At 62.0% G+C, this 54,197-nt stretch carries 48 protein-coding genes, 1 tRNA gene, 2 rRNA genes and 1 pseudogene (2 of these 52 running past the window's edge); 24 read left to right on the top strand and 28 right to left on the bottom strand.

Features of this window, described 5'->3' with window-relative positions:
* Both G5S42_RS24290 and rrf read left to right on the top strand, forming a co-directional pair.
* Positions 1-1,634 (top strand): 23S ribosomal RNA (locus G5S42_RS24290); it begins 1,247 nt to the left of the window's first position.
* A gap of 202 nt (positions 1,635-1,836) precedes the next feature.
* Positions 1,837-1,950: ribosomal RNA gene (rrf, locus tag G5S42_RS24285) — 5S ribosomal RNA — on the top strand.
* A 143-nt stretch (positions 1,951-2,093) separates the two neighbouring features.
* On the opposite strand, the gene G5S42_RS24280 is transcribed toward rrf, so the two are convergent.
* Positions 2,094-3,017, bottom strand: coding sequence for a dTDP-4-dehydrorhamnose reductase family protein (locus tag G5S42_RS24280; protein ID WP_176109095.1), 924 nt, complete (start codon positions 3,015-3,017; stop codon positions 2,094-2,096).
* 11 nt (positions 3,018-3,028) lie between these two features.
* A complete protein-coding gene (locus G5S42_RS24275; protein WP_176109094.1) occupies positions 3,029-3,232 on the bottom strand; it encodes a heavy-metal-associated domain-containing protein in 204 nt (67 codons plus the stop codon).
* Positions 3,233-3,365: 133 nt separating this feature from the next.
* On the opposite strand from G5S42_RS24275, the gene cueR reads away from it, so the two are divergent.
* The 4 genes from cueR (at position 3,366) to G5S42_RS24255 (ending at position 6,097) form a co-directional block, all read left to right on the top strand.
* On the top strand, positions 3,366-3,788 hold the full coding sequence (cueR, locus tag G5S42_RS24270) for a Cu(I)-responsive transcriptional regulator (RefSeq protein WP_176109093.1): 423 nt from the start codon (positions 3,366-3,368) through the stop codon (positions 3,786-3,788).
* Positions 3,789-4,091: 303 nt separating this feature from the next.
* Positions 4,092-4,238, top strand: a complete 147-nt coding sequence (locus tag G5S42_RS24265; protein ID WP_013088978.1) for a DUF3563 family protein — start codon at positions 4,092-4,094, stop codon at positions 4,236-4,238.
* 246 nt (positions 4,239-4,484) lie between these two features.
* Entirely contained in the window at positions 4,485-4,835 is a 351-nt protein-coding gene (locus G5S42_RS24260) for a hypothetical protein (protein ID WP_246392067.1), read from the top strand.
* 221 nt (positions 4,836-5,056) lie between these two features.
* Positions 5,057-6,097 (top strand): ABC transporter substrate-binding protein, encoded by a 1,041-nt coding sequence (locus G5S42_RS24255; RefSeq protein ID WP_176109092.1) that lies wholly within the window; start codon positions 5,057-5,059, stop codon positions 6,095-6,097.
* 78 nt (positions 6,098-6,175) lie between these two features.
* Here the strand turns inward: G5S42_RS24255 and G5S42_RS24250 are convergent, their stop codons facing one another.
* Together G5S42_RS24250 and G5S42_RS24245 are read right to left on the bottom strand one after the other, a co-directional pair.
* Positions 6,176-7,021, bottom strand: a complete 846-nt coding sequence (locus G5S42_RS24250; protein WP_176109091.1) for a 23S rRNA (adenine(2030)-N(6))-methyltransferase RlmJ — start codon at positions 7,019-7,021, stop codon at positions 6,176-6,178.
* Positions 7,022-7,140: 119 nt separating this feature from the next.
* Positions 7,141-8,112 (bottom strand): potassium channel beta subunit family protein, encoded by a 972-nt coding sequence (locus tag G5S42_RS24245; protein ID WP_176109090.1) that lies wholly within the window; start codon positions 8,110-8,112, stop codon positions 7,141-7,143.
* A 234-nt stretch (positions 8,113-8,346) separates the two neighbouring features.
* On the opposite strand from G5S42_RS24245, the gene G5S42_RS24240 reads away from it, so the two are divergent.
* Both G5S42_RS24240 and G5S42_RS24235 read left to right on the top strand, forming a co-directional pair.
* Entirely contained in the window at positions 8,347-9,144 is a 798-nt protein-coding gene (locus tag G5S42_RS24240; protein WP_176109089.1) for a 3-hydroxybutyrate dehydrogenase, read from the top strand.
* A gap of 10 nt (positions 9,145-9,154) precedes the next feature.
* The gene (locus G5S42_RS24235; protein ID WP_176109088.1) at positions 9,155-10,387 is read left to right on the top strand and encodes a DUF3734 domain-containing protein; all 1,233 of its coding nucleotides are present in this window, start codon (positions 9,155-9,157) and stop codon (positions 10,385-10,387) included.
* Between the two features lie 162 nt (positions 10,388-10,549).
* Here the strand turns inward: G5S42_RS24235 and G5S42_RS24230 are convergent, their stop codons facing one another.
* Positions 10,550-11,749, bottom strand: coding sequence for an amino acid aminotransferase (locus tag G5S42_RS24230; RefSeq protein WP_176109087.1), 1,200 nt, complete (start codon positions 11,747-11,749; stop codon positions 10,550-10,552).
* Positions 11,750-12,194: 445 nt separating this feature from the next.
* On the opposite strand from G5S42_RS24230, the gene uvrB reads away from it, so the two are divergent.
* From uvrB to G5S42_RS24205, 5 genes are all read left to right on the top strand, one after another.
* Positions 12,195-14,288, top strand: coding sequence for an excinuclease ABC subunit UvrB (gene uvrB / locus G5S42_RS24225; protein WP_176109086.1), 2,094 nt, complete (start codon positions 12,195-12,197; stop codon positions 14,286-14,288).
* A 342-nt stretch (positions 14,289-14,630) separates the two neighbouring features.
* The gene (locus G5S42_RS24220) at positions 14,631-15,179 is read left to right on the top strand and encodes an iron transporter (RefSeq protein WP_176109085.1); all 549 of its coding nucleotides are present in this window, start codon (positions 14,631-14,633) and stop codon (positions 15,177-15,179) included.
* A gap of 112 nt (positions 15,180-15,291) precedes the next feature.
* On the top strand, positions 15,292-15,624 hold the full coding sequence (locus tag G5S42_RS24215; RefSeq protein WP_013088988.1) for a cupredoxin domain-containing protein: 333 nt from the start codon (positions 15,292-15,294) through the stop codon (positions 15,622-15,624).
* A gap of 100 nt (positions 15,625-15,724) precedes the next feature.
* Complete coding sequence (locus tag G5S42_RS24210) at positions 15,725-16,570, top strand: FTR1 family iron permease (protein ID WP_176109084.1); 846 nt, start codon at positions 15,725-15,727, stop codon at positions 16,568-16,570.
* Positions 16,567-17,976, top strand: a complete 1,410-nt coding sequence (locus tag G5S42_RS24205) for a 4Fe-4S binding protein (protein ID WP_176109083.1) — start codon at positions 16,567-16,569, stop codon at positions 17,974-17,976. Before G5S42_RS24210 ends, G5S42_RS24205 begins: the two co-directional genes overlap by 4 nt.
* Positions 17,977-18,272: 296 nt before the next feature.
* Here the strand turns inward: G5S42_RS24205 and hemP are convergent, their stop codons facing one another.
* From hemP to G5S42_RS24185, 4 genes are all read right to left on the bottom strand, one after another.
* Positions 18,273-18,533, bottom strand: a complete 261-nt coding sequence (gene hemP, locus G5S42_RS24200) for a hemin uptake protein HemP (protein ID WP_176109082.1) — start codon at positions 18,531-18,533, stop codon at positions 18,273-18,275.
* 185 nt (positions 18,534-18,718) lie between these two features.
* Positions 18,719-19,204, bottom strand: coding sequence for an SRPBCC family protein (locus G5S42_RS24195; protein ID WP_176109081.1), 486 nt, complete (start codon positions 19,202-19,204; stop codon positions 18,719-18,721).
* 86 nt (positions 19,205-19,290) lie between these two features.
* On the bottom strand, positions 19,291-19,689 hold the full coding sequence (locus G5S42_RS24190; RefSeq protein ID WP_176109080.1) for an OsmC family protein: 399 nt from the start codon (positions 19,687-19,689) through the stop codon (positions 19,291-19,293).
* Positions 19,690-19,836: 147 nt separating this feature from the next.
* Positions 19,837-20,715: a pirin family protein gene (locus tag G5S42_RS24185; protein ID WP_176109079.1), complete on the bottom strand. Its 879-nt coding sequence runs from the start codon at positions 20,713-20,715 to the stop codon at positions 19,837-19,839.
* A 122-nt stretch (positions 20,716-20,837) separates the two neighbouring features.
* Between G5S42_RS24185 and G5S42_RS24180 the strand changes: the two genes are divergently transcribed.
* Complete coding sequence (locus G5S42_RS24180) at positions 20,838-21,845, top strand: LysR family transcriptional regulator (RefSeq protein ID WP_176109078.1); 1,008 nt, start codon at positions 20,838-20,840, stop codon at positions 21,843-21,845.
* A gap of 426 nt (positions 21,846-22,271) precedes the next feature.
* Here G5S42_RS24180 and G5S42_RS24175 read toward each other — a convergent pair whose 3' ends face one another.
* From G5S42_RS24175 to G5S42_RS24135, 9 genes are all read right to left on the bottom strand, one after another.
* Positions 22,272-22,691 (bottom strand): ExbD/TolR family protein, encoded by a 420-nt coding sequence (locus tag G5S42_RS24175; RefSeq protein WP_176109077.1) that lies wholly within the window; start codon positions 22,689-22,691, stop codon positions 22,272-22,274.
* Positions 22,692-22,707: 16 nt separating this feature from the next.
* Positions 22,708-23,439 carry a MotA/TolQ/ExbB proton channel family protein gene (locus tag G5S42_RS24170; protein ID WP_176109076.1) on the bottom strand — a complete coding sequence of 244 codons (732 nt, stop codon included), beginning with the start codon at positions 23,437-23,439 and terminating at the stop codon, positions 22,708-22,710.
* Positions 23,440-23,467: 28 nt separating this feature from the next.
* Positions 23,468-24,208 (bottom strand): energy transducer TonB, encoded by a 741-nt coding sequence (locus G5S42_RS24165; RefSeq protein ID WP_176109075.1) that lies wholly within the window; start codon positions 24,206-24,208, stop codon positions 23,468-23,470.
* 330 nt (positions 24,209-24,538) lie between these two features.
* A complete protein-coding gene (locus G5S42_RS24160) occupies positions 24,539-24,796 on the bottom strand; it encodes a (2Fe-2S)-binding protein (RefSeq protein WP_176109074.1) in 258 nt (85 codons plus the stop codon).
* A 145-nt stretch (positions 24,797-24,941) separates the two neighbouring features.
* Entirely contained in the window at positions 24,942-25,829 is an 888-nt protein-coding gene (murI, locus tag G5S42_RS24155) for a glutamate racemase (protein ID WP_176109073.1), read from the bottom strand.
* 166 nt (positions 25,830-25,995) lie between these two features.
* Positions 25,996-26,475 (bottom strand): bacterioferritin, encoded by a 480-nt coding sequence (gene bfr / locus G5S42_RS24150; RefSeq protein WP_176109072.1) that lies wholly within the window; start codon positions 26,473-26,475, stop codon positions 25,996-25,998.
* Between the two features lie 201 nt (positions 26,476-26,676).
* Positions 26,677-28,200 (bottom strand): fumarate hydratase, encoded by a 1,524-nt coding sequence (locus G5S42_RS24145; protein WP_176109071.1) that lies wholly within the window; start codon positions 28,198-28,200, stop codon positions 26,677-26,679.
* Between the two features lie 48 nt (positions 28,201-28,248).
* Positions 28,249-28,818: a TIGR00645 family protein gene (locus G5S42_RS24140; RefSeq protein ID WP_217709947.1), complete on the bottom strand. Its 570-nt coding sequence runs from the start codon at positions 28,816-28,818 to the stop codon at positions 28,249-28,251.
* 207 nt (positions 28,819-29,025) lie between these two features.
* Entirely contained in the window at positions 29,026-29,928 is a 903-nt protein-coding gene (locus G5S42_RS24135) for a DMT family transporter (RefSeq protein WP_176109069.1), read from the bottom strand.
* 471 nt (positions 29,929-30,399) lie between these two features.
* Here G5S42_RS24135 and acs point away from each other — a divergent pair, with 471 nt between their 5' ends.
* The 7 genes and pseudogenes from acs to G5S42_RS44440 form a co-directional block, all read left to right on the top strand.
* Positions 30,400-32,382 (top strand): acetate--CoA ligase, encoded by a 1,983-nt coding sequence (gene acs, locus G5S42_RS24130; RefSeq protein ID WP_176109068.1) that lies wholly within the window; start codon positions 30,400-30,402, stop codon positions 32,380-32,382.
* Positions 32,383-32,539: 157 nt separating this feature from the next.
* Positions 32,540-32,968, top strand: a complete 429-nt coding sequence (locus G5S42_RS24125) for a DUF4212 domain-containing protein (RefSeq protein WP_176109067.1) — start codon at positions 32,540-32,542, stop codon at positions 32,966-32,968.
* Between the two features lie 4 nt (positions 32,969-32,972).
* On the top strand, positions 32,973-34,991 hold the full coding sequence (locus G5S42_RS24120) for a sodium:solute symporter family protein (protein ID WP_176110619.1): 2,019 nt from the start codon (positions 32,973-32,975) through the stop codon (positions 34,989-34,991).
* A 70-nt stretch (positions 34,992-35,061) separates the two neighbouring features.
* Positions 35,062-35,152: transfer RNA gene (locus G5S42_RS24115), tRNA-Ser, on the top strand.
* A gap of 149 nt (positions 35,153-35,301) precedes the next feature.
* The gene (locus G5S42_RS44450; RefSeq protein WP_246392066.1) at positions 35,302-36,048 is read left to right on the top strand and encodes a tyrosine-type recombinase/integrase; all 747 of its coding nucleotides are present in this window, start codon (positions 35,302-35,304) and stop codon (positions 36,046-36,048) included.
* A complete protein-coding gene (locus tag G5S42_RS44445) occupies positions 36,033-36,554 on the top strand; it encodes a tyrosine-type recombinase/integrase (protein ID WP_246392065.1) in 522 nt (173 codons plus the stop codon). The genes G5S42_RS44450 and G5S42_RS44445 overlap by 16 nt, the downstream gene beginning before the upstream one ends.
* Positions 36,555-37,534: 980 nt before the next feature.
* A pseudogene (locus G5S42_RS44440) lies at positions 37,535-37,685 on the top strand (protein mobD); the annotation flags it as partial.
* Between the two features lie 154 nt (positions 37,686-37,839).
* Here G5S42_RS44440 and G5S42_RS24105 read toward each other — a convergent pair.
* The 10 genes from G5S42_RS24105 to G5S42_RS24060 form a co-directional block, all read right to left on the bottom strand.
* Positions 37,840-38,256, bottom strand: coding sequence for a universal stress protein (locus tag G5S42_RS24105; protein ID WP_176109066.1), 417 nt, complete (start codon positions 38,254-38,256; stop codon positions 37,840-37,842).
* Between the two features lie 170 nt (positions 38,257-38,426).
* Positions 38,427-39,125 carry a response regulator gene (locus G5S42_RS24100; RefSeq protein ID WP_176109065.1) on the bottom strand — a complete coding sequence of 233 codons (699 nt, stop codon included), beginning with the start codon at positions 39,123-39,125 and terminating at the stop codon, positions 38,427-38,429.
* Entirely contained in the window at positions 39,122-41,950 is a 2,829-nt protein-coding gene (locus tag G5S42_RS24095) for a DUF4118 domain-containing protein (RefSeq protein ID WP_176109064.1), read from the bottom strand. Before G5S42_RS24095 ends, G5S42_RS24100 begins: the two co-directional genes overlap by 4 nt.
* Positions 41,951-42,034: 84 nt before the next feature.
* The gene (kdpC, locus tag G5S42_RS24090) at positions 42,035-42,616 is read right to left on the bottom strand and encodes a potassium-transporting ATPase subunit KdpC (protein WP_176109063.1); all 582 of its coding nucleotides are present in this window, start codon (positions 42,614-42,616) and stop codon (positions 42,035-42,037) included.
* Positions 42,617-42,694: 78 nt separating this feature from the next.
* Entirely contained in the window at positions 42,695-44,845 is a 2,151-nt protein-coding gene (gene kdpB / locus G5S42_RS24085) for a potassium-transporting ATPase subunit KdpB (RefSeq protein WP_176109062.1), read from the bottom strand.
* A gap of 13 nt (positions 44,846-44,858) precedes the next feature.
* Positions 44,859-46,667: a potassium-transporting ATPase subunit KdpA gene (gene kdpA / locus G5S42_RS24080; protein ID WP_176109061.1), complete on the bottom strand. Its 1,809-nt coding sequence runs from the start codon at positions 46,665-46,667 to the stop codon at positions 44,859-44,861.
* Entirely contained in the window at positions 46,664-46,759 is a 96-nt protein-coding gene (locus tag G5S42_RS24075) for a potassium-transporting ATPase subunit F (RefSeq protein WP_008918365.1), read from the bottom strand. Before G5S42_RS24075 ends, kdpA (G5S42_RS24080) begins: the two co-directional genes overlap by 4 nt.
* A 336-nt stretch (positions 46,760-47,095) precedes the next feature.
* A complete protein-coding gene (gene kdpA, locus G5S42_RS24070; protein WP_176109060.1) occupies positions 47,096-48,904 on the bottom strand; it encodes a potassium-transporting ATPase subunit KdpA in 1,809 nt (602 codons plus the stop codon).
* Between the two features lie 142 nt (positions 48,905-49,046).
* Positions 49,047-49,454, bottom strand: a complete 408-nt coding sequence (locus G5S42_RS24065; RefSeq protein WP_176109059.1) for a hypothetical protein — start codon at positions 49,452-49,454, stop codon at positions 49,047-49,049.
* Between the two features lie 11 nt (positions 49,455-49,465).
* Positions 49,466-50,104 carry a GNAT family N-acetyltransferase gene (locus G5S42_RS24060; RefSeq protein ID WP_176109058.1) on the bottom strand — a complete coding sequence of 213 codons (639 nt, stop codon included), beginning with the start codon at positions 50,102-50,104 and terminating at the stop codon, positions 49,466-49,468.
* A 358-nt stretch (positions 50,105-50,462) separates the two neighbouring features.
* Here G5S42_RS24060 and kdpF point away from each other — a divergent pair, with 358 nt between their 5' ends.
* The 3 genes in view from kdpF to kdpB (G5S42_RS24045) are tightly spaced (at most 51 nt apart) and all read left to right on the top strand, a layout consistent with a single transcriptional unit that may run on beyond the window.
* Complete coding sequence (kdpF, locus tag G5S42_RS45805) at positions 50,463-50,543, top strand: K(+)-transporting ATPase subunit F (RefSeq protein WP_063744721.1); 81 nt, start codon at positions 50,463-50,465, stop codon at positions 50,541-50,543.
* Positions 50,544-50,594: 51 nt separating this feature from the next.
* Positions 50,595-52,397 carry a potassium-transporting ATPase subunit KdpA gene (gene kdpA / locus G5S42_RS24050; protein WP_176109057.1) on the top strand — a complete coding sequence of 601 codons (1,803 nt, stop codon included), beginning with the start codon at positions 50,595-50,597 and terminating at the stop codon, positions 52,395-52,397.
* A gap of 41 nt (positions 52,398-52,438) precedes the next feature.
* Positions 52,439-54,197, top strand: partial view of a potassium-transporting ATPase subunit KdpB gene (gene kdpB, locus G5S42_RS24045; RefSeq protein ID WP_176109056.1) — the 5' portion only. The gene runs 407 nt beyond the window's last position; only the first 1,759 of its 2,166 coding nucleotides appear in the window; its start codon is at positions 52,439-52,441; the stop codon falls past the right edge of the window.

The following is a 54,197-nucleotide window of genomic DNA, read 5'->3' as shown; positions in this document are numbered from 1 at the left end:
ATGCTGACATGAGTAGCGATAAAGGGGGTGAAAGGCCCCCTCGCCGTAAGCCCAAGGTTTCCTACGCAACGTTCATCGGCGTAGGGTGAGTCGGCCCCTAAGGCGAGGCAGAAATGCGTAGCTGATGGGAAGCAGATTAATATTTCTGCACCATTGTGAAATGCGATGGGGGGACGGATCGCGGAAGGTTGTCCGGGTGTTGGAAGTCCCGGTCGCTGCATTGGAGAGGGTGCCTTGGCAAATCCGGGCACAGGACTCAAGGGTGTGGCGCGAGCTTCTTCGGAAGCGAAGCAACTGGAAGGGGTTCCAGGAAAAGCCTCTAAGCTTCAGTTTCACAGTGACCGTACCGCAAACCGACACAGGTGGGCGAGATGAGTATTCTAAGGCGCTTGAGAGAACTCGGGAGAAGGAACTCGGCAAATTGGTACCGTAACTTCGGGATAAGGTACGCCCTGGTAGCTTGACTGGCCTGCGCCAGGAGGGTGAAGGGGTTGCAATAAACTGGTGGCTGCGACTGTTTAATAAACACAGCACTCTGCAAACACGAAAGTGGACGTATAGGGTGTGACGCCTGCCCGGTGCCGGAAGATTAAATGATGGGGTGCAAGCTCCTGATTGAAGTCCCGGTAAACGGCGGCCGTAACTATAACGGTCCTAAGGTAGCGAAATTCCTTGTCGGGTAAGTTCCGACCTGCACGAATGGCGTAACGATGGCCACACTGTCTCCTCCCGAGACTCAGCGAAGTTGAAGTGTTTGTGATGATGCAATCTCCCCGCGGCTAGACGGAAAGACCCCATGAACCTTTACTGTAGCTTTGCATTGGACTTTGAACCGGTCTGTGTAGGATAGGTGGGAGGCTGTGAAGCGTGAACGCCAGTTTGCGTGGAGCCGTCCTTGAAATACCACCCTGATCTGTTTGAGGTTCTAACCTTGGTCCGTGATCCGGATCGGGGACAGTGCATGGTAGGCAGTTTGACTGGGGCGGTCTCCTCCCAAAGTGTAACGGAGGAGTACGAAGGTACGCTAGGTACGGTCGGAAATCGTGCTGATAGTGCAATGGCATAAGCGTGCTTGACTGTGAGACTGACAAGTCGAACAGGTGCGAAAGCAGGTCATAGTGATCCGGTGGTTCTGTATGGAAGGGCCATCGCTCAACGGATAAAAGGTACTCTGGGGATAACAGGCTGATACCGCCCAAGAGTTCATATCGACGGCGGTGTTTGGCACCTCGATGTCGGCTCATCTCATCCTGGGGCTGTAGCCGGTCCCAAGGGTATGGCTGTTCGCCATTTAAAGAGGTACGTGAGCTGGGTTTAAAACGTCGTGAGACAGTTTGGTCCCTATCTGCCGTGGGCGCTGGATATTTGAAGGGGGCTGCTCCTAGTACGAGAGGACCGGAGTGGACGAACCTCTGGTGTACCGGTTGTCACGCCAGTGGCATCGCCGGGTAGCTATGTTCGGAAGAGATAACCGCTGAAAGCATCTAAGCGGGAAACTCGCCTTAAGATGAGATATCCCCGGGGCTTCGAGCCCCTTGAAGGGTCGTTCAAGACCAGGACGTTGATAGGTCAGGTGTGCACGTACAGTAATGTACTGAGCTAACTGATACTAATTGCCCGTAAGGCTTGATCCTATAACAGGTGTGTCTCGACACCCGTTAGCGCTTTAGCGCTTACGGGTGTCCGATCCCCGAAGGGGATGAAGACATGCAGTTTGAGATCAGTGTTGTGCCAGCAACAACACAACCCCAAACACACGAATCCTTTACGCTTCTTCCCGATTGGCTGTGGCGCCGGGTTGAGCCCAACCCGACAGCGACGCAGCAACCCGTCATGCCTGATGACCATAGCGAGTCGGTCCCACCCCTTCCCATCCCGAACAGGACCGTGAAACGACTCCACGCCGATGATAGTGCGGATTGCCCGTGTGAAAGTAGGTAATCGTCAGGCTCCCCCAAAGCCAGAAACCCCACCCGCAGCGGTGGGGTTTTTGCGTTTACGCGGCCAATTCCGCGCGCTTCACTACTTTCCGATCCGCAACACATCCCTCAAGCTCCTGCGTTGCTATTAGCGTCCGCACGCAAGCCGCAGGATCAAGCGGGAGTCGCCGTTCCCCGCCATGCAAACGCGGCTAGCACCTGCCGGATCGCCGTATCGAACGGTGTGCGTTGGCCGACTCCAAGTGCCTCCAGACGGCTCGATGCCAAATGGCAGTTGTGAGGGCGCGGCGTCGCATCGGTGGGCGTGTGCTGCGCCGTCAAATGCGTGCGGAGTTGCAATGCTTCTGCCAGGCGCACGGCGATTTCGTACTTGTTCATCGGTTCGTCGCCGGACCATTGCACGATGCCGGAGATCGTTTCGCCGCGCGCGTGTCGCTCGAGCATCTGTCGGATCACGACCGCGACATCGGGCGTGAACGTAGGATAGCGGATCGCCCAAGCGTCCATCTTGGCAGCCTGGCTGCCCGGCGCTGCTGACGCCGCGATCGCCGGCACAAGGCTAGTCACGGCTGACTCCGACCAACTCACAATCGGCCCATACAGCAGCGGCAGGCGCAGCACGCATCCGAGCTCGGCCGTTTCGATTAGCGCTCGCTCTCCCTCGAGCTTGCTCTGTCCATACGCGTTCAGTGGCGCGGGTGTGCTGTCGTGACGATAGGGCGGGTGCTTGCCGTCGAACACGTAGTCGGTCGAGATCGACAGCGTCCACGCGCCGCGTCGATTCGCCGCCCCGGCGATCATTCGCACGGCATCAACATTCAACGCACGAGCATGTGCCGGATCGCGCTCGCATACATCGGGTCGGCGCTCCGCCGCGGCAATCACGACGGCATCCGGTGCCACGTGGTCGATGAAACGCTCGACCGCAAGGCTATCGCGAATATCCAACGCGACCATCTGTGGAGACGGTCGGCTAAATGCTGTGGAGACGATGTGCCAATCGACCTGGCGCGCGAGTTCGTCGTTGAGCGCGCGCCCGAGCAGCCCGGAACCACCGATTACTGCAACCTTGAACATGCCCCGCACCCTTAGCGCAGAGACGTGGCCGTATATCCGGCTCGGTCAATCGCGGCCTTCAGCGCCTCGATCGCTTGTGTCGACTCCACGAGCACACGGCCGCTCGTGAGATCTACCTGAACCTGCGCGGCGGCGTCGTGCTCGCGAATCGCGTTCGTGACGGCAGCAACACAGTGCTGGCAGCTCATGCCTTCTACATGGAGTTCGATTGTCATTGCAAAGACCTCAGCGGAATCAGATCGCGGATAGCCGAATTATGCCTGCCGTTTCGTGTTTGGGTAGCTGACCTTCCCACGATGGGAAGGTGTAGGATCGCTTAGAGTTCATCCGCAACCTTGGGAAACAGTCATGAACATCGGCGAAGCGGCCCGCGCGTCGGGCGTTACAGCAAAAATGATCCGCTACTACGAAAGCGTCGGCCTTTTGTCCGCGAAGGCGCGCACGAGCGCTGGTTATCGCGTGTATGGCCCGCAGGAAGTGCACTCTCTTCGCTTCATCCGGCAGGCGCGCCGGCTCGGATTTCTGGTCGAGGATATCCGGCGACTCCTTGCTCTCTGGCACGACCGCTCGCGTGCAAGCGCCGAAGTAAAGCGGATCGCGCTCGAGCATGTCGCCGAACTCGATCGCCGCATCGCCGAGTTGACGGACATGCGCGACACCCTCGCGCATCTGGCCGATCATTGCAACGGCGATGACCGGCCAGATTGTCCGATTATTGAGCGACTAGCGGATACAGACCTTGTTTCGGGACAGGGTTGCCATCCGCTGTAGCCGGTGGGTCGAGGAGAGTCGCAACCTGGTCTGCCGATTCGCTTTGGGTCAAACAGATTGGCGCACCGGAAGTGTGCGTTGAAACTCAGAGCAAGGACGTCCGCGCCGAGCGGGCGGGTGAATCTCAATAAAATCAGCACCGACAATGCACCAATTAAGTGCATCATTCCAAATTGGAATGCACATCATGCGGGCATTTCACTGGTCAGGTTGCGCCTGAGGGCTATAATGCGGGTTAACCCTTTTACGGGAAATCCCTGATGTCAAATCACCGGGGATTCGATCTGATCCTTGGAGAACGTCATGTTTGCATTCATTCTTGAGAAGCTGAGCACCTGGTTCGAAACCGCGGAACGTAGCCGTCGTGAGGCATACCTCGCATCGTCGTCGGATATCGTCCAGCTCGAACAGCGCATCCGTTCGCTCGAAACCAATGGCTATTCGCGCTAAGTTTCCGCTTTGAGTTTGACCTGGCGGCGCCTGCTTTTGCGCGGCCATTGCAGTACCAATGTCGAGCCCCGTCAAAGCGGGGCTTTGTCGTATCTGCATATCGAAAACCGCGTGCCTTCGGCGTTTTTCGAGTGATCGCCGCAAGAAGGCTGCTCATGGCGAATATCGACTAGCTTCGTAACGCGGGCCGCGGTAATGTAGGACGTTTTTCGCGCAAGACGGCATTCATAACCAATCGGGCTGCCTATGTCCTCCGTCCGTTCGCTGCAAACATTCCGATCCATGATGGCCGCGGCCGCCACGGCAACCTTCGCCACCCTTTGTGCCGCGTCGGACGCGTATGCGGTGTCCGATTACGAGCGTCCTGCCGTGGTTCTCGATACGCTTGGCGGCATCAATGATGGCCAGAGCGGTACCGTACTGCTAAGCGCGCCGCCTGCGCCGGAGCCGATCGTCGCCGCGCCGCCGATCGCGGCACCGGTCGAGCTGCCTGCAGAATCGCCGCCGCCGTTCGTGGTCGCGCCTTATATCCAGTTGCCGGCGGGTGGTGGCGTGCCGCCGCGGCCGATGCCCCGACCAGTGCCGTTTCCGCAATAGGCAGCGACGGCGCGAAAGATAGTCGGCGACGCTTCTAACCCGTCTCGCTTCTCCCCAATACGCCGGCTTCGCTCGCCCCCGACAATCCCATTCGGGTTTGGGCGCATGGCGTCCGTGAAACCGTCCGAGGACAATCGTTGCGCGCCTCGTCGCCGTGAGCTTCGATCCCGGCTGCGCGCCTGCGTCACCGCTTCGAACGGAAAACACAAGGAGACGTCATCATGCCCAATCACTGGATGCAGCGTGCGACGCGCGCCTGCCTGATCCTGCTCGCACTGGCTACGCTGCCCGGCGCCGGGTTCGCGAAGGACGCGCCGGAAATGCCGACACTGACGATGGCCGTCGGCGGCTTACCCGGCCTCTACTATTTGCCAGTCCTCGCCGCACAGCAGCTCGGCTACTTCAAGGACGAAGGCCTGAACGTCACGCTCGAAGATTTCGCGGGCGGCTCGAAGGCGCTCGAAGCGGTGGTGGGCGGCAGCGCCGAAGTCGGCGCGGGCGCGTTCGAGCACACGCTGTTCATGCAGGCGAAGGGGCAACACTATCGCGCGTTCGTGTTGATGGGCCGCGCACCGCAGATCGTGATCGGCGTGGTGAAGTCGAAGGCCGATCAGATCAAGTCGCTCGCGGACTTCAAAGGCGCGAAGGTCGGCGTGAGCGCGCCGGGTTCGTCGACGGATCTCGTGCTCACCGTCGCGTTGCGCAAGGCCGGCGTGCAGCGCAGCGACATTTCGGCGATCGGCGTCGGAAGCGGCGCCACAGTGCTGGCCGCGGTGGGCAGTGGGCAGATCGACGCGCTATCCAATGTCGATCCAATGATGACCAAGCTCACGCGTAGCGGCGCGATCAAGGTGCTGGTGGATACGCGCACGGTCAAAGGCACGCAGGAGGTGTTCGGCGGTACGATGCCCGCCGCAACGCTTTATGCGCCCGAAAGCTTCATCCAGAAAAATCCGAAGACGACGCAGGCGCTGACCAACGCGATCGTGCACGCGAATCATTGGCTGCAGACCGCGAGCGATGCGGATCTGCTGAAGATGGTGCCGCAAGCCTATCTGCTGGGCGACCCGACGCTTTATCTCGATGCCTTTCACAACGTGCGCGACGCGTACTCTCCGGACGGACTGATGCCCGCAGATGGGCCGGCGACGGCGCTGCGCGCGTTGTCGTCGTTCGACAGCCGGCTCGATCCGAAGAAGATCGATTTGAGTGCGACCTATACGAACCAGTTCGCGAGCAAGGCGGCCGCGCAGTTGAAGTGAGCCCGAGCGCAGATCGGCTTGCGCGGGCAGGCAACTGCAGACCGCACGCGCAATGCGCTCACGTGCCGCATATCGCGTTCAATTGCCGCGATATTCGACCTTGAACGTCGCAGCCTTGTCCTCGCCGAGCATCTTGACGAGCCATGGCATCTGGTCCTTCAGCATCTTGGCGAGCGTATAGGGCGGGTTCAGGATGAACATGCCGCTACCGAACAGCCCATAGCCGTCTTCAGGCGGATTGCTGACGGTCAGGCTGACGTGCAGCCAGTTGTCGTTCTGCAATTGTTTCAGCTGATCGGGAAAACGCTGCGACTCGGGGCGCTTGACCTGTGGATACCAGACCGCATACGTGCCGGTCGGAAACCGCTTCAGACTTTCCTCGACGCAGCGCAGCGTGCGCCCGTAGTCGCGCTTGTCTTCATACGACGGGTCGAGCAGGATCAGCGCGCGGCGCGGCGCCGGCGGCAACAGCGCGAGAATGCCGTCGAAGCCGTCGCCCGCGTACAGCATCGCGCGGCGACCCGCGTCGCGAAAATTGTGGCGTAGCACATCGATTTCGGTGCTGTGCAATTCGAATAGCCGCATACGATCCTGCGCGCGCAACTGTCGCCACGCGAGATATGGCGAGCCCGGATAGAAATGCAGCTGGCCATCGGCATTGAGCGCGCTGACTTCGTCGACGTAGTCGGCGAACAGCGGCGGCAGATCGTTGCGGCCCCACAGTTTTGCGATACCCGTCTCGAACTCGCCGGTTTTCGTCGCGTAGCCTTCCTTCAGCGAGTAGACGCCGGCGCCCGCGTGCGTGTCGATATACCAGTAGGCCTTGTCCTTCTGGCCAAGGTAGAGCAGGAGCTGCAACACGACGGCGTGTTTCAGAACGTCGGCGTGATTGCCGGCATGAAAGGCGTGGCGGTAGCTGAGCATGATGAGAGGACGCTGAGAGAGCGCAGGCCGGCCCGACGGAGCCGGCGACGCGCGGTCGCGTATTGTACGCGACCGCGCGTGCCCGGTTACCCACTCAGTGCGTGGCGCTGCGCGCGCGATTACTCGTGCGCGTCGCCGATGATCTCCTCGATCCGCTGCTTGATCTCCGGCGTGATGCGCGTCGCCACCTCGGCGGACCGCATGTTTTCGCCGATCTGTTCGACGCGCGAGGCGCCCGTGATCACCGTGCTGACATTCGGATTCTTCAGAATCCACGCGATCGCGAGCTGACCGACCGTGCAGTCGAGTTCGTCGGCGACCGCGCCGAGCTGGCCGACCACGTTGTTCCGCGTCGGGTCGGTGAGCTGCTGACGCAGCCAGTCATAGCCCTGCAACTGCGCGCGACTGTCGGCGGGCACGCCGTCACGGTATTTGCCGGTGAGCAGGCCCGATGCCAGCGGACTCCACGTGGTCAGTCCGAGGCCGATGTCCTCGTAAAGCCGCTTGTATTCCCGCTCGACGCGTTTGCGGTGAAACAGGTTGTATTGCGGCTGCTCCATGACCGGCTTGTGCAGATGATGCCGCTCGGCGATTTCATATGCGGCGCGAATCTCGTCGGCGTTCCATTCCGAGGTGCCCCAGTACAGCGCCTTGCCGCGCGCGATCATGTCGCTCATTGCCCAGACCGTTTCCTCGACTGGCGTGTTCGGGTCGGGACGATGACAGAACACGAGATCGACGTAATCGAGTTGTAGGCGCTTCAACGACCCGTCGATCGCGTTCATCAGATACTTGCGGTTCAGCGTGTGGTACTGATTCGGCGCTTCGTTGAGTCCCCAGAAAAATTTCGTCGACACCACGTAACTGACGCGCGGCCACGCGAGTTCCTTCAACGCATGGCCCATGATTTCCTCGGATTTGCCGCCCGCATAAACTTCGGCGTTGTCGAAGAAATTGACGCCCGCGTCGCGCGCCGCGGCAAGCGATTCGCGCGCGGCGCGGTGATCCACCTGGTTGCCGTACGTGACCCATGAGCCGATCGACAACTCGCTCACTTGCAGGCCAGAGCGGCCCAGACGTCGATAATTCATGCATGTCTCCTGGTTGGTGATGCCACGGGAATGGAGCCGGATTCAGTCCGGAAGCGTTCAGTTTAAATAGATCCGGTTCGGCGTGCGTTTTACCTATGTCGTTCACAGGGTTCATGCACAATAGCAAAGTCAGCCGCCGCGCTGCATCCGCCGAACGGTCTATACCGTTTGGCCGACTTCTCCCGGCGCGCGGCTTCGTGGTCTCATTGCTCATCAACTGCATGGAGGTTCTGGATGTCGTCTCTGAACTCGAATCTGAACGGCAAGGTCGCCGTCGTCACTGGCGCCGCGAGTGGCATCGGCAAACAGATCGCGTTGACTCTGTCGGCCGCAGGTGCGGCGGTCGCGATCGCCGACCTGAACCAGGAGGGCGCGAACGCCGTTGCTGAAGAAATCAGAAAGGGCGGCGGTAAGGCAATCGGCGTGGCAATGGACGTGACGAGCGAAGACGCCGTCAACCAGGGTATCGACAAGGTCGCCGAGGAATTCGGCTCGATCGACATTCTCGTTTCCAACGCCGGCATCCAGATCGTCAATCCGATCGAAAACTATTCGTTCTCGGACTGGAAAAAGATGCAGGCCATTCACGTGGACGGCGCGTTCCTGACCACCAAGGCCGCGCTCAAGCACATGTACAAGGACAATCGCGGCGGTGTCGTGATCTACATGGGCTCGGTCCACTCGCATCTCGCCTCGCCGCTGAAGTCGGCGTACGTGACCGCGAAGCACGCTCTGCTGGGTCTGTCGCGCGTGCTCGCCAAGGAGGGCGCTGCGCATAACGTGCGTTCGCACGTCGTGTGTCCGGGCTTCGTGCGCACGCCGCTCGTCGACAAGCAGATTCCCGAGCAGGCGAAGGAATTCGGTATCAGCGAAGAGGAAGTGATCAAGCGCGTGATGCTGGGCGGTACCGTCGACGGTATCTTCACGACGGTCGAAGACGTCGCGCAGACCGTGCTGTTCCTGTCGACCTTCCCGAGCGCGGCGCTGACCGGCCAGTCGTTCGTCGTGAGCCACGGCTGGTATATGCACTAAGGGGCGGCCCATGGCGCAACGCAATCTGAAGCGGGCGCGCGTGGGCGTGTCCGGCGACGGGGAGGGTGCGGGTCCGGCGATTGCCGCCCGCTCGCGCCGGCACCTCCGGTTGCCCAGCTACGAAACCGTCGCGCTGATGCTGCAAGGCGGCGGCGCGCTCGGCGCCTATCAGGCCGGCGTCTTTCAGGGGCTTTACGAAGCCGGCATCGAACCGAACTGGATCGCGGGAATTTCGATCGGCGCGCTGAATACGGCGATCATTGCGGGCAATGCGCCGGAACGACGCGTCGAGCGTCTGCTGCAATTCTGGGAGACGATCTGCCAGCCGGCGTTCGGACCGCCGTTGCCGGCTCCGGTCGAACACGTGCTGTTCAATTCGAGCGAAGCGGTGCGCAAGGCATTTACGGCAGCGCAGGCGATGAGCGCGATCGTCGAAGGGCAAAAGGGCTTTTTCGTGCCGCGTTTTCCGCCGCCGTTGCCGACAGTGTCCGGCTCGCCGCAATTGGCGAGCTACTACGACACCACGCCGCTGAAGGCCACGCTCGAGTCGCTGTGCGATTTCGATCGGATCAATTCCGGGGAAATACGCGTGTCGGTGGGCGCGGTGAATTGCGGCACGGGCAACTTCGCGTACTTCGACAATACGCGCACCACGCTCAGGCCCGAGCATTTCATAGCGTCGGGCGCGTTGCCGCCGGGGTTCGCGGCCGTCGAGATAGACGGTCAGTTCTACTGGGACGGCGGCCTGATGTCGAATACGCCGCTCTACGAGGTGCTCCAGACCACACCGCGTCGCGATACGCTCGCGTTTCAGGTCGATTTATGGAGCGCGATCGGGCCGGTGCCGGACAACATCACCGACGTGCAGGGGCGCATGAAAGACATCCAGTATTCGAGCCGTACGCGTCTCGTGACCGACATGCTGCAGCGTTCGCAGCGTTTCCGTCACGTACTGCGCGAGGTGCTGGACCGTGTGCCCGAAGAGCAACGCGACGATCCGTGGTGCAAGCTGGCCGAAGATCTGTCGTGCTCGAAGCGCTACAACGTGATTCACCTGATCTACCGGCACAAGGAATACGAAGGACACTACAAGGACTTTCAATTCGGTCTGTCGACGATGCGCGAGCATTGGCGAAGCGGTCTCGAAGATATTGTCCGTTCGCTCGAACAGCCCGACTGGCTCGATATGCCGCAGAACGATGCCGGGTTCGTCACGCACGATATTCATCGGGACTCGCGCTGATTCTTCGCGGAGAAACCCGACGCCGCGCCGGCAAGGCCGAACGAACAGTCCGGCAGGCATAAAAAAACGGCGCCCTTTTCTGAAAAGGGCGCCGTTTCTACAGGCAGTTGCAGCGGCGAAGCTGCTGCACTGGCGCGGCAAACCTCCGCGCCGTGAATTGCCTTACTTGAGCACGTGAGCAATCGCGTTGGCGACGACGTCGAGGTTGCGCGTATTGAGCGCAGCCACGCAGATACGGCCGGTGCTGACCGCATAGATGCCGAACTCTTCGCGCAGACGATCCACTTGCGCAGCCGTCAGACCCGAGTACGAAAACATGCCGCGCTGTGCGTTCACGAAGCTGAAGTCACGATCGACGCCGCTTGCCTTCAGGCGCTCGACGAGACCATTGCGCATTGCGCGGATACGGTCGCGCATTTCGCCCAGTTCGCTTTCCCACGTCGCGCGCAGTTCCGGCGACGCGAGCACGGCCGCGACCACCGAGCCGCCGTGCGTCGGCGGGTTCGAGTAGTTGGTGCGGATCACGCGCTTCAGTTGCGACAGCACGCGCGCCGCTTCTTCCTTGCTCGAGGTGATGATCGACAGTGCGCCGACACGCTCGCCGTACAGCGAGAACGACTTCGAGAACGACGACGACACGAACACGTTCAGTTCCTGCGCCGCGAACAGACGCACGGCTGCCGCGTCCGCTTCGATGTTGTCGCCGAAACCCTGGTAGGCGATATCGAGGAACGGCACGAGATTGCGCGCCTTGACGACCTCGACGACCTGCTTCCACTGTTCGACGCTCAGGTCGACGCCGGTCGGGTTGTGGCAGCACGCGTGCAGCACGACGATCGTGCCCGCCGCATAGCTGTTCAGCGCACTCAGCATGCCGTCGAAGTTCACGCCGTGCGTCTGCGCGTCATAGTACGGATACGATTCGACGACGAAGCCCGCGCCTTCGAACAGCGCGCGATGGTTTTCCCAGCTCGGGTCGCTGATCGCGACCTTGCTGTTCGGATTCACGCGCTTCAGGAAGTCCGCGCCGATCTTCAGCGCCCCCGTGCCGCCCAGCGCCTGCGCCGTGACGACGCGGCCGGCCGCGATCAGCGGCGAGTCGTTGCCGAGCAGCAGCTTTTGCACGGCGGCATCGTAAGCGGCGATACCTTCGATCGGCAGATAGCCACGCGGCAGTGCGGCATCGACGCGGGCCTTTTCCGCCTCGCGCACGGCGCGCAGCAGCGGAATCTTGCCTTCTTCATTGAAGTAGACACCAACGCCGAGGTTGACCTTGGTGGCGCGCGTATCGGCGTTGAAAGCTTCGTTCAGGCCCAGAATCGGGTCGCGGGGAGCTAGTTCGACGGCGGAGAACAGAGACATGATGGGTGGGCAGCAGTAGTGAAAAGAGGGCGGCTTCGCGCGCGGGCGGCCTCATCTGGAGCGTCGGCGGCGTTTCGCGTGTGCGGCGTGAGTTCGACGAAACGCGAAAATCGGGGACGGCCTATGGACAGCGGCGAGCGAGCGCAACTTCGCATTGTAACGAATCCGGGCGCTTTTTTCGGACGACCGGTTGGCCCAAGGGCAATTATTTGCTTGAAAAACAGGCACTGGGAGCCATGTGGCAGAAAGGAATTCGAGCGGACGGGGCGATTTCGATCGCGCGACCCGGCCAAGGTGCGCTGTCCTTCGCCTCGCGCACAAGTCCGCAAAGGGCCATGACACGCCGCCGCCCGCACGGCCCGCGCCTCCCTACGTAACCCCGCTCGATCTTCGCTTTCCGCAACCCGTTAGAATGATTCTTTGCCCAAGGCCGGTGCCGCCCCTCATGTCCGAACACCATCTGACTGAAGCCGACGATACGCTCGACGAATCCAAATTCATCACGTTCGACGGTTCGCCGTTCAAGCTCTACCAGCCGTATCCGCCCGCCGGCGACCAGCCCACGGCCATCGAGACGCTCGTCGAAGGCGTCGGCGATGGTCTCGCGTTCCAGACGCTGCTCGGCGTGACCGGCTCCGGCAAGACCTTCACGATGGCCAACACGATCGCGCGCCTCGGCCGCCCGGCGATCGTGTTCGCGCCGAACAAGACGCTCGCCGCGCAGCTGTACTCGGAGTTCCGCGAGTTCTTTCCGCGCAACGCGGTCGAATACTTCGTCTCGTACTACGACTACTACCAGCCGGAAGCGTACGTGCCGCAGCGCGATCTGTTCATCGAGAAAGACTCGTCGATCAACGAGCATATCGAGCAGATGCGGCTTTCGGCGACCAAGAGCCTGATGGAGCGGCGCGACGTGGTGATCGTCGCGACGGTGTCGGCGATTTACGGTATCGGCAATCCGTCCGAATACCACCAGATGATCCTCACGCTGCGCACCGGCGACCGGCTCGGCCAGCGCGATGTCATCGCGCGGCTGATCGCGATGCAGTACAGCCGCAACGAAGCCGACTTCCAGCGCGGCTCGTTCCGCGTGCGCGGCGATACGATCGATATCTTCCCGGCCGAGCACGCCGAGATGGCGGTGCGCGTCGAGCTGTTCGACGACGAAGTCGAAACGCTGCAGCTGTTCGATCCGCTCACCGGTCGGGTGCGGCAGAAGATTCCGCGCTTTACCGTGTATCCGTCGTCGCACTACGTGACGCCGCGCGACACCGTGCTGCGCGCGGTCGAAACGATCAAGGCCGAACTGCGCGAGCGGCTCGAGTTCTTCTATAGCGAAGGCAAGCTCGTCGAGGCGCAGCGGCTCGAGCAGCGCACCCGCTTCGACCTTGAAATGCTGCAGGAGCTCGGATTCTGCAAGGGCATCGAGAACTATTCGCGGCATTTCTCGGGCGCGGCGCCGGGCGAGCCGCCGCCGACGCTCGTCGACTACCTGCCACCCGACGCGATCATGATGCTCGACGAATCGCACGTGCTGATCGGCCAGCTGAACGGCATGTACAACGGCGACCGCGCGCGCAAGGAAAACCTCGTCGACTACGGTTTCCGGCTACCGTCGGCGCTCGACAACCGGCCGCTCAAGTTCAACGAGTTCGAGCGCAAGATGCGCCAGGTCGTGTTCGTGTCGGCGACGCCGGCCGACTACGAAAAGAAGACCTCAGGGCAGGTCGCCGAACAGCTGGTGCGCCCGACCGGCCTCGTCGATCCCGAAATCGAGGTGCGGCCGGCGCGCAGCCAGGTCGACGACGTGCTCAGCGAAATCAACGAGCGCATCAAGGCCGGCGATCGGGTGCTCGTCACGACACTGACCAAGCGGATGGCCGAGCAGCTCACCGAGTTTCTGGCCGACCACGGCATCAAGGTGCGCTATCTGCACAGCGACATCGACACGGTCGAGCGCGTCGAAATCATCCGCGATCTGCGTCTCGGCGCGTTCGACGTGCTGGTCGGCATCAACCTGCTGCGCGAGGGGCTCGATATTCCCGAGGTGTCGCTGGTCGCGATTCTGGACGCGGACAAGGAAGGCTTCCTGCGCGCGGAGCGTTCGCTGATCCAGACCATCGGCCGGGCGGCGCGTAACGTGAACGGCAAGGCGATCCTCTACGCGGACAACATCACCGACTCGATGCGTCGCGCGATCGACGAAACCGAGCGGCGCCGGGCCAAGCAGATCGCGTTCAACGCCGCGCACGGCATTACGCCGCGTGGGGTCGTGAAACGGATTCGCGACATCATCGACGGCGTGTACAACGTCGACGAAGCGCGCGCCGAGTTGAAGGAGCAGCAGACCCGCGCGAAGTTCGAGGACATGTCCGAGAAGCAACTCGCCAAGGAAATCAAGCGCCTCGAAAAGCAGATGATGGAGCACGCGAAGAATCTCGAATTCGAGAAAGCCGCGCAGACCCGCGACCAGCTGGCGCTGCTGCGTCAGCGCGTGTTCGGCGCGAATGTCGGCGATCACGTGTCGGGCGTCGACTAATTGACATTTCCCTCCACCGCTTTTGTCCACCATGAAAGGGCGCGGCCGCTCGCCACGCCCTTTCTCATTGGCCGGTACTCGAGCTCCCGCGGGAGCCGTCCGGAGCGGTCACTTTGGCCGTGACGAATTCCGTCCCACCTTCCTCGATACACAAAGATTTTCTTAAGCCAACCTTAAAACCATGCTGGCATGAGGCCGAGCGCACTAACAGGTTTGTTCTCATCAGCGATCGATGATAAACTCAACCAATATTGAGAATGGTTCGCATTTAAATTCACATCTGACTTGCGGCCCCGTGTTTCAATGAAATCGATTCCAGTCTGATAAAAACAAGGAGCATCAATGCGGATTTCTTCCTTTGTGCAGGGTGGCGCGGCAACGGTAGCCGCAGTCGCGGCGCTGTCGGCCTCGGCCGCCGAATATCCGATCGGCAAGCAGCAGATCCAGGGTGGCATGGAAATCGGCGTGGTCTACCTGCAGCCGATCACGATGGAGCCCGAAGGCATGATGCGCAAGGCGTCGGATTCGGACATCCATCTCGAGTCCGACATTCACGCGGTCAAGAACAATCCGACCGGTTTCGCCGAAGGCGACTGGATGCCTTATCTGCAGGTGCGCTACGAACTGACGAAGGCCGGCTCGAACCAGCCGTTGAAGGGCGACCTGATGGCGATGGTCGCGAACGACGGTCCGCACTACGGCGACAACGTCAAGCTGCAAGGCCCGGGCAAGTATCACCTGAAGCTGATCGTGGAACCGCCGATGCAGATGGGCCACATGGCGTTCGGCCGCCACGTCGACAAGGAAACCGGCGTGGGTCCGTGGTTCAAGCCCATCACGCTCGAATATGACTTCACCTTCGCTGGCATCGGCAAGAAGGGCGGTTACTGATCGGCGCGCGATGCAAACGCGGTCGCTCGACGTATCAGTGAATGCAGCAGACGGCGCGCGGACAGTCGGTGTGATACCCGGCGTCGGCGCGTCGCGTTTTCCGGAAAGGGCAATGGGAATCAACCGAAAGATCACGATGCTTGCCGCCACGTTTTGCCTGGCGGCCACGGCTCACGCAGCCGACCTGCCGACCTTCAAGCTCGAAATGAACGACGGCAAGCTGAACCCTGCCCGCATCGAAGTGCCGGCGGGGCAGCGTATCAAAATCGAAGTGCGTAACACCGGCAAGGGCGCGGCGGAATTCGAAAGCGTGCAATTGCGTAAAGAGAAGGTGCTGGCGCCGGGCGCCGATTCGTTCGTCGTGATCGCCCCGCTGGAGCCGGGCGAATACAAGTTTTTCGACGACTTTCATCAGCAGGCGCAGGGCGTGATCGTCGCGAAGTAAGCAGTGGTCTCGATCGGCGGCGAGCGCCGCGGGAAGCGGGTGCTGTCGTTCGAGCGAGACAACGGAAGCGGGCAGTAGAAGGATCGAAGGGAGAGCTTGAATGGGTCAGATTCTGTTCATCGTGTGGCGGGAAAGTGTCGAGGCGCTGCTGGTCGTCGGCATCCTGTACGCGTGGTTGAAAAATGGCGACGACGACGCGCGCCGCGGCCTGCCGTACCTGTGGGGCGGCCTGGCGGCCGGCGTGATCGCGGCGGTAGCGCTCGGCGCGGCGCTGGTCGGCTTCACCGAGGTGCTCTCCGGTGACGCGCAGGATTACTTCCAGACCGCGATGGTGCTCATCGCCTGCGTGCTGATCGTGCAGATGGTGCTGTGGATGAAGCAGCACGGCCGCACGCTGAAGCGCGACATGGAACAGTCGCTGCAAAAGAGCAAGCGCGATTCGAACTGGTGGGGTGTCGCGCTGCTGGTCGCGCTGGCGATCGCGCGCGAAGGCAGCGAAACGGTCATCTTCCTGTACGGCCTCGGCTTCGGCCAGTCGGGTCATGTCGACGGCAGCCAGATGCTCGCTGTCGCGATCGGTCTCGCGCTCGCATTCCTGACCTTCTACGTGTTGCAGCTCGGCGGCAAGATCATCTCGTGGCGGGTCTTTTTCCGCGTCACCGAAATCATGCTGCTGTTCCTCGGCGCGGGGCTGTTCCAGACCGGCATCGACAAGCTGATCGACAAGGAAATCCTGCCGACGCTCGTCGACCAGCTGTGGAATTCGTCGGCGATCCTCGATGATTCGAGCACCTTCGGTTCGCTCGTCGCGACGCTGACCGGCTACCGTGCGCATCCGGCACTGATGAATCTGCTTGCCTATGCCGTCTACTGGGCGGTCGTTTATCTGCTGGTGCGCCGCGCCACTCGCAAGCCCGCGCAGCAAACAGCAGGGCGCGCGGCATGAGCGCCGTGATGGCTTCGCGGCCGGGCCGCCTCGCGGCGGTCGGCCAGTGGATGCAGCGCCATGGCGCGGTGATTCGTGGCATCCAATGGGTCGTGGTCGCGGTGTACGCGTTCCTGATCATCGCGCCCGCGCTGATGCCGCTGCCGGACGATACCGCGCATCTGTGGAGCAACCTGACGCTCGCCGCGCAGTTCGTGTTCTGGGGCATCTGGTGGCCGTTCGTGCTGCTGTCGATGGTGATGCTCGGCCGCGTCTGGTGCGGCGTGCTGTGCCCGGAGGGCGCGCTCGCCGAGTTCGCGAGCAAGTACGGCCGCGGCCGCGCGATTCCGCACTGGATGCGCTGGGGCGGCTGGCCCTTCGTTGCGTTCGGCATCACGACGATCTACGGCCAGATGGTGAGCGTCTACCAGTATCCGAAAGCGGTGCTGCTGGTGCTCGGCGGCTCGACTTTCGCGGCCATCGTGATCGGTCTGCTGTACGGACGCGAGAAGCGCGTCTGGTGCAAATACCTGTGCCCCGTCAACGGGGTTTTTTCGCTTCTGGCGCGCCTCGCGCCGTTTCACTACAAGGTCGACGAAGACGCGTGGCGCCGTTCGTACACCAACGGCGAGCATGGGCACCGGGTGATTCCGATCAACTGCGCGCCGCTCGTGCCATTGCGCAACATGAAGGGCGCGGCCGACTGCCATATGTGCGGCCGCTGCAGCGGACACCGTGATGCGATCGAGCTGACGTGGCGCAAGCCGTCGACGGAAGTCGTGCAGTTGGGCGACAAAAAGGCGAATCCGTGGGACACCGCGCTGATCCTGTACGGCCTGCTCGGCATCGCGATCGGTGCGTTCCACTGGACCGCGTCGCGCTGGTTCATCGACCTGAAGATGTTCGCGGCGAGCTGGCTCGTCGATCACGACATCACGTGGCCGCTCGAGACCAATGCCCCGTGGTTCCTGTTCACGCATTACCCCGACCAGAACGACGTGTTCTCGTGGCTCGACGGCTCGCTGCTGATCGGCTACATCCTCGCGACGGCGCTCGTCTATGGCACCGCGCTGCTGCTGTTGCTGACGGGCGCCACGCGCATGCTCGGGCGCTTCAACGCAACGCGGTTGCATCACTTGACGCAGGGGCTGATTCCGATTGCGGGCGCGGGTGTGTTCCTCGGTTTGTCGGCGACGACGCTGTCGCTGCTGCGCGCCGAGCACGTGTCACTGTGGTGGGCGTCGGATCTGCGCATCGCGATCCTCGTGATTGCCAGCGCGTGGAGCGCATGGCTCGCGTGGCTCGTCACGCGTCGCTATAGCGAGCGCTTCGTGCAGCGCGCGCTGGCGATGCTGTGGTTCGTCGCGGCGCTGGCGGTCGTCAATAGCGCGTGGTGGCTGATGTTCTGGGGCTGGGCGTCGAAGTAAGTGTTGGCCTGGGTTCGGTGCGAACGCAGGCGCAAGCGCAAAGAAAGCAAGCGCAAAAGCCGTGGAATGGCAACATCCCACGGCTTTTTCATTTTGAACTTCAGCGATGTGCGCCGTTGCGCGCTTCTGCTTTCGAATGAGAACCAAAAAAACGGCCTGGCTTGCTGCGACGGCTGGCTTGGTGTCTGCACGAAGGGGTCTAGTTCTCGCGTGCAAGCCGTCGTGGCTGGCTAATGCCTAACACCTCTCGGGGAGGTGGTCCCCACAATACCCGGTACTTACTTCGTGTTGCGTTGCTACTTCGTCAGGATCAGCTTGCCGAGGCGCGTCGCACGTAACTGGTACGTCTCGCCGTTGTGCACGATGCTGATGTGACTATGGCCTTGCAGCAGCGCGTCGCTGCGCACGACCCGTTCCGCCGTCTCGCCTTGGCCGGCGGTGCGTTCCGCGGTGGGCTTCGCCGCTTGCGCGGTCGTCGTCGACGGCTTCGTGCGGCTGGTTAGCGCGGCCGCCGAGCGGCGCAGGCTGAGCGTGGTGGAGCGAGTCATATCGGTCATTCGTTCTAGCTTGTTCGTCGATTCGATGGGATGATTCTAAATGATAACTATTCCTATTTACAAGGGCGAGAAATTCATCGGATTCGACTTCTGATAGCTGAATGAAATGTGCGGCTAGACGACGGCCTTGGGGCCATCCTGGACATGGCCCCGCAGCGGCGCGGGCGAGACGCCCGCGCAGTTTCTCAGTGCAACGGTCCCGGTTCCTGTTTGGTCGCGACGTACTGGCGGATCAGTCTCACCGTGTCGATATCGTTCTCGCGATACGCGGACTTGACGATCTCCTGCGTCCGCACGGCGTCCTGATCGGTCGTCGAGACAGGCAGCGTGGTCGCGTACTCGAAGCGCAGGAACAACTGCAGTTCGTCGGGTTGCTCGATCGTCATCGTCAGTGAGCCGCCAACGTGTTCGGCGGTCGGCAGGATGTCGTAGCGCACGCTGTCGCTTTCCTGCAGCGTGACGCGATCCCGCACGGTGGCCTGGCCGTAGTGCAACTCACGCTCGAGCACATTGCCGTCGCGCGACAGGATCGTGCAGCTGTCGAGACCCATCACGAACAGTTGCGGCTGCTCGGCGCGCAACACGAGACCTTCCCACAGCTGCTCGCGGGTCATCGATTCGACGAGGGGATTCAACGGATCGTTGATCTGAATGAGGTGTTCGAAATTCAAGTCGACTGCGTCCTATGAAAATATTGCAATGCCCGTGGCCCGAACGGGCGACGTCCGACCGTCCTATGCATCGTCTGGTGCGCCTGTTAAGCGACGGCGAGCGCGGAGCGGATCGAGATCGTGTGCGTGAGGATCTTGTGCACCGGGCATGCATTGGCAATTTGCAAAAGCCGTTCCCGCTGCTCGTCGGACAGTTCGCCATCGAGCATGATCTGACGGTCGATCGTCGAGCCCGCGTCGCCGGTTTCCATCGACAGTTTGACCCGTACGCTCGCGAGCGGCCAGCCTTTGCGCTGCGCGTACATCTTCAGCGTGATCGACGTGCACGCGCCGAGGCTCGACAGCAGCAGCGAGACCGGTGTCGGGCCGCGGTCGCCGCCGCCTAGCGATTCGGGTTCGTCGGCAATCCATGTGTGCTTGCCGTCGTCGAACACGACCTGGAAATTCGTCGAACCGATGTGGGCGGTGACGGTGGGCTCTGCCATGCGCGCTCCTATGATAGCGATCATATTGGGTCGCGCGCGTCGGACTGTTGCAATCAACGCGGCTCGCGCGACATCAGCCGATATTGTGACCGAATTTACCGTTGTTCGCGCCCCGAGAGGGGCGATCTGGCGGCGCGCGTTAGCCGGTCAATGCGTGATCGCGCCCATCCGCCCGGCCTGATAGTCGACCACCGCCTGACGGATCTCGTCCTCGGTATTCATCACGAACGGGCCATAGCGCACCACCGGCTCCTTCAGCGGTACGCCGCCGAGCAGCAGCACTTCGAGCGGTTCGTCGCCGGCCGTGATGGTCACCGTGTCGCCGTCGTTGGCGAACACGACCATCGTGCGCGCGTCGATGTCGGCGCGCGCGTCGCCTTCGCCATACACGCCCTTGCCGGACAGCCCATACGCGAACACGCGATAGTCGGCCGGCACCGGTTGGCGGATCGTCGCGCCCGACTGCAGAGAGAAATGCTGATACAGGATCGGCGTACGCGTTTCGATCGCGGCCTTGATGCCGAGCGCCTCGCCCGCGACGACCTTGACGCGCACCCGGCCGTCTTCGGACGTCGCGACTGGGATGCGTGCCGACGGGATCTCCTGGTAGCGCGGCGCGATCATCTTGTCGCGACGCGGCAGGTTCACCCATAACTGCAGGCCGTGCACGCGCCCGCCAGTGCGCGTGAATTCCGGGTCGGGCATTTCGCTATGCACGACGCCCGCGCCCGCGGTCATCCACTGGACGTCGCCGGCGTGCAGCGTGCCCGAATGACCCGCCGAGTCCTTGTGGCCGAACTGGCCCTCGAGCACGTAGGTGACCGTCTCGAAGCCGCGATGCGGATGATCGGGCGCGCCGATGGCCTCGCCCGGCGCATAGTCGACCGGCCCCATTTCGTCGAGCAGCAGGAACGGATCGAAGTCCATCAGGAGACGCGTCGGAAACGGTCGATGAACGACGAATCCGCCGCCTTCCACCGTGCGAACCGACGGAAACGTGCGTTCGATCGTACGTGACGTAGTCATCAATATCACCTCGAAAAATGGGGAATAGCGTTATTTCTGAAACATGGAGCTATTATAGGGACCGTTTTTCGCAGTGCCAGCCGCCCCTCAGCAATGGATTGTTCTGTTTATGGAACGATGAGATGAAGATCGATTCACACAACCTGAACGACCTGATGTACTTTTCGCAGGTCGTCGAACATGGCGGATTTTCGGCCGCCGAGCGGGTGTTGGGCATCTCGAAGTCGCGCCTGTCGCGCCGGCTCACGGAGTTGGAGGCGTCGCTCGGCGTGCGGCTGTTGCAGCGTTCCACTCGCAAGCTCGCGCTGACGGAAGCGGGGCAGCTGTTCTACCAGCACTGTCAGGCGATGCTCAGCGAAGCGCAGGCGGCGGTCAATGTCGTGCAGCAGCTGCGCTCGTCGCCGCGTGGCACGGTGCGCGTCAGCGTGCCGGTCACGATCTCGCAGACGATTCTGTCGACGATCCTGCCGGAATTCATGCACCGCTATCCGGAAGTGCGCGTCGTGATGCGCGTGACCAATCGCGTGGTCGATCTGTTCGAGGATTCGATCGACGTCGCGCTGCGCGTGCGTTCCGATCCGCCGGAAAACGCGAACATCGTCGTGCGGCCGCTGTGGCGCACCGAGCAGATGCTGGTCGGCGCGCCGAGCCTGCTGCAGCAGAATGCGCCGCCGTTGACGCCGGCCGACCTGAACCGCTTCGAAACACTCGACGTGCCGACGAGCGACGGCCGCCACGTGTACAACCTGATCTCGCCCGACGGTACGCGCCATGCTCACGAGCACGAGCCGCGTCTCGTGACCGCCGATCTGATGACGATTCGCGAGGCGGTGCTGGCCGGTGTCGGCATCGCCGCATTGCCCGAGATGATGTATGGCGCCGCGTTGAGGGCGGGACTGTTGTCACCCGTGATGCCGGGCTGGAGTTTTCCGACGCCGCAGTTGTACGCGGTGTTCGTATCGCGTCAGGGCATGGTGCCGGCCGTGCGCGCGTTCGTCGATTATCTGGTCGAGATGCTCGATCCCGATGAAGGTAAGCACATCATGGGCGAGTGTCCTGCGCACGGCAACAAAACGGTGGCACAGGTATCGGTTGCGGCGGCGGCTCCGGTTGCGTCGACGGTGGCTTAATCAGGCGCTTGAGGAAACTCAAGAGGCGCACGGTACGCTGCGGCCGCTATCGTGCTTCGCAAATCGCTTTTAGCATTTAAGCGTGGCCTGTTATGGTTACTTTCAATGGCCGTTTGCTTGAATGCGCGCGCGCACAGGAATATAGTGAAATCCCTTTCGCTAAGGAGTCTCCTATGCGAAAACTCATGGCCGCTATCATAGCGGGCCTGATAGGGCTGACCGCGTTGTCCGTGTCGACCACGGCCCTCGCATGCGGTGATAAAAGCTATCAGTCTTCGGCCGATGGCAAATGATCCCGCCGCCCGAAGGCGCCGAGCGCGCACAAAAAAGGCCTTCATCCGACGATGAAGGCCTTTTACTTTCTGGCCGTGTTTCAACGGGTTTTTCGCGTGGACGAGCGTTCTGCTTCGCGTGCCACGCGACCCGTTACTTCGTTTTGGGCTGCGTGACGAAGCCGATCTTCGTCAGTCCGCCAGCCTGCGCGGCAGACATAAACTGAGCGACCTTCTCGTAGGGCACCTTGCGGTCCGCATCGAGATGCAGTTCCGGCTGCGGGCTCGCCTGCGCGGCCGCGGCGATCTTCGCGGCGAGCGCCGCGTCGTCGACCTTGGTGCTATCCCACAGAACGTTGCCGTCCGCGTCGATCGACACCGTCACCTGCGCGGGCTTCGTGTCTTCCTTCTGACTGCTCGCATGCGGCAGATCGATCTTGACCGCGTGACGGATCACCGGAATCGTCACCATGAAGACGATCAGCAGAACCAGCATCACGTCGACGAGCGGCGTCATGTTGATCTCGTTCATCAGGCCGTCGTCATCGTCTCCGGCGAAAGGGCTCATTGCCATTGGAGTGCCTCGTCGATCAGTTGGCGCGGGTCGCGAGACGCAGGCCGTCGCCGCGCTTGGTCGACGACAGACGGGCACCCGTTACGAAGAACGCATGCAGGCCGTGCGCGAAGCGGCTCAGCTTCGCGACGATCGCCTTGTTGGCGCGCGTCAGCGCGTTGTAGCCGAGCACCGCCGGAATCGCGACGAACAGACCGAAGGCGGTCATGATCAGCGCTTCGCCGACCGGGCCGGCCACCTGGTCGATCGACGACTGGCCGCTCGCGCCGATCGCGAGCAGCGCGTGATAGATGCCCCACACGGTGCCGAACAGGCCGACGAACGGCGCGGTGCTGCCGATCGACGCGAGAATCGCGAGACCGCTTTGCATGCGCGCGACGCTTTCGTCCATCGTGTCTTTCAGGCAGCGCGTGATCCAGTCCGACACGTCCATGCGGTCGTGCAGATGCGGCTGCGTCTGGTGATGATGATCGGCCGCTTCCTGGCCCGACAGCGCGAGCGCGAGGAACGGGTTGTCATGCGGCGTCGAAGTGCCGCCGCCGAGCTTCTTCACGCCGTCGGCGAGGTCGTCCGAATGCCAGAACGCCTGCTCGGCGTTCTTCGTCAGGCGCTTCAGGCGCACCACATTCCAGCCCTTGACGACGATCACGCTCCACGACATCACCGACATGATCAACAGTGCGAGCGCGATACCGCGCGTCACGAAATCCCCTTGCGCCCACACGTGCGCCAATCCGTAGTTTTGCATCGCAATTCCTTGTTTTTGAAAGCTTGCTTCAGTCGGTCAGATTGAAGTTGAAAGGCTGCGTGTACGCGGCTCTGACGGGCTCGCCGTTCTCGAGATACGGTTTGCAGGCGCTCGCGCGCACGGCGGCGACGGCCGCGTCGTCGAGACGGCTAAAGCCGCTGCTCTTCTTCAACTCGATGCTTTCGAGCTTGCCGGTCAGGCCGACCACGAAATGGACGTACGCCGTGCCGGCCTCGCCGCGGCGCCGCGACAGCGCAGGGTAGTCCGGATGTGCGATGTTGCAATCGAGATGCGACACGTTCTTTGGCGCACTGATGTCCATCGTCTGTTTGCCGATCGCGGGCGCTGCCGCGGCGGGCGGCGTCGCCGGTGCGGCAGGCGCGGGTGGTGTCGGATCGGGCGCCGCGACGGGCGTCGGCGACGGCGCAGCGGCCTCGGGCAACGGAGTCGGAGTGGGAGTCGGCTTTGGCGTCGGGGCCGGCTTCGGCTGGACTTTCGGCTTCGTATGGACGGGCGGCGTCGGCTGAGGCGGCGGTGCGATCGATTGCAGCGCGGCCGGTGCGGCGATCGGTGCTGGCGGCAGCAGCTCCGCGGTCATCACGTGCGATTCGAGCGCGACCTGCACGGGCTCGTGACGCAGCGTCATGATCACGGCGAGCAGCGCGACGTGTACCGCGGCGACCACGGCGGTGGCCGTCAGCGCGCGGGAATTCGGGCGGGTGGACGACACGAGCGGGGCGCCTGCGGTAACGGGGTGCGGAGCCTGCATGGTCAGTGTGGCAGCGCACCGTTCGGGCGGCGCGGCGGACAGGACATCGTCATGTTCGGAAAATCAGCAGCGAAATGAACAAAGTAGTCACGAAACCAATCAGCAATTCCATCTCGAACTCCTTTCGAAGGGGAGAGCGCGGGGTTAGCTGGCTGGTACGAATACTGGCTTGCTGACGGCAGTGGGATAACGCGGTACGGCGGACTGTACTGCGGTTTTGTTGCAGACATGCGGCACTGTCAATGTCGCATTAAGCGTTACATTAAATGTGCATCAAGTATAGGGGCTTTCGGACACTGACACGGCTTGCACCGCGTCCCGCTAGCTAATTCAGGCTGCCTTGCGCTCGTAGAACGTGACCTGCACGACCTCGGCGATGCTCTGCACTTGCTGATGACGCTCGACCACACCGCAACGACTCGCGCACACGCCGCTTTGCAGCATCACGTCGCGCACGGATTCCTCGCATTTGCCGCAGCACGAGGCGACGCCAAGTTCAAACTGCAACTCGTCGAACGAGTCGATGCCGTCCGCGATCGAGGAGCGGATGGTGCGGTCGGAAACGGATTTGCAAACACAGACGATCATGGCAGGCGTCATAGCTAACGTTAATGCGAATTATTATCATTTTGTTTGGTTCGTTTGACAAGCGTCGTCTGCGATTTTTTGTAACAAAACCAGCCTCTAATGGATTTCGTCCGAAGGACGGGCAGCGGGTGAGCGAGATCCGGGTCTAGGCGGCGCGGGAATCCGATGCGGCTGTGCGGCGGGAGGGTATCAACACGTGCTCGACCGCAGCCTCGATCCGCAGCAGTGTGGCGGCCAATTGCTGCTGATGGATGCCGTCGTCGGTGGAGTAGAAGCGTGGTAGCGGCGTGCTTGCAGCCGGCGTGGCGGCGCGCAGGCCGTGCTGCTCGAGCACGCGTTCGAGTTGGCGAGCGATCGCCACACTCGTGTCGATCAGCGCGAGCCGCTCACCGACGATGTCGCGGATCGCCGCGTCGAGAAACGGGTAATGGGTGCAACCGAGCACCAGCGTGTCGGCGCCGGCGTCGAGCATCGGTTGCAGGTAGCTACGCAGCAGTGCGCGCAGCTCGGCCGAGCCGACGTCGCAGCGCTCGACCGCCTGCACGAGCCCGTGCCCGGGCTGGCAGAGAAAGCGGCAATCGGCGGCGTAGCGTTCGAGCAGTCCCTGGAAGCGGGCGCTGCGCAGCGTCGCCTGAGTTGCCAACACGCCAGCGACGCGGCTCCTGGATTGCAGTGCGGCGGGCTTGACGCCCGGTTCGACGCCGACTAGCGGAATCGGCAGCTTTTCGCGCACCAGCGCGATCGACTGCGCGGTCGCCGTATTGCACGCGACCACGAGCGCCTTCGCGCCTCGTGCGGCGAGCCATTCGCCGATCGCTAGCGTGCGGTCGGTGATGAAGTCGTCATCGCGCTCGCCATAAGGCGCGTACAGCGAATCGGCGACATACAGCAGCGCCTCCTCAGGCAGTTGCGCGCGCACCGCGCGCAGCACCGACAGTCCGCCGAGCCCCGAATCGAAAATACCGATCGGCGCCTGCGACGCGGCGCCAGCGGCAACACTGCGGACAGTCGGGGACGGCGCGGGGACGGGCATAGTGAAGAAAACGAGCGTGACGTGGTGGTCGAAGAAACAGGCGGAGCCAGGGGCAAAGCGCGAGCAAGCGCGCAAGTATATCGCCCACGCGGTACGGGCCGGGCGCGAATGCGTGCCCGGCAGGCATTCGCGCCGCTACCTCGCGGGATGCTTCAAGGTGCCTCGCTCAGGACTCGACCGAGCCCATCGCGCTTTGCTGGTAGTTCTGGATACCGACCTTGTCGATCAGATCGAGCTGGGTTTCCAGCCAGTCGATGTGCTCTTCCGTATCGTCGAGAATCTTCGTGAAGATTTCGCGCGAGATGAAATCGCGCACCGATTCGCAGTAGGCAATCGCCTCCTTGCAGGTGCTTTGCGAAATCTGTTCGAGCTTCAGATCGCATTCGAGGATCTCTTTGGTTTCCTCACCGATCAGCAGCTTGTGCAGGTCCTGCAGATTTGGCAGACCGTCGAGCATGAAGATCCGTTCGATCAGCATGTCGGCATGCTTCATTTCGCCGATCGACTCGTCGTACTCGTGCTTGCCGAGCTTATCGAGGCCCCAGTGACCGTACATCCGCGCATGCAGGAAGTACTGGTTGATCGCGGTCAGCTCGTTCTTCAGCTGCGCGTTCAGATATTCGATGACCTTCTTGTCGCCTTGCATGTTATTTCCTTTTTCGGGGACCTTGAATTTCCAACAACAATAAACGCCATGCCCCAAAAAGCCAAGAATCCGACACAAGTTTTGGCGGCGTTTGCGGCCTCGTGCGTGCGGCGCCTTGCGCATGCGTGATGCGGGGCAAAAAAAAGCCGGGACCGCAGCCCCGGCTTTTCGACCGATCCGAGTGGCGCTAATTGCGACTCATCAAGCCGTGGCGACCGGAATCTTGCCGATCTTGGCCTGCCATTCCTTCGGGCCGGTCTGGTGCACGGAGGTGCCGTTCGAATCGACGGCGACCGTGACCGGCATGTCTTGCACGTCGAACTCGTAGATCGCTTCCATACCGAGGTCTTCGAACGCGAGCACCTTCGCGCTGCGGATCGCCTTCGACACGAGGTACGCGGCGCCGCCGACGGCCATCAGATACGCGGCCTTGTGCTTCTTGATCGCCTCGATCGCGACCGGGCCGCGCTCGGCCTTGCCGATCATCGAAATGAGGCCCGTTTGCGCGAGCATCGTCTCGGTGAACTTGTCCATCCGCGTCGCGGTGGTCGGGCCTGCCGGGCCGACCGCTTCGTCACGTACCGGATCGACCGGGCCGACGTAGTAGATCACGCGGTTGGTGAAATCGACCGGCAGCTTCTCGCCCTTCGCGAGCATGTCGGCGATGCGCTTGTGCGCGGCGTCGCGGCCCGTCAACATCTTGCCCGACAGCAGCAGCGTCTGGCCCGGCTTCCAGCCGGCCACTTCTTCCGGCGTCAGCGTGTTCAGATCGACGCGTTTGCTGGTTTCCGTGTTCGGTTCCCAGTGCACCTTCGGCCATGCGTCGAGCGACGGCGCTTCGAGCCTGGCGACGCCCGAACCGTCGAGCGTGAAGTGCGCGTGGCGGGTCGCCGCGCAGTTCGGGATGATCGCGATCGGCTTGGACGCGGCGTGCGTCGGCGCGGCCATGATCTTCACGTCGAGCACCGTGGACAGGCCACCGAGACCCTGCGCGCCAATACCGAGCGCGTTGACCTTCTCGTGCAGCTCGACGCGCAGCTCTTCGATCCAGTCCTTCGGGCCGCGTGCGATCACGTCCTGGATGTCGATCGGGTCCATCAGCGATTCCTTGGCCATCACCATCGCTTTCTCAGCGGTGCCGCCGATGCCGATGCCGAGCATGCCCGGCGGGCACCAGCCGGCGCCCATCGTCGGCACGGTCTTCAGAATCCAGTCGACGATCGAGTCCGACGGGTTCAGCATCGCGAACTTCGACTTGTTCTCCGAGCCGCCGCCCTTGGCCGCGACCTGCACGTCGACGGTGTTACCCGGCACGATCTCGTAGTGGATCACGGCCGGCGTGTTGTCCTTGGTGTTCTTGCGCGCGCCTTCGGGCGGGCTCACGATCGATGCGCGCAGCACGTTGTCCGGGTTCAGGTAACCGCGGCGCACGCCTTCGTTGATCATGTCGGTGACGCTCATCGTGGCGCCGTCCCAGCGCACGTCCATGCCGACCTTCACGAACACCGTGACGATGCCGGTGTCCTGGCAAATCGGGCGCTTGCCTTCGGCGCACAGGCGGCTGTTGGTCAGGATCTGCGCGATCGCGTCCTTCGCTGCCGGGCTCTGTTCGAGCTCGTATGCGCGGCCGAGCGCTTCGATGTAGTCGAGCGGATGGTAGTAGCTGATGTACTGCAGCGAATCAGCGATGCTCTGGATCAGATCTTCCTGTTTGATGACGGTCATGGCTAGCTCAGTGGGGAGGCGCTTGTTTTCGGATCGCAGCGCGTGCGGTCAGTCTTGCGCCTTCAGGGGAGTGGAAACCTTGATGCCGCCCACGGCGTGCAATGCCGCGGGCTCTTCGAAATGCTTGGGATGCGTGTGCGTGGTGAGGCGGTCGACGAGCGCCATCACGAGCGCGGATACGAGGAACGTGACGTGGATGATCACTTGCCACATGATCGTGTGCGTCGTGTTCTGGTCGGGGCTGATGAAGGTCTTCAGCAGATGGATCGACGAGATGCTGATCAGCGCCATCGACAGCTTCACTTTCAGCACGCCGGCGTTCACATGATCGAGCCATTCCGGTTCGTCCGGATGGCCGTCGAGGCCGAGGCGCGACACGAACGTTTCATACCCGCCGATGATCACCATGATCAGCAGGTTCGAGATCATCACCACGTCGATCAGGCCCAGCACGACGAGCATGATGCTGGTTTCGTCGAGCTTCATCGCGTCGGACACCAGATGCCAGACTTCCTTCAGGAACAGCACGACGTAGACTGCCTGCGCGACGATCAGCCCGAGATACAGCGGCACCTGCAGCCAACGGCTCATGAATACGAGGTGGGGCAGCGCGCGCATAGGGCGGCGCGGACGGGCGGAGGCGGGTCGCGAAGCGGACATAGGCAACGGTCAGATGAAGCGGGGGTGACGGAACACGGGCCAGGCGCCGACGGCGGTGCGGGGCGCGGCCATCGGAGGATCGCGAGACTCGCGTCGGGCGCCGTATTGTACAGCGTCGGTCGAATCTGCTGCTCTGCGGCGGGCAGCCCGCCCGCCACACCCGAACTACGATGCGACCGGCGGCACGCTGCGCGCCTTCAGGCTCGCGAGACCGATACCGGCGACCACGCAGGCGAGCGCGATGCCGTGCGCGAGCGTGGGCCGCTCGCCGAGGAACACGATGCCGTAGAGCGCCGCGGCGACCGGCAGCACCGCGCTGAACACGCCGGCGAGACTGCCGGACACGTGGCGGATGCCTTTCATCCACAGCCAGAACGAGAAGATGCTGGCCGACAGCCCGTACCACAGCACCAGCATCCAGACGTTCGATGGCACCGCGCGATAGTCGAAATGCGCGAGCGCGCCGGCGCCGAGCGGCAGCATCAGCAACAGGCCGAACAGATGCGTGTACGCGCAGATGTCGATCGGCGCGAGCGTTTGCGTGAGGCGGCGCGACAGGATGATGTACAGCGATTCGCAGCACACCGCGCCGAGCACCATGAAGTTGCCCGCGAGCGAGCCGGTGCCGGCCGTCGCATCCGCGCCCGCCTCGCCGTGCGCGACATTGATGACGACGACGCCGACGATCGCCAGCACGATCGATGCGAGCGCGCGGCCATCCGGCCGCTCCTTGAGGATCAGCCACGACAGCAGCGCGACGACCGCCGGAATCGTGCTCGTGATCACGCCGGCCGCGACCGCGCTGGTGCGCGCGACGCCGTTGAGCATCAGCAGCGTGAAGCCGAAGGTGCCGAATAGCGCTTGCAAAAACAGGTTGATCCATTCGTCGCGTTTGACGCGGCGCAGTTTGGTCACGCGCAGGAGCGGCCATAGCACGGCCATCGCGATGACGAAACGCAGCAGCGCGAACAGCGGGACGGGAACGAAGGCGACGATCGATTTACCGATTCCGACATTGCTGCCCACCAGCAGCATCGAGGTAATGAGAAGCAGGGCGTAGCGATTCAAGCTGGAATCCGGACGGCTAGTTCAGTTAGCATTGTAAGAGGCCGTGCGACCGGGCGTAAGAGTGCGACAGCGGGCGACCGGACGGCGCATCGGGTTCGCATCAGCGGCATGCGATGTGCTGCGGGTGAACATGGAACGCTCGCTAGAACGGGCGATCTTTTCCGCGCGCATCTCGTCTGATCAACGCTCAAGCACGTCGGTGGCTCGCCCGATCTAAGGGTTTTCGCTTGCAGATCAACACGATGTGCGTAAGTGGCCGGTAAGTTGCGGCGCTTATGGTTGAGCCTTGACGCGGGTTGATCGAGCAGGGTGCCCGCAAGCACGGATGTTGCAATGCCGCACGCGCGCGCGTTCGACGGCATTGCGAGGTGGGAGACAGCGCCGCTCGTGGCGGCTCGAACAGGATAGGACCCGCGCGCGATGCGCGCCGGTACAGGTTTTCCGTTTTTCATCTTCACCAAGGGGTTGTCGATGTCTGCGATTGAATCGGTTCTTCAGGAACGCCGCGTTTTTCCGCCCTCCGCCGACACGGCGAAGGGTGCCACGATCTCCGGCATGGACGCGTACCGGGCGCTTGCCGCCGAAGCGGAGCGCGACTACGAAGGCTTTTGGGGGCGTCTTGCGAAGGAGACGCTAAGTTGGCACAAGCCATTTACGAAGGTGCTGGACGAATCGAAGGCGCCGTTCTATACGTGGTTCGAAGACGGCCAGCTGAACGCGTCGTATAACAGCATCGACCGTCACGTCGAGGCCGGCAACGGCGGGCGCGTCGCGATCGTGTTCGAAGCCGACGACGGCACCGTCACCAACGTCACCTATCAGGATCTGCTGCAACGCGTATCGCGCTTCGCGAATGCGCTGAAAAAACGTGGCGTGAAGAAGGGCGACCCGGTCGTCATCTATATGCCGATGTCGATCGAGGCCGTCGTTGCGATGCAGGCATGCGCGCGTATCGGTGCGACCCACTCGGTCGTGTTCGGCGGCTTCTCGTCGAAGTCGCTCAACGAGCGGCTCGTCGACGTCGGCGCGGTCGCGCTGATCACGTCCGACGAACAGATGCGCGGCGGCAAGGCCTTGCCGCTGAAGAGCATCGCCGACGAAGCGCTCGCGCTCGGCGGCTGCGAGAAGGTCAAGAGCGTGATCGTGTACCAGCGCACCGGCGGCAAGGTCGCCTGGGACGCGGCACGCGACCTGTGGATGCACGAACTCACGCAGGGTGAGTCGGACCAATGCGCGCCCGAATGGGTCGACGCCGAGCATCCGCTCTTCATCCTCTATACGTCGGGCTCGACCGGCAAGCCGAAGGGCGTGCAGCACAGCACCGGCGGCTATCTGCTGTGGGCCGCGCAAACGCTGAAGTGGACCTTCGACTGGCGGCCCTCGGATGTGTTCTGGTGTACCGCCGACATCGGCTGGATCACCGGGCATAGCTACATCACGTACGGGCCGTTGACGCTCGGCGGCACCCAGGTCATGTTCGAAGGCGTGCCGACCTATCCGGACGCCGGGCGCTTCTGGCAGATGATCGCCAAGCACAAGGTCACGCTGTTCTATACGGCGCCGACTGCGATCCGCTCGCTGATCAAGGCCTCCGAGGCCGACGCGAAAGTGCATCCGAAGAGCTACGACCTGTCGACGTTGCGCATCATCGGCACGGTCGGCGAGCCGATCAATCCTGAAGCGTGGGTGTGGTACTACGAGAACGTCGGCGGCAGCCGTTGTCCGGTCGTCGATACGTGGTGGCAGACCGAAACCGGCGGTCACATGATCGCGCCGATGCCGGGCGCGACGCCGCTCGTGCCGGGTTCGTGCACGCTGCCCCTGCCGGGCATCATGGCCGCGGTCGTCGACGAAACGGGCCAGGACGTGCCGAACGGCCAGGGCGGCATTCTGGTGGTCAAGCGTCCGTGGCCGGCAATGCTGCGCAACGTGTGGGGCGATCCGGACCGCTACAAGAAGAGCTACTTTCCCGAGGAGCTCGGCGGCAAGCTCTATCTCGCCGGCGACGGCGCGGTGCGCGACAAGGAAACCGGCTACTTCACGATCATGGGCCGCATCGACGACGTGCTGAACGTGTCGGGCCATCGTCTCGGCACGATGGAGATCGAGTCGGCGCTGGTCGCCAATCCGCTCGTCGCGGAAGCAGCCGTGGTGGGCCGCCCCGATGCGACGACCGGTGAGGCGGTATGCGCGTTCGTCGTGCTGAAGCGTGCGCGTCCGCAAGGCGAAGAGGCTGTCAAGCTCGCGAACGAACTGCGCAACTGGGTCGGCAAGGAGATCGGTCCGATCGCGAAACCGAAGGACATCCGCTTCGGCGAGAACCTGCCGAAGACGCGTTCGGGCAAGATCATGCGTCGTCTGTTGCGCTCGCTCGCGAAGGGCGAGGAGATCACGCAGGACGTGTCGACGCTGGAAAACCCGGCGATTCTCGACCAGCTCGGCGAGTCGATTTAAAGCGTTGTCAGCGGGTCTGCGCGGACGGCGGCGGTGTGTCGATCGACACACTTGCCGGTGTATCGAGCAGACCCGTGAATCGAGCGGACAGCCTGCATCACGGCATTGCGCGGACAATCCCAATTGCCTCGCCGTTGCCTTTTTGATACATAGGCGCATGGCCGCGCCGCACCTATCCTCCCATGCCACGTTGAACCCCCCGCCTGAACCGCCTCCGGTCTCGGCGGCGATGGCGCTCGCGCATCGCAAATACTGGCGTTTCAACCTCGCGCTGATCGCGGTGCTGATGACGCTCGGCTTCTTCGTTTCCTTCGTCGTGCCGTTGCTGGCGCCCGCGCTCGCGCCGGTGCGCGTCGGCGGCTTCAGCCTGCCGTTCTACTTTGGCGCGCAGGGCGCGATCCTGATCTACCTTGCGTTGATCGTCGTCTATATCGTGCTGATGCAGCGCGCCGATCGTAGGTTGCAGCGCGCGTTCGAAGCGGATTCGCAGCGCGATGCCGCAAGCGGTCCCGCCGCGGATTCCACCAGCGGCGCGAACGATGAAGTCAACGTCGGCACGGATGCGCCGGCCGCGCGCGGACGCTGAGCCGATGAAGCTCACGCATCGGCTGATCCGCTCGTACGCGCTCTACACGCTCGGCTTTCTGCTGTTCGTCTATGTGATGTGGCGCATCGAGCGCAGCACCGGTCCCGGTGTGTGGATCGGCTATGTGTTCCTGTTCGTGCCGATCGCGGTGTATGCGGTGATAGGCGTGCTGTCGCGCACGTCCGATCTGGTCGAATACTACGTGGCGGGACGGCGCGTGCCGTCGGCGTTCAATGGCATGGCGACCGCGGCCGACTGGCTGTCGGCCGCGTCGTTCATCGGCCTGGCGGGCTCGATCTACGCGACCGGCTACGATGGCCTCGCGTACGTGATGGGTTGGACCGGCGGCTATTGTCTCGTTGCGTTCCTGCTCGCGCCGTATGTGCGCAAGCTGGCGCGCTACACGATTCCCGACTTTCTCGGCACGCGCTATTCGAGCAACGCGGTGCGCGGCCTCGCGGCGCTCGCCGCGATCCTGTGCTCGTTCGTTTATCTGGTCGCGCAGATCCAGGGTGTCGGGCTGATCGCGACGCGCTTTATCGGCGTCGATTTCGCGGTCGGCATTTTCTGCGGGCTCGCGGGCATTCTGGTGTGCTCGTTTCTGGGCGGCATGCGCGCCGTTACGTGGACTCAGGTTGCGCAGTACATCATCCTGATCCTCGCGATGCTGATACCGGTGTCGATGATCGCGCATAAGGACGGCCTCGGCTGGGTGCCGCAATTCAGCTATGGGCGCCTGATGGAGCGCATGGAAGCGCTCGAGAAGCAGGTGCGCGACGCGCCGCTCGAGGAGCGCGTGCGCGACGACTATCGACGCCGTGCCGCGCTGATGCAGATGCGGCTCGATACGCTGCCGCAATCGTTCATCGACGAGAAGCAGCGGCTCACGCAGGAGGTCGGCGATCTGCGGCGCCATAACGGTCCGTTGCGCGAGATCAAGGAACGCGAGCGCGCGCTCGAACAGTTTCCGCGCGATGCGGCCGCCGCGCAGATCGTCTGGAGCCAGAAGCGCGACGACATGCTGATGCGGGCGACCGCCCCGGTGCCGATGCACGAACCGTTTCCTGCTGTCGGCGATGAAGACCGGAGCACGCATGCGCGTAACTTTCTGTCGCTGCTGCTGTGTCTGTCGCTTGGCACGGCGAGCCTGCCGCATATCCTGACGCGCTATAACACGACCACTTCGGTGGGGTCGGCGCGCCGCTCGGTGGGCTGGACGCTCTTTTTCGTCGCGCTGTTCTATCTGACCGTGCCGGTGCTCGCGGTGCTGATCAAGTACGAGATTCTGTCGAATCTGGTCGGCCATCATTTTGCCGATCTGCCGCAGTGGCTGATGCAATGGCGCAAGGTCGAACCGAGCCTGATCAGCCTCGCCGATACGAACGGCGACGGCATCGTGCGCTGGGGCGAGATCCAGATGCAGCCCGATATGGTCGTGCTCGCGGCGCCCGAGATCGCGGGGCTGCCGTACGTGATGTCGGGCTTGATCGCGGCGGGGGCGCTGGCGGCGGCGCTATCGACCGCGGATGGTCTGCTGCTGACGATCGCTAATGCGTTGTCGCACGACGTGTACTACCACATGGTCGATCCGAACGCGTCGAGCCAGCGGCGGGTGACGATCTCGAAGATTCTGCTGCTGGGTGTCGCGCTGTTCGCTTCGTATGTGGCGTCGCTGAATACGGGGAATATTCTGTTTCTGGTCGGGGCGGCGTTTTCGCTGGCTGCGTCGAGTCTGTTTCCGGCGCTCGTGCTGGGCGTGTTCTGGAAGCGCACGACGCGCCTCGGCGCAGTGGCGGGGATGGTGGCGGGGCTCGTCGTGTGCATCTACTACATCGTGTCGACGTATCCGTTCTTCACGCAGATGACGGGTTTCACGGGTGCGCGCTGGTTCGGCATCGAGCCGATCAGCTCGGGCGTGTTCGGCGTGCCGGCGGGGTTTCTCGTGGCGATCGGGGTGAGTTTGATCGATCGCAAAGCGGACGCTTATACGATCGCGCTGGTCGACTATATCCGGCATCCGTAGGCTGTTTACTTGCGGCGCTGGCGGGGGTGTGGCGCAAGGCGCGAAGTTTGCTATAATTCGGCTCCCCGCCGGAGAGATGGATGAGCGGTTTAAGTCGCACGCCTGGAAAGCGTGTATAGGTTAATAGCCTATCGGGGGTTCGAATCCCCCTCTCTCCGCCAGGACTCGCTCCGCGAGATTCCGACTGATTCCGAAAAACACCCCCAAAGCCTTGAAACATCAAGGTTTTGGGGGTGTTTTTCTTCTTGCCGATTCCAGCTCAGACCAACACAATCAACCCATCAAGTAGGGGTGAGAGTGGGGGTGAGAAATGGCGACATCTCAATCTCGGCAACTTCATCGACTATCGGCGCTGCGCGTCGGCAAACTGGTCGATCCGGGCTATTACCCGGACGGCGGAGGCCTTTACTTTCAGATTTCCGCCTCGGGCTCGCGCTCGTGGATCTTCCAGTTCAAGCTCTCCGGCCGCTCGCGCGAGATGGGCCTCGGGCCGATCGCGACGGTCTCGCTGTCCCAGGCCCGCGCCGAGGCGGCGCGCTGCCGGGCGCTCCTGAAGGACAAGATCGATCCGATCGAGGCGCGCAACGAGGCGCAGCGCAAGGCGGCTGTCGAAGGTTCACGGCAATTCCGCATCGCCGCGGCGGAATATATCGAAAACAATCGCCGCAGTTGGAAGAACATCAAGCATGCTAAGCAGTGGACCAGCACGCTCGCGACGTATGCCCATCCGATAATCGGTGATAGGGATGTGAAAGACATCGACACGGCGATGATCGTCCGAATCCTGCAGCCGATCTGGGCAGACAAGCGTGAGACCGCGAGCCGTGTGCGCGGTCGCATCGAGACGATTCTTGACGCCGAGAAGCTGCTTGGCTATCGACAGGGCGAGAACCCGGCGCGTTGGTGCGGCCACCTGGACAAGGTGCTGGCGAAGCGCAAGCGCGCAGCCGTGCAGCATCATCCGGCTATGCCGTGGGCCGACATCCCGGAATTCATAACGAAGCTTGAGGCAAGGAAGAGGAGGGCGCGCGCTCTGCAATCATGCTGCATCTGCTGATCCTGGCTGCCGCCCGAACGAACGAGGTACAGTTCGCCGCGCTGGAGGAGTTCAATCTGAAGACCAGGATATGGACGATTCCGGGTGAGCGCATGAAGATGGGTATCCCGCATCGCGTGCCGCTGTGTGACAAGGCGTGCGGGCTCGTCGAGAAGGCGCTGAAAATGGCGAAGTGGGGCTACTTGTTCCCCGGGAATAAGAAAGGCAAGCCGCTATCGAACATGGCGATGCTGGAACTGCTTGCAGGAATGGGCTACACCGAGTTCACAGTTCATGGCTTCCGATCAACGTTTCAGGACTGGGCAGAGGAATACGGCGAATATCCGGACGTTCTGGTCGACAAGGCACTCGCGCACCAAACGAAAAACAAGTCGCGCGCCGCGTATCAGCGGGGCGATATGGTCGAGCGGCGTCGCAAGATGATGGAGCACTGGTCGCTATACTGCGCCGGGCAATCGGCAGTCGTGCTGCCAATTGCTTCGGGGCAGGTTTCGATTGTTGCCTGACAGCAGGTCAACTAGGTCCAAGCTCAATCGCGTATAAGGTCACGACAGAATTCAAGTTTTGATGTGCATCAGTGCCGATTGAGTTCCCTGATGGTGGGGCGTCCCATCAATGTGGCGACGCATTCTTCCGCGGCAGGAACTCAGTCATACGGATAGATTCGCACAAGGCAGAGTTTCAGTCGGAGGTTAAAAGGCAGCTATCGTCCATCAAGGACGATGGCATCACCGCGCCGAAAGACCGAAATCGGTGTCGAAGCGAGCATTCGTATTCGCGCACATGTGGCATGTTGTCCAGCTTCGGCTGGAAGAGGTCGCTCGATTTCCGCACCTATCCTGCCATCACTCAATTTTCATGTCGTTTTTGGTCCCGAGTGTGACTTCGGTGCGCGGACTGTGCAGCCATGCACAGCAGAAATGCGCTTCCGTGTAACTGCCGTTGATTTTGCATTCAAAGGTCGTGGTGCAATGGAGCGGGCGAGTTGAGCATTATTTAAGACTGCTGTGCGTTCCAGGTGTGTTGCACGGAGAAAGCTCGTCGGCAACCAGTTGACGTCCAACGTGTTCGACGGTGCCACCTGGCGCAAGGCAGATGGCATGCACGTTCGATCTGTGTCGTATAGCAGTGAACATCCTTACGGGTTGAGCGACCGTACGCGAAGACGGTATGGCGATCGCGAGGAAAGACGGGTGGCGCGTCGCGTTCGTCCTTCGGTCACTTCAAATGCGGTGCGGTTTTCTTTCGACATGAATCGATGGGCACACGGTATTCGCAGCCGTTGATGCTCGTGTCCATGAGCGACGCACGCGTGTAATTCCATGTGCATCGACGTGACACCGGATTAGGCAGAAAAAATATTTTTCGTTCCGTCAAATTCCTCTGTATTCCGATGGGTTCAACCTATGCCGGAAATCGCCAGTAGCGGGCCGGATACCGAAAATCTGTAGAGGTGTGACATGGCAACGCAAAATCCCCCCTCTACATGGTCGGCGGCAGCAAGGGTGGCATCGGTAAGATGCATTGTGACGCTGGCGCTGGTTGATCACCTGCGACGGACTGATGTCAACGTCGTGCTGTTGGAGACGGACACGTCCAATCCGGATGTCATGAAGGCTGTTCACGGACGCGCTGATGGCACAGGTTCGTGATGCGCTGGCACGCGGCAAGGCGGGTTGGACGCGACGAGAGAGAACGTTTGAATTCGCGGAAGGTATGGCAGGCACGTTCGCGGGACCCGTTTGCGGCGAGCCGCGTAAATTGGGTCTCAGCAACGTCGTAGTGTGGAAGTCAGTGGAGCATCGTGACGGGCGTTGAAGACAGGCGCCATAGCTTTGCAAGCACTGCCCATCTGTGAAAAAAACCAAGATGGCTAGCATCAAGCACCACGATATCGGCATGATCTTTAGCCGCGTACTTTGCGATCGTTCGCTCCGGCGGCCCGAAGACACGCTTCCAGGTGTAGGGTACGCCGGCCTCGTCAAGGATCGCGCGCGTTTGCATCAGTGCGTCTTTTGACCGCTCCTTCTCGAGTTTATGCAGCGCGGACCGCGAATGAAATGCTGCCACGCGACCTTGTGTCAGGTCCTCGAGGACTTCGATCACTTCCACCTCCGACACGCATTTTTCGGAGAAGAGGAACGCTCCGTGGCGCGCAGCTTCGAGAGCGCCCTTGTCGTCCAGCACTGGAATGAGCAACTTCAGCACATCGATCCTCCTGTCCGCACACATCGGCCCGTGTCATCTTCAATTGAAGCACGGCCCGCGTCACGATGACGTAAAAGCACAAAACCGATGCATAAAAACTGCGTCAAATTCGGATCGTTATCCGGATTCCGCCAGGAGGCCCATGCTGTTGCCCACGCGACGGCTGCTGTCTACCTGACGCCGACAAGCCGATATCCGACGCCTGTCTCAGTCACGATGTGCTCGGGCTGTGCCGGATCGCGCTCGAGCTTCTGCCGCAGGTGACCCATATAGATCCGCAGATAATGTGCGTTTTCTGCATGAGAGGGTCCCCAGACCTCCTGCAGAAGCTGGTGATGCGTCATCACGCAGCCGGCGTGACGCAAGAGCGCAACGAGCAGCCTGTACTCGAGCGGCGTCAGATGGACAGCTTCGCAGTCGCACTGTACCGATCTCGCTGCAAGATCGACAGTGATCGACCCGAAGGACACCTTGGCCGACTCAGCGATCACGAAGCGATTCTGCCTGCGTAGCAGCGCGCGGATCCGAGCTACCAATTCGGCAATGCTGAACGGCTTCGTCAGATAATCGTCCGCGCCGGCGTTGAGCGCCGTGACCTTCTCTTCATCGCGGGTACGCCCTGACAGGACGACGATTGGCACGTCGGACCATCCGCGCAGTTGCCGGATCACGTCGAGACCGTCGATATCCGGAAGTCCGAGATTGACAATCACGAGATCCGGCCTTGCGCTCGCAGTCATGGCAATGCCTTCCTGTCCTGTGTTGACATCGAGGACGCGCATCGCCTCTTCCTGCAGCGACATCCGCACGTACCGGCAAATGTGCCTGTCGTCCTCGATCAGCACAACCGTAACGAACGGATCGCTCATGACGCCTGAGTGCGATTCATGGCATCGCCGGGCGCGTCTTTCGACCGCTCCTGTGACGTGTCTTCGCTGAGCACATCGGCGTCCCCGATTTCTGCTGGCGGCGTCTCGTCAGCCGGCAACATGAACCAGAAACAGGCGCCGAGCACGCTTCCGTTCGGATCGGTGCGGTTTGCTGCGCCAATTTTTCCTCCATGCGCCTCGACGATCGCGCGGCAAATCGCAAGACCCAGCCCTATACCGGGCAACGCCGATTCCTTTTCACCGCGGGTGAACTTGTCGAATACGCGAGACTCCATGCCGGGGGACAGCCCCGGTCCGCTGTCTTCCACATTGACTCTCACATAGCGACGGCCATTCTCCTCGACGGCGGCTGCAGTGATGGCGATGGGTGACCCGGCCGGTGTGTACTTCGCGGCATTGTCGAGCAGGTTGGCGAGGAGTCGTTCCATCAGCACGGCATCGAGCTGGGCCAGCGGCACATCGGACGGCACATGTGTAGATACCTTGCGCCCGGAGAGCGGACGGCGCGAAGCTGCCAGCGCGGCGCCGATCAATTCTTCGAGCGACGACCATTGGCGGTTCAAGCGCATGCTGCCTTCCTGCAAACGGACCATGTCGAGCAGGTTGGTCACAATGGCCGTCATCCGCATCGCCTCGTCATAGATTGCCTCGCCGAGCTCATTGGAAGCCCGCTGCCCGGCCTTCTCGACGTGGCCCGGTTCTGCCAGCAAAGAGGCGAAGCCCACGATCGCGGTCAACGGCGTACGCAAATCATGCGAGATCGCGGACAGCAGTGAATTGCGCAGACGTTCTGACTCCATGCTGATCAGCGCGTCCTGCGCGATCTCGACATAATGAACACGCTCGAGTGCGAGTGCGATCTGGGCCGCAAACGTATCGAGCATGCGGCGCTGTTCTGGTGCTGCAAACTCTCCCATGCCTGCAGACAGCAGTGCGAGGACGCCGCGTGTACGCATCGGCGCGCGCAGCGGCAGGTAGAGTGCCGCTGCTGCCGGCAAAGTCTCTGTTCCGTGGCCGGCTGGTTTTTGCTGGTCATAAACCCACTGCGCGATATCACAATCGAGATCGCCACCGGTCAGCGTGACAGCCGGGTCCGGATTTTCGACCTTCTGCCGCACCTTTTCGGCGCTGTCAGGCAGCAGGATCGCGACGCGCGCCTGAAAAACCTCGGCAACATGGCGCGTGCCGATCTCCAGGATCAGGGCGGTGGTGAGCGCTGCGCCAAGCTCGCGCGTCATCGCGAACATCGCGTCGGTCCGGCGCTCGCGTATTGTTGCGACATGAGCCTGTCGCCTCAGACTGGACGTCAGGTGGCTGATCGTCAGCGATGTCAGAAGCATCACCGCGAACGTCAACAGATACTGTGTGTCCGATACGGAAAACGAAAGCCGGGGTGGCACGAAAAAGAAGTCGAACGCGGCCACGCCAAGAAACGAAAGCAGCACACCTGGTCCACGGCCCAGGCGTACTGCCGTAAAGATCGTGCCAAGCAGGTACAGCATGACGAGATTCGCCAGCGCGATCCTGTCCACCAACATAGTGGCGAGAGCAGTAATCGCCGCGCAGATCGCCACCGCATATCCATAGGAAATCAACGGGAACCCGCGTTGATCCTCAGCCGGTGCAACAAAGCTGCCTGCCGCGCCGCGAGGGGCGGCGGATTCACGCACTGCGCCTGAATTGATCAGCGAGATATCAATGTCCCCGGCGGCGCGGATCAGACGCTCGGTAGTGGACTGTCCCAGCCATCCGCGCCATCCGCGCAACACGGCTGCGCCCACGACGAGCTTCGACACATTGCGCATGCGCGCATAGGCAATCAGCGTCTGTGCGACATGCTCACCCTGCAACGTGACGGTTTCCGCGCCCAGATCAGATGCAAGCTTGAGCGCGTCGAGCGTACGTCCGCGTATTGCGTCGGGGAGCCGCTGAAGCTTCGGCGTCTCGACATAGACTGCCAGCCAGTCAGCCCTCAGGTTCGATGCCAGGCGAGCCGCCGCACGAACGAGATTGCTGCTGTCGGGACCGGCACCGACGCACACGATGATGCGCTCGCGCGCCTGCCAGATACGCTCGATCGACTGATCTGCACGATACTCGCGCATCTGTGCATCGACACGGTCCGCGGTGCGACGCAACGCGAGTTCGCGCAGGGCGATCAGGTTGCCCTTGCGGAAGAAGTTGCGAACGGCATGCTCCGCCTGCTGCGGCATATAGACCTTGCCATCACGCATGCGGTCGAGCAGTTCCTCTGGCGGCAGGTCGACCAGCGTCACTTCGTCGGCGAGATCGAACACGCGGTCGGGTACGGTTTCCCACACGCGGATGCCGGTGATCTGCCCGACCACGTCGTTCAGGCTTTCGAGGTGCTGGACGTTGACGGTCGTGTAGACGTCGATGCCGGCGTCGAGCAGTTCATGCACATCCTGCCAGCGCTTCAGATGCCGGCTGCCCAGTACATTCGAATGCGCCAGCTCGTCTACGAGAATCAGCTGCGGCTTGCGCGCGAGTGCTGCGTCGAGATCGAACTCGGCAAGCAGCCGCCCTCGATATTCGATCCGCGCGGGCGCAATGACCTCCAGCCCCTCGATCAGTGCGAGCGTTTCCTTGCGTCCATGTGTTTCGACGATTCCGACGACGACATCGACGCCTTCCTCCTTGCGGTATTTGGCGGCCTGCAACATCGCAAACGTCTTGCCCACTCCGGCCGATGCGCCAAAGAACACCTTGAGCCGGCCACGCTGGCTTTTTTCTTCATCGCGCTGGATGCGGTCCAGCAGTTCGTCGGGATCAGGCCGGTTCATCGCACCCCCTGCGGGTTATCCCGTCATCATGTCGTCGAGGCTCATACGTTTGCTATATGCCGTGCGCTATCTGCCTGGGGAAAATCAATGCATCGGCTTGAGTTGATCGAGCGCGAGGTTGAGTTTCAGCACGTTCACGCGACGCTCGCCCAATACGCCAAGTTGCCGCCCCGACGTGTTCTGCGTGATCAGCTCGTTGATCTGCTGCTCGGGCAGCCCGCGCGCCTTTGCAACGCGAGCCGCCTGATACGCAGCAGCAGCCGGTGAAATATCCGGATCAAGACCGCTGCCCGATGACGTGACCAGATCGACAGGCACAGGCGTTGTGTTGGACGGATCGGCGTCGTGAAGCGCTGAGAGCCGCCCCTTCACTTCATCGGCGAGCGCCGGGTTGGTGGCACTGAGGTTCGAGCCACCCGAGTTTTGCGCGTTGTACGGGTTCGGTGTCGTGGCCGACAGCCGACCCCAGAAGTAATACGGCGCATCGAACTGCTGGCCGATGATTTCCGAGCCGACGGCCTTGCCGTCTTTCTCGATGAAGCTGCCGCTTGCCTGATGCGGAAACAGCACGTGGCCGACCGCTGTTACGACAAGCGGATAGACGATGCCCGTGATCACCGTCAGGAACACAAAGAGGACCAGCACGGGGCGCAATGAATTCTTCATGGTCGTGTACTCGAGCGTTCTTGCCATTCAGCCAGATCGGGATACGGGATATCAGGGCACTCACAGTTTCCGGACGCGCTAGACCCATCCAAACGCGGCCAGTATCATGTCGATCAGCTTGATGAACGGGAAGGGCAGGATAATGCCGCCCAGGCCATAGATCAGCAGATTGCGCCGCAGCAGCGCCGCGGCACCCAGCGCACGATATCTGACGCCCTTGAGCGCAAGCGGGATCAGGAACACGATGATCAGCGCGTTGAAAATCACCGCCGACAGGATCGCTGACGACGGGGATGTCAGACGCATGACATCCAGTACGCGCAGTTGCGGGTAGGTCGAAGCGAACGCGGCCGGAATGATCGCAAAGTACTTCGCGACGTCATTGGCGATCGAGAACGTGGTCAGCGATCCACGTGTCATCAGCATCTGTTTGCCGATCTCGACGATCTCGATCAGCTTGGTCGGATTCGAGTCGAGGTCGACCATGTTGCCGGCTTCCTTGGCTGCCTGGGTGCCGGAGTTCATCGCCACCGCGACGTCGGCCTGCGCGAGGGCGGGGGCATCGTTGGTGCCGTCACCGGTCATCGCCACGAGGCGTCCTTCACCCTGATGCTCCCGGATCATCCTCAGCTTGGCCTCGGGCGTCGCTTCGGCGAGGAAGTCGTCAACGCCGGCTTCAGCTGCGATCGCCGCAGCCGTCAGGCGGTTGTCACCCGTGATCATCACGGTCTTGATGCCCATCTTGCGCAGTTCCGCAAAGCGCTCCTTGATACCGCCCTTGACGATATCCTTCAGTTCGATCACGCCAAGAACGCGTGCCGGACCGCTATCCTTGCTGTCGTGACCGCCTGGCTTATCGGCTACAACCAGCGGTGTACTACCGCGCCGTGCGACATCGGTCACCGCGGTGTTGACTTCCGCCGGATAACGGCCACCGTTCGCCTCGACATACTGTTTCACTGCTTCCGATGCGCCCTTACGGATTTCCCGGTTCGGCAGATCGACTCCGCTCATCCGCGTTTGTGCAGTAAATGCGAGGAACGTCGCGTGCAGCGACGTCATGTCGCGCTCGCGGATATTGAAGCGTTGCTTCGCCAGCACGGAGATGCTACGGCCTTCCGGCGTTTCGTCGGCCAGCGAGGCGAGTTGCGACGCATCGGCGAGATCGTGCTCCGACACGCCGGGTGCCGGTATGAAGGTAGACGCCTGGCGGTTGCCGAGCGTGATCGTGCCGGTCTTGTCGAGCAGCAGCACGTCGACGTCGCCAGCGGCCTCGACCGCACGCCCCGACGTCGCGATCACGTTCGCCTGCATCATCCGGCTCATCCCCGCGACACCGATTGCCGACAGGAGACCGCCAATCGTGGTCGGGATCAGACAGACGAGCAGAGCGACAAGTGCGGTGATCGTCACCACATGACCCGCTTTCGCGGCTTCGACCGAGAACATCGAAAACGGCAGCAGCGTCGCGGTGGCGAACAGCAGCACGAGCGTCAACGCAACCAGCAGGATCGTCAGCGCAATCTCGTTCGGGGTCTTCTGCCGCTTCGCTCCTTCGACCATGGCAATCATCCGGTCGAGGAAGGCTTCACCGGGATTGACCGTGACCCGCACCACGATCCAGTCCGACAGGACGCGCGTGCCGCCCGTCACCGATGAAAAGTCGCCGCCTGACTCCCGGATCACAGGCGCGGATTCGCCCGTGATGGCCGACTCGTCGACCGACGCGACGCCCTCGATGACTTCGCCGTCAGCTGGAATCGTGTCTCCGGTCTCGACCAGCACGACATCGTCCTTGCGCAGATCGGTCGATGCCATGACGCGCACGGCCGCTTTCGGATGCGGGTCGTTGAGTTTCTTGGCCACCACGTTGTGCTTCGCACTGCGCAGCGACGCCGCCTGCGCTTTCGAGCGCCCCTCCGCAAGCGCTTCGGCGAAGTTTGCAAACAGCACCGTGAACCACAGCCACAACGTAATGGCGAGGATAAATCCGGCAGGCGCCTCGGCCTGCCCGGCGAGCGCGGCCAACCAGAGGATGGTCGTAAGAATGCTGCCCACATACACGCAGAACATCACGGGATTGCGCAACTGCGTGCGAGGCGTCAGCTTTTTGAACGAATCGACAATCGCGGGTTTCACGAGAGCCGGATCGAACATCGAGCGTGCGGCGGTCCGTGCCTGGCCAAGGTTGTCGGGACGATGGACAGGCGGTTCAATGGAAGTGGTCATGCTTTCCTCGAATTCAGTGACCTGAAATCATCGACAGATGTTCGACGACCGGACCCAGTGCAAGCGCGGGCACGAATGTGAGCGCACCGATCAGCAACACGGCGCCGAGCAGCAGCACGACGAACAGCGGTCCATGCGTGGGCAGCGTGCCCTCCGTGGTCGCAATGCGCTTCTTTTCCGCAAGGGACCCGGCGATCGCGAGCACCGCGACAACCGGAACGAACCGGCCCAGCCACATCGCGATAGCCAGCAGCACGTTATAGAACGGCGTATTGACCGAGAGTCCCGCGAACGCGCTACCGTTGTTGTTGGTGGCCGACGTGAATGCGTAGAGGATCTCCGAGAACCCGTGTGCCCCCGGGTTGGCGATGCCGGCAGTGCCGAGCGGAGACAGCACACCGATCGACGTACCCACCAGCACGATCATCGGCATCACGAGTACCGCGATCGACACCATCTTCATCTCATAGGACTCGATCTTCTTGCCGATGTATTCGGGCGTTCTCCCGATCATCAGTCCGGCGATGAATACCCCCAGCAGGGCAAACACGAGCATCCCGTAGAGTCCGGACCCTACTCCGCCATACACCACTTCGCCCAGTTGCATCATCAGGAGCGGCACGAAGCCGCCCATTGGCGTCAGCGAATCGTGCGCGTTGATGACCGCGCCGCACGATGCGGAGGTGGTGGCAACCGTGAAGACGCCGGAATCGGCAATCCCGAAACGCGTTTCCTTGCCCTCCATGTTGCCGCCTGGCTGCATCGCAGAAGCGGCCTGATCGACGTGCAACGACGCGAACAAAGGGTTACCGGACTGTTCAAAGCTGATTTCGCCCCAGCACGCGATCACAAATGCGATCGTCATCGCGGCGAGTACCGCGTACCCCTGGCGCGGGTCGCCGACCGTCCTGCCAAAAACGATGCATAACGCTGCACCGATGCTCAGCATTGCCACCATCTGAACAAGATTGGCCAGCGGTGTCGGGTTCTCATACGGATGGGCGGAATTTGCGTTGAAGAAACCGCCACCGTTGGTGCCGAGCATCTTGATCGCTTCCTGCGACGCCAGCGGACCCATGGCAATGGTCTGTTTGTCGGCCTTGACGTCCTGCATGACGGGGTTGCCCTTCGCGTCCTTGACGGCATTACCCTGGGCGTCGGTCTTCGGCACCTGATAGGTCGTAACCTGAAGCGTCGGCACGTCGACGTACGACCTGAAATTCTGGATCGCTCCCTGACTGATGAACACCAGCGCTACGACGAATGAAATAGGTATGAGGATGAACAGCGTGGTGCGGGTCACATCGACCCAGAAATTGCCGATCGTCTTCGCCGTGTGACGGGCAAAGCCGCGTATCAGCGCGATGGCCACGGCAATACCCGTCGCCGCGGACAGGAAGTTCTGCACGGTGAGCGCCGCCATCTGGGTGAGGTAGCTGACCGTGGATTCCGGCGTATAGTTTTGCCAGTTCGTATTGGTCGCGAAACTCACTGCGGTGTTGAAAGCGGCGTCCGGCGTCATCGGACCAAAACCCTGCGGGTTGGCCGGCAGCCATTGCTGCAGTCGCAGAAAGCCGTACACGGCGAGGGTGCCGAGTGCATTGAAAATCAGAACGGCGAACGCATACTCCTTCCATGACATTTCAGCGTCGGGATCAACCCCTGCGAGCCGGTAAAGAGGTTGTTCAACCGGTCGCCCGATCCTGCGTACAACGACCGATGAGCCGTCAAGCACGGCGCTCATGTAGCGGCCAAGCGGTATCGCGACCGCGATCAGCACCACGATGAAGAGTGCCAGATAGAGGGTGTTATGAGCGTTCATTCGAGATCCTCCGCACGCAGCAGCGCGTACACGAGGTAGACGAGCAGTAGAAGCGTCGCAGCAGAGGCGAGCCAGATCATCCATGCATTCACGGCCGGCCTCCCGATACGCGGCGGCGCAGCTTTTCGCAGCCGTTGGCGAGCGCGAGGCAAAGTCCGCAGAAGACCACGATGCCGGCGATGTAGATCACGTCCATCTTCGTTCTCCATGACTGACCGGCATAGCCGGAAGGCAGCGGGAATCGCCACTGTCAAAACTAGGCGAGGCGAAGTAAAAAATGTGTAAATTCGAAAAGAGTGGCCGATCCGGAGTGCTGAAACCGGCAATTTTTCGGGTTTCAAATTGCCGCGGGGGACGAGTGAGTGAACCGTTTAGCGAGCAACTGGCAAACGCAAACACGCATCAGCTGATCGATAAGCCTGGCAATGCTAGTGGGTGAGCACCATGCTCAATTGTTCCGCCAGAGGGCCCAGCGCGAGCGCCGGCAGGTAAGTCAGCGAAGCGACCATGACGACCGTGCCAACCAGCAACCCGACGAAGAGGCCGGTGTGCGTCGGCAGCGTGCCCGGACCCGCCGAGCGCCGCAGTTTGCCTGCGAGCGATCCGGCAATCGCCAGCACCGGGACGATCACGGCGAACCGGCCGAACCACATCGCGATGGCGAGCATCCAGTTGTAGTAGGGGGTATTGGCGGACAGACCCGCAAACGCGCTACCGTTATTGTTCGCCGCTGAAGAAAACGCATAGAGAATTTCGCTGAACCCGTGCGCGCCGGGATTTGCAATACCCGCGACTCCAGCCGGTACCAGCACGGAAATCGCAGTGCCGACGAGCACGAGCAACGGCGTCGCGAGAAGCGCCACGGCGACCATCTTCATCTCGAACGCGTCGATTTTCTTGCCGAGATATTCGGGTGCACGCCCAATCATCAGTCCAGCAACGAAGACGGCCAGGATCGCATAGACGATCATGCTGAAGAGACCCGAGCCCGGTCCGCCGAACACGACTTCGCCCGTCTGCATCAGCACCATTGGCACGAGTCCGCCAACCGGCGTGAACGAGTCGTGCATCGCATTGACGGCGCCGTCGCCTCCGCTCGTCGTCACGGTTGCGTAAAGCGCCGACGTCACGACGCCGAAACGTTGCTCCTTGCCTTCCATGTTGCCGCCCTGAACGACGGCACTTTGTGTCGCACCGGCTTTCGGCGCGAAAAGGTGCGTGACGCCATGCTGTTCTGCGTGAATCGTAATCGCAGCGGCGACGACGAACATCGCGCTCATCGCGGCAAGGAGCGCCCAGCCTTGCCGCCGGTCACCGACCACCACACCAAATGTGTAGCAAAGCGCGGCCGGAATCAGCAGGATCGCAAGCATCTGCAGAAAGTTGCTGAACGGGGTGGGGTTTTCGTAGGGATGCGCGGAATTTGCGTTGAAGAAGCCGCCGCCATCGCCGCTCAATAGCTTGATCGACTCCTGGGAGGCGACGGGGCCCATGGGCAGCATTTGCTGTTGCGAACTCATGGACTGCTGCAGCACGTTGCCGGCGGCGTCGTGCATGGTCTGCCCCTGTGCATCCAGTTTTGGCTGCTGCCACGTGACGGCCTGCAGCGTGTGCACTTCGCGATACGCGTCGAAATTCTGGATCACGCCTTGCCCTATGAATGCCAGCGCGAACGCGGCCGACAGCGGCAACAGGACATAGAGTGTGGTGCGGGTCAGGTCTACCCACAGATTGCCGACCGTCTGCGCGCCACGCCTCGCGAGCCCACGCATCAGCGCGAACATCACGGCGATGCCGCTTGCGGCGGAGAGGAAGCTTTGCACGGTGATGCCGAGCATCTGGCTCAGGTAGCTCAGTGTTGCTTCACCTGAGTAGCCCTGCCAGCTCGTGTTCGTCACGAAGCTCACAGCCGTGTTGAATGCGGAATCCGGGCTGACGGCCGGGAGCGCTTGGGGATTGAGCGGCAGCCACTGCTGCACGCGTTGCAGCGCATACAGGAAGAGCAGGCCCACGGCGTTCACGAGAAGCAGCGCAACCGCGTAGGTCTTCCAGCCCATCTCGGCGTGCGGATCGATGCCGGCGGCGCGATAGATCAGCTGCTCGACCGGCCGCCCAATCCGGGAAAGCAACGGTGCCTCGCCGTCGGCCGCGCGCGCCATGTAAAGCCCGAGCGGCTTAACGAGTGCGATCAGGACGACCAGGAACAGGCCAATCTGAAAGCTCGCACTTGCAATCATGCCCCCTCCCACAGCCACCGCACATCGAAAAGCGGTGTTCCATCTGTATTTCAGCTCGTGAAATGTCAATTCGATGGAAAGACCACAGTGTGCCGCGTAAAAATCTCGTCAATGCGGGATCGGAGACCGTTGTTTTGTTGAGTCAGGCGGTTCCTGCGAGTTCCGGATTCAGTTCAATGTGCAGCACAACGAGCCAGCGTCGAGGACATTTCTCGGCAATCTTCAGCACGCCCTCGTCGTTGGCGCCGTGGTGCGGGCCGACATAGCCTTTCTGCACTGCGTTGCACCAGGCACGATGCGCGTCAGTCCGAAGCCAGTAGCTGACCAGCCCGCACGTCACACAGCTGAAGATCAGCGCGTCCATCATCGTCAGGCCGGGATCGACCTGCTGCGCAACATACACGAACGCGGTGGTCAACGCCTGATTGGCCGCGACGGTCAGGAGCACGAGCTTGCGCCAGCCGCGCGCACGCATCGCCATCTTCAGGCGAGCGCTGTTCTGCGGGTCGTTCGGCCCTTGATTGCCGTCGCGCCGCGGGGGTTCATGCATACGGATGCACTTCAAGCGGCAAAGCGGACGAACTGAGCGTCAGGAAGCGCGATCTGATGCGTCCACGCAGCCAGTGTTCGCGCAACCACGGGTGCCTTGCTGAGAATCGCGCTCTCGTAGACCTTTCCGGCGAAACGCACCGCGTCGACAATGCGGAATCCCTGTCGGCGATAGAAGGCGACGAGATGTGCAGCCGGATACGGTGTATCGAGGGCGAGCTCCGAGTAGCCGCGCGTTGCGGCCCAGTGTTCGGCAAATGCCAGCAGGGATTTGCCGATGCCGCGGTTGTGCCACGACGGATCGACGGCCAGTTGCCGGATCGTCGCGACGTCGTGCCGATGGAAGTGTTCGCAGGCCGATTCGCTGTCAGGTGCGTACAGCGTCATGGTGCCGATCACCTTCTCGTCGCTGACCACCACAAAGCAGTCCCCCGCCTGCGCGCGCCTCGTCGTGATCGCCACATCCTGATCCACACAGGTGCAGTTCAGTCCCATCTTGCCGAGACGCCCAAACGCAAGATGCAGCATGGTGGTGAGCTGCACGTACGAGTCGCGCGACGGATCGAAGCGTCTCAGCACCACGTTGCGAATACCCCGTTTGATGTGGGCCGGGGGTAGCTGTCTTGCGCTTGTTGTACGTGGCCTCGACATGACATCTCTCCAGACTTCGTTACTTGTCCGCAGTCTAGGGTCGGCCCCCGCGTGCCACAAGAAAAAATGTCGTAAAGAGTGTGGTGAGGCGCCACGTCGCTACTTTCTATACGTCTGCAGTTCCCCGGATTTACGCCATTTTTATTTTCTCCGTTCTATACCTGTAGCGAACCCGCTGGGACAGGCGGGCGCACCGTGCGTGACACGGTGAGGATCGGTATTGCAATGAAAATTCTGACGAGGAGTCGTGCCATGAACCTGCTGGTCTGGCTGCCGCTCATGTTCGGGCTCGGGCTCTTGAGCCTCGTGCTGTGCCTGCTGTTTGTCGACGCGTGCGAGCGTATCTGAGGAGACCATCATGGCCTGGCTTGCTGCTGCGATATCCGCTTTGACGTTCGTGTATCTGTTCGTTGCGCTGATCCGGCCCGAGTGGTTCTGACCGGCCCACAGGACACGCACGCTCTTTATTCCGTTTCCGTGGGGGTGGCCCATGTGGACCCTGCCGCTGCTTATTCTCGTCACGGCGATCGCCGTATCGATACCGCTTAGCCGTTACATGACGTGGATCATGGACGGACACTATCGTGCGCCGCGCTTTTTGCGTTGGTTCGAAGCGAAGCTCGACAGCGGCGCGCAGGACTGGAAGCAGTACACGATTGCGCTGCTGATTTTCAACGTTGCGCTGTTCGTGTTCGGCTTCGTGGTGCTGTCGCTGCAACCGCTGATGCCGCTCAATCCGCTGGGCCGCGGGATGCTTGCGCCCTCGACGATCTTCAATACGGTCATCTCGTTCATGACCAACACGAATCTGCAGCACTATTCGGGCGAACAGCATTTCTCGAACTTCAGCCAGATTTTCTTCATCCTGCCGAACATGTTCCTGTCGGCCGCGGTGGGACTTTGCGCCCTGACTGCGATCATCCGTGCACTGCGCGGAGAACATCTGGTGGGTAATTTCTTCGTCGACATGTGGCGCGTGGTGGTCTACATGTTCGTGCCGATTGCGCTCGTCGTCGGGACGATCTTCATCCACGAAGGCATGCCGATGACGTACGCCAGCGCCGAGCAGGTGACGACGCTCGAGCCGGCGGCAATGGGCACGGCGGACAACGGCCAGGCGAAGCAGCAGACACTGATCGTCGGTCCGGTGGCAGCCGTGATTCCGATCAAGATGCTCGGCACCAACGGCGGCGGCTTTTACGGCATGAACAGTGCCCATCCCTATGAAAATCCGACGGCGCTGTCGAACTTCGTGACCACGCTCGCGATGATGATCTTTCCGTTCTCGCTCGTGCTGATGTACGGACGGATGCTCGCGCGTCTGCGTCACGCGGTCGTGATCTACTGTGTGATGCTGGCCATGATGGTCGGGCTCATCGGCTGGGCGATCTACTGGGACACGCTGCAGCCCAACCCCGCGTTCACGGCGCACGCGGTTGCGCGCACCTACACGCTGGCAGGCACGAACCGGACGCTGACGATACCGCCCGTGGCGGGGTTGCCAGTCGAACAGCATCTCGGCAACCTCGAAGGCAAGGAGCTGCGCTTCGGCACATCGGCCGGGGCGACGTTCGCGGCGATCACGACGGACGTGACCTGCGGCGCGGTCAACGCCGAGCATGACAGCCTGAATCCGCTCGCCGGGCTGTCGCCGCTGATTGGCATGTGGCTGAACTGCGTGTTCGGCGGCAAAGGCGTGGGCATGATCAATCTGTTGCTGTTCCTGATCGTCGGCGTATTTCTCGCCGGGCAGATGGTGGGACGCACGCCCGAGTATCTCGGGCGCAAGGTCGGCGCGCGCGAAATGAAGCTCGCGATGATCGCGCTGCTCGTGCACCCAATCCTGATACTTGGTCCGACAGGGCTTTTCTCGGCGACCGACTGGGGCACGAAGGCAGAAGCGAATCCGGGCGCGCATGGCTTTACCGAAATCACCTATCAGTTTTCGTCCGCGTCCGCGAACAACGGCTCGGCGTTCGATGGCCTGTCGACGAACTATGGGCTCAATGCCAATCCGAACCCCGCGCCCACTGCCGTGCAGTGGGATACGGCGACGGGTCTCGTGATGCTGTTCTCGCGCTACCTGCCGATCGTCGCGCCGATCGCGATGGCCGCGTTCCTTGGGCGCAAGAAGGTCGCACCGGCCACGCTCGGCACGATGCGCGACAACACCGCGACATTCGGCTTCCTGCTGCTCGGCACGATCGTCATCGTCGGCGCATTGCTGTTCCTGCCAGCCGCGGCGCTCGGACCGCTTGCCAATCATCTCGGACCGATCCCGTTCGGCGGATAGATATCGCACGCACATCACGACAGCATAAAGGAACGTTCATCATGAACTCGACCCAGCTTGCACCCCAGGCAGTGCCGCCCATTGCGAGTGGCCCACGGCCGCCTCGCAAGCCGACCGGACACCTGTTCAACCGCGAACTGCTGGCCATGGCCTTCAGACAGTCGCTGATCGCATTGAGACCGGACATCCAGTGGAAAAACCCGGTGATGTTCGTCGTCGAGATCGGCGCGGTGCTGACTTTTGTGTTCATCCTCGAGATTGCGTTCGGTATCGCGCACAGCGTGGCACCGCTGACGTATTTCATCGCGCTGTTCGCGTGGCTGCTGCTCACCGTCGTGTTCGCGAACTTCGCGACCGCGATTGCCGAGGAGCGCGGCAAGGCACAAGCCGATGCTTTGCGGCGCGCGCGGCACGATACGGTGGCCAACCGTCTGCGCGCCGATGGCACGTTCGAGACCGTGTCTTCCATCAAGCTGCAGCGCGGCGATGTCGTCGTCGTACGGGCCGGCGAGGTGATACCCGGCGACGGCGAGGTCATCGAAGGCACGGCCTCCGTCGATGAATCCGCCATCACGGGTGAATCGGCACCAGTGATCCGCGACGCGGGCGGCGACCGCTCGGGTGTGACGGGCGGCACGACGGTGTTGTCCGATGAGATCACCGTGCGCGTGTCGGCCGATCCGGGCGAGACCTTCCTCGACGGGATGATCGCGCTGGTTGAGGGCGCGGTAAGGCAACGCACCCCGAACGAAATCGCATTGGCGCTCGTATTGTCGGCCTTCACGCTGATCTTTCTGATCGTCGTCGTGCCGCTGTGGCCGATGGCGCTCAATGCCGAGCAGTACATGACCAGCTACCTGGGCCTGTCGGAGCCGCTGCACAGCCTGGGCACGGATGTGCCCACGCTCGTCGCGCTGCTGGTCTGTCTGATTCCGACGACGATCGGCGCACTGCTCGCGGCGATCGGCATTGCTGGCATGGACCGCGCATTGCGCGCGAACATCATCGCCAAGAGCGGCAAGGCCGTGGAAGTCGCGGGTGATATCGACACGGTCGTGCTCGACAAGACCGGCACGATCACGATCGGCAATCGCCGCGCGACGGCCTTCCTGCCCGTCGGCATCGCCGACGAGAGCGAACTGAAGCGGCTCGCCGCGCTTGCATCGTACGGAGATCAAACGCCTGAAGGCAGGAGCATCGTCTCCGTCTCGTCGCCGCTGGCGCCCTACGCAACGGCTAACGGTACTGCCGACGCAGACAACGAACCGAAGATTATTCCCTTCAGCGCGCAGAGCCGCATGAGCGGCATCGACATGCCTGACGGGCGGATGTTGCGCAAGGGTGCACCCGACGCGATCGTCGCCTGGGTTCGCGAGCGCGGCGGCGAGGTGCCCTATGGCCTCGATGCGATTCTGCGGCAAGCCGGCGAGCAGGGGGCGACGCCAATCGTCGTTGCAAACGGCAACGAGATTGCGGGCGTCGTGCTGCTCGAAGATATCCTCAAGCCCGGTATTCGCGATCGAATTCAGCACTTGCGCAAGATGGGGTTACATACGGTGATGGTGACTGGCGACAACGAATGGACGGCCTCGACGATTGCGCGGCTTGCGGGCGTCGACGAGTTCATCGCCCAGGCCACGCCGGAAGCCAAGCTCGTCTATCTGCGCAAGGAACAGGGCGAAGGCAAGCTCGTCGCGATGATGGGCGACGGCACCAACGATGCGCCGGCGCTCGCTCAGGCCGACGTCGGTCTCGCGATGAACTCCGGCACACAGGCGGCCAAAGAGGCCGGCAACATGG

Origin of the sequence: Paraburkholderia youngii (assembly GCF_013366925.1) — a bacterium.
GTDB lineage: Bacteria > Pseudomonadota > Gammaproteobacteria > Burkholderiales > Burkholderiaceae > Paraburkholderia > Paraburkholderia youngii.
This window is presented reverse-complemented; position numbering and strand designations above follow the sequence as displayed.

Coding starts and splice junctions, on each gene's coding strand:
- G5S42_RS44445 (WP_246392065.1), top strand. CDS start 36,033: ATGCTGCATCTGCTGATCCTGGCTGCCGCCCGAACGAACGAGGTACAG.
- G5S42_RS24250 (WP_176109091.1), bottom strand. CDS start 7,021: ATGCTCAGCTACCGCCACGCCTTTCATGCCGGCAATCACGCCGACGTT.
- G5S42_RS24240 (WP_176109089.1), top strand. CDS start 8,347: ATGTCGTCTCTGAACTCGAATCTGAACGGCAAGGTCGCCGTCGTCACT.
- G5S42_RS24280 (WP_176109095.1), bottom strand. CDS start 3,017: ATGTTCAAGGTTGCAGTAATCGGTGGTTCCGGGCTGCTCGGGCGCGCG.
- G5S42_RS24145 (WP_176109071.1), bottom strand. CDS start 28,200: ATGACCGTCATCAAACAGGAAGATCTGATCCAGAGCATCGCTGATTCG.
- G5S42_RS24275 (WP_176109094.1), bottom strand. CDS start 3,232: ATGACAATCGAACTCCATGTAGAAGGCATGAGCTGCCAGCACTGTGTT.
- G5S42_RS24125 (WP_176109067.1), top strand. CDS start 32,540: ATGGCCGCGCCGCACCTATCCTCCCATGCCACGTTGAACCCCCCGCCT.
- acs (WP_176109068.1), top strand. CDS start 30,400: ATGTCTGCGATTGAATCGGTTCTTCAGGAACGCCGCGTTTTTCCGCCC.
- kdpB (WP_176109062.1), bottom strand. CDS start 44,845: ATGACCACTTCCATTGAACCGCCTGTCCATCGTCCCGACAACCTTGGC.
- G5S42_RS24060 (WP_176109058.1), bottom strand. CDS start 50,104: ATGTCGAGGCCACGTACAACAAGCGCAAGACAGCTACCCCCGGCCCAC.
- G5S42_RS24180 (WP_176109078.1), top strand. CDS start 20,838: ATGAAGATCGATTCACACAACCTGAACGACCTGATGTACTTTTCGCAG.
- bfr (WP_176109072.1), bottom strand. CDS start 26,475: ATGCAAGGCGACAAGAAGGTCATCGAATATCTGAACGCGCAGCTGAAG.
- hemP (WP_176109082.1), bottom strand. CDS start 18,533: ATGACCGATATGACTCGCTCCACCACGCTCAGCCTGCGCCGCTCGGCG.
- kdpC (WP_176109063.1), bottom strand. CDS start 42,616: ATGAAGAATTCATTGCGCCCCGTGCTGGTCCTCTTTGTGTTCCTGACG.
- G5S42_RS24210 (WP_176109084.1), top strand. CDS start 15,725: ATGGGTCAGATTCTGTTCATCGTGTGGCGGGAAAGTGTCGAGGCGCTG.
- G5S42_RS24170 (WP_176109076.1), bottom strand. CDS start 23,439: ATGCAAAACTACGGATTGGCGCACGTGTGGGCGCAAGGGGATTTCGTG.
- G5S42_RS24215 (WP_013088988.1), top strand. CDS start 15,292: ATGGGAATCAACCGAAAGATCACGATGCTTGCCGCCACGTTTTGCCTG.
- G5S42_RS24220 (WP_176109085.1), top strand. CDS start 14,631: ATGCGGATTTCTTCCTTTGTGCAGGGTGGCGCGGCAACGGTAGCCGCA.
- G5S42_RS24100 (WP_176109065.1), bottom strand. CDS start 39,125: ATGAGCGATCCGTTCGTTACGGTTGTGCTGATCGAGGACGACAGGCAC.
- G5S42_RS44450 (WP_246392066.1), top strand. CDS start 35,302: ATGGCGACATCTCAATCTCGGCAACTTCATCGACTATCGGCGCTGCGC.
- murI (WP_176109073.1), bottom strand. CDS start 25,829: ATGCCCGTCCCCGCGCCGTCCCCGACTGTCCGCAGTGTTGCCGCTGGC.
- G5S42_RS24260 (WP_246392067.1), top strand. CDS start 4,485: ATGTCCTCCGTCCGTTCGCTGCAAACATTCCGATCCATGATGGCCGCG.
- G5S42_RS24265 (WP_013088978.1), top strand. CDS start 4,092: ATGTTTGCATTCATTCTTGAGAAGCTGAGCACCTGGTTCGAAACCGCG.
- G5S42_RS24235 (WP_176109088.1), top strand. CDS start 9,155: ATGGCGCAACGCAATCTGAAGCGGGCGCGCGTGGGCGTGTCCGGCGAC.
- kdpA (WP_176109061.1), bottom strand. CDS start 46,667: ATGAACGCTCATAACACCCTCTATCTGGCACTCTTCATCGTGGTGCTG.
- G5S42_RS24245 (WP_176109090.1), bottom strand. CDS start 8,112: ATGAATTATCGACGTCTGGGCCGCTCTGGCCTGCAAGTGAGCGAGTTG.
- G5S42_RS24095 (WP_176109064.1), bottom strand. CDS start 41,950: ATGAACCGGCCTGATCCCGACGAACTGCTGGACCGCATCCAGCGCGAT.
- cueR (WP_176109093.1), top strand. CDS start 3,366: ATGAACATCGGCGAAGCGGCCCGCGCGTCGGGCGTTACAGCAAAAATG.
- G5S42_RS24230 (WP_176109087.1), bottom strand. CDS start 11,749: ATGTCTCTGTTCTCCGCCGTCGAACTAGCTCCCCGCGACCCGATTCTG.
- G5S42_RS24065 (WP_176109059.1), bottom strand. CDS start 49,454: ATGCATGAACCCCCGCGGCGCGACGGCAATCAAGGGCCGAACGACCCG.
- G5S42_RS24120 (WP_176110619.1), top strand. CDS start 32,973: ATGAAGCTCACGCATCGGCTGATCCGCTCGTACGCGCTCTACACGCTC.
- G5S42_RS24160 (WP_176109074.1), bottom strand. CDS start 24,796: ATGATCGTCTGTGTTTGCAAATCCGTTTCCGACCGCACCATCCGCTCC.
- G5S42_RS24185 (WP_176109079.1), bottom strand. CDS start 20,715: ATGACTACGTCACGTACGATCGAACGCACGTTTCCGTCGGTTCGCACG.
- G5S42_RS24255 (WP_176109092.1), top strand. CDS start 5,057: ATGCCCAATCACTGGATGCAGCGTGCGACGCGCGCCTGCCTGATCCTG.
- kdpA (WP_176109060.1), bottom strand. CDS start 48,904: ATGATTGCAAGTGCGAGCTTTCAGATTGGCCTGTTCCTGGTCGTCCTG.
- kdpF (WP_063744721.1), top strand. CDS start 50,463: ATGGCCTGGCTTGCTGCTGCGATATCCGCTTTGACGTTCGTGTATCTG.
- G5S42_RS24165 (WP_176109075.1), bottom strand. CDS start 24,208: ATGCAGGCTCCGCACCCCGTTACCGCAGGCGCCCCGCTCGTGTCGTCC.
- G5S42_RS24140 (WP_217709947.1), bottom strand. CDS start 28,818: ATGCGCGCGCTGCCCCACCTCGTATTCATGAGCCGTTGGCTGCAGGTG.
- G5S42_RS24205 (WP_176109083.1), top strand. CDS start 16,567: ATGAGCGCCGTGATGGCTTCGCGGCCGGGCCGCCTCGCGGCGGTCGGC.
- G5S42_RS24175 (WP_176109077.1), bottom strand. CDS start 22,691: ATGGCAATGAGCCCTTTCGCCGGAGACGATGACGACGGCCTGATGAAC.
- uvrB (WP_176109086.1), top strand. CDS start 12,195: ATGTCCGAACACCATCTGACTGAAGCCGACGATACGCTCGACGAATCC.
- G5S42_RS24190 (WP_176109080.1), bottom strand. CDS start 19,689: ATGGCAGAGCCCACCGTCACCGCCCACATCGGTTCGACGAATTTCCAG.
- kdpA (WP_176109057.1), top strand. CDS start 50,595: ATGTGGACCCTGCCGCTGCTTATTCTCGTCACGGCGATCGCCGTATCG.